General features: G+C 53.4%; 46 protein-coding genes (1 of these 46 running past the window's edge). 26 read left to right on the top strand and 20 right to left on the bottom strand.

The features are described from left to right. Positions 1-228 carry the 3' portion of a glycoside hydrolase gene (locus DMG62_02000; GenBank protein ID PYY24655.1) on the top strand. 2,565 nt of this gene lie to the left of the window's left edge, so the window shows 228 of its 2,793 coding nt (coding positions 2,566-2,793); its start codon lies off the left edge, out of view; it ends in the stop codon at positions 226-228. A 120-nt stretch (positions 229-348) separates the two neighbouring features. Here the strand turns inward: DMG62_02000 and DMG62_01995 are convergent, their stop codons facing one another. The 5 genes from DMG62_01995 to DMG62_01975 all read right to left on the bottom strand — a co-directional run bounded on the left by DMG62_01995 (position 349) and on the right by DMG62_01975 (position 8,147). Then, positions 349-1,359 carry an amidohydrolase gene (locus DMG62_01995; GenBank protein ID PYY24654.1) on the bottom strand — a complete coding sequence of 337 codons (1,011 nt, stop codon included), beginning with the start codon at positions 1,357-1,359 and terminating at the stop codon, positions 349-351. Positions 1,360-1,410: 51 nt separating this feature from the next. Next, positions 1,411-1,998, bottom strand: coding sequence for a protein yceI precursor (locus DMG62_01990; protein PYY24653.1), 588 nt, complete (start codon positions 1,996-1,998; stop codon positions 1,411-1,413). A gap of 57 nt (positions 1,999-2,055) precedes the next feature. After that, a complete protein-coding gene (locus tag DMG62_01985) occupies positions 2,056-3,267 on the bottom strand; it encodes a hypothetical protein (protein ID PYY24652.1) in 1,212 nt (403 codons plus the stop codon). Positions 3,268-3,349: 82 nt separating this feature from the next. Further along, entirely contained in the window at positions 3,350-6,892 is a 3,543-nt protein-coding gene (locus tag DMG62_01980; GenBank protein ID PYY24651.1) for a hypothetical protein, read from the bottom strand. A gap of 148 nt (positions 6,893-7,040) precedes the next feature. After that, entirely contained in the window at positions 7,041-8,147 is a 1,107-nt protein-coding gene (locus tag DMG62_01975) for a sugar ABC transporter substrate-binding protein (protein ID PYY24650.1), read from the bottom strand. A gap of 148 nt (positions 8,148-8,295) precedes the next feature. Between DMG62_01975 and DMG62_01970 the strand changes: the two genes are divergently transcribed. From DMG62_01970 to DMG62_01960, 3 genes are read left to right on the top strand one after another with little or no spacing between them, the layout of a single operon-like run. Further along, a complete protein-coding gene (locus DMG62_01970; protein PYY24649.1) occupies positions 8,296-9,471 on the top strand; it encodes an L-rhamnose/proton symporter RhaT in 1,176 nt (391 codons plus the stop codon). A gap of 24 nt (positions 9,472-9,495) precedes the next feature. Continuing rightward, positions 9,496-10,695: an alpha-hydroxy-acid oxidizing protein gene (locus DMG62_01965; GenBank protein ID PYY24648.1), complete on the top strand. Its 1,200-nt coding sequence runs from the start codon at positions 9,496-9,498 to the stop codon at positions 10,693-10,695. After that, positions 10,695-11,282 carry a haloacid dehalogenase gene (locus DMG62_01960; GenBank protein ID PYY24647.1) on the top strand — a complete coding sequence of 196 codons (588 nt, stop codon included), beginning with the start codon at positions 10,695-10,697 and terminating at the stop codon, positions 11,280-11,282. The genes DMG62_01965 and DMG62_01960 overlap by 1 nt, the downstream gene beginning before the upstream one ends. Positions 11,283-11,372: 90 nt before the next feature. On the opposite strand, the gene DMG62_01955 is transcribed toward DMG62_01960, so the two are convergent. Further along, positions 11,373-13,091: an RNA-binding protein gene (locus DMG62_01955; GenBank protein ID PYY24646.1), complete on the bottom strand. Its 1,719-nt coding sequence runs from the start codon at positions 13,089-13,091 to the stop codon at positions 11,373-11,375. Positions 13,092-13,304: 213 nt separating this feature from the next. On the opposite strand from DMG62_01955, the gene DMG62_01950 reads away from it, so the two are divergent. The 11 genes from DMG62_01950 to DMG62_01900 all read left to right on the top strand — a co-directional run bounded on the left by DMG62_01950 (position 13,305) and on the right by DMG62_01900 (position 33,835). Continuing rightward, complete coding sequence (locus tag DMG62_01950) at positions 13,305-13,628, top strand: L-rhamnose mutarotase (GenBank protein ID PYY24645.1); 324 nt, start codon at positions 13,305-13,307, stop codon at positions 13,626-13,628. 201 nt (positions 13,629-13,829) lie between these two features. Next, complete coding sequence (locus DMG62_01945; protein ID PYY24714.1) at positions 13,830-15,185, top strand: glycosyl hydrolase family 39; 1,356 nt, start codon at positions 13,830-13,832, stop codon at positions 15,183-15,185. Positions 15,186-15,202: 17 nt separating this feature from the next. Further along, complete coding sequence (locus tag DMG62_01940) at positions 15,203-16,645, top strand: arabinose isomerase (GenBank protein PYY24713.1); 1,443 nt, start codon at positions 15,203-15,205, stop codon at positions 16,643-16,645. Positions 16,646-16,836: 191 nt separating this feature from the next. Continuing rightward, positions 16,837-20,199, top strand: a complete 3,363-nt coding sequence (locus tag DMG62_01935) for a glycoside hydrolase (protein ID PYY24644.1) — start codon at positions 16,837-16,839, stop codon at positions 20,197-20,199. A gap of 33 nt (positions 20,200-20,232) precedes the next feature. Then, a complete protein-coding gene (locus DMG62_01930; GenBank protein ID PYY24643.1) occupies positions 20,233-21,642 on the top strand; it encodes a hypothetical protein in 1,410 nt (469 codons plus the stop codon). 95 nt (positions 21,643-21,737) lie between these two features. Further along, positions 21,738-25,031, top strand: a complete 3,294-nt coding sequence (locus DMG62_01925) for a rhamnosidase (GenBank protein ID PYY24642.1) — start codon at positions 21,738-21,740, stop codon at positions 25,029-25,031. A 135-nt stretch (positions 25,032-25,166) separates the two neighbouring features. Further along, entirely contained in the window at positions 25,167-27,374 is a 2,208-nt protein-coding gene (locus DMG62_01920) for a bifunctional rhamnulose-1-phosphate aldolase/short-chain dehydrogenase (GenBank protein ID PYY24641.1), read from the top strand. Between the two features lie 66 nt (positions 27,375-27,440). Next, positions 27,441-28,910 carry a carbohydrate kinase gene (locus tag DMG62_01915; protein ID PYY24640.1) on the top strand — a complete coding sequence of 490 codons (1,470 nt, stop codon included), beginning with the start codon at positions 27,441-27,443 and terminating at the stop codon, positions 28,908-28,910. 24 nt (positions 28,911-28,934) lie between these two features. Then, positions 28,935-30,128, top strand: a complete 1,194-nt coding sequence (locus DMG62_01910) for a sugar isomerase (GenBank protein PYY24639.1) — start codon at positions 28,935-28,937, stop codon at positions 30,126-30,128. 80 nt (positions 30,129-30,208) lie between these two features. Then, complete coding sequence (locus DMG62_01905; protein PYY24638.1) at positions 30,209-32,764, top strand: glycoside hydrolase; 2,556 nt, start codon at positions 30,209-30,211, stop codon at positions 32,762-32,764. A gap of 378 nt (positions 32,765-33,142) precedes the next feature. Continuing rightward, positions 33,143-33,835: a DUF1080 domain-containing protein gene (locus DMG62_01900; protein PYY24712.1), complete on the top strand. Its 693-nt coding sequence runs from the start codon at positions 33,143-33,145 to the stop codon at positions 33,833-33,835. Positions 33,836-34,124: 289 nt separating this feature from the next. Here DMG62_01900 and DMG62_01895 read toward each other — a convergent pair whose 3' ends face one another. From DMG62_01895 to DMG62_01865, 7 genes are all read right to left on the bottom strand, one after another. Next, on the bottom strand, positions 34,125-34,811 hold the full coding sequence (locus DMG62_01895) for a hypothetical protein (protein PYY24637.1): 687 nt from the start codon (positions 34,809-34,811) through the stop codon (positions 34,125-34,127). 40 nt (positions 34,812-34,851) lie between these two features. After that, a complete protein-coding gene (locus tag DMG62_01890) occupies positions 34,852-35,007 on the bottom strand; it encodes a DUF3309 domain-containing protein (protein ID PYY24636.1) in 156 nt (51 codons plus the stop codon). Positions 35,008-35,401: 394 nt separating this feature from the next. After that, positions 35,402-36,043 carry a class D sortase gene (locus DMG62_01885; protein PYY24635.1) on the bottom strand — a complete coding sequence of 214 codons (642 nt, stop codon included), beginning with the start codon at positions 36,041-36,043 and terminating at the stop codon, positions 35,402-35,404. Next, positions 36,044-37,033 (bottom strand): VWA domain-containing protein, encoded by a 990-nt coding sequence (locus DMG62_01880; protein ID PYY24634.1) that lies wholly within the window; start codon positions 37,031-37,033, stop codon positions 36,044-36,046. 127 nt (positions 37,034-37,160) lie between these two features. Further along, a complete protein-coding gene (locus DMG62_01875) occupies positions 37,161-37,823 on the bottom strand; it encodes a hypothetical protein (protein ID PYY24633.1) in 663 nt (220 codons plus the stop codon). A 382-nt stretch (positions 37,824-38,205) separates the two neighbouring features. Next, on the bottom strand, positions 38,206-40,092 hold the full coding sequence (locus tag DMG62_01870) for a hypothetical protein (GenBank protein PYY24632.1): 1,887 nt from the start codon (positions 40,090-40,092) through the stop codon (positions 38,206-38,208). Further along, positions 40,083-41,168: a hypothetical protein gene (locus DMG62_01865; protein PYY24631.1), complete on the bottom strand. Its 1,086-nt coding sequence runs from the start codon at positions 41,166-41,168 to the stop codon at positions 40,083-40,085. The genes DMG62_01870 and DMG62_01865 overlap by 10 nt, the downstream gene beginning before the upstream one ends. Positions 41,169-41,467: 299 nt before the next feature. Here DMG62_01865 and DMG62_01860 point away from each other — a divergent pair, with 299 nt between their 5' ends. Further along, entirely contained in the window at positions 41,468-41,683 is a 216-nt protein-coding gene (locus DMG62_01860) for a hypothetical protein (protein ID PYY24630.1), read from the top strand. Positions 41,684-41,852: 169 nt separating this feature from the next. Here the strand turns inward: DMG62_01860 and DMG62_01855 are convergent, their stop codons facing one another. Together DMG62_01855 and DMG62_01850 are read right to left on the bottom strand one after the other, a co-directional pair. Then, positions 41,853-44,144, bottom strand: coding sequence for a hypothetical protein (locus DMG62_01855; GenBank protein ID PYY24629.1), 2,292 nt, complete (start codon positions 44,142-44,144; stop codon positions 41,853-41,855). 28 nt (positions 44,145-44,172) lie between these two features. Continuing rightward, a complete protein-coding gene (locus DMG62_01850; GenBank protein ID PYY24628.1) occupies positions 44,173-44,973 on the bottom strand; it encodes a hypothetical protein in 801 nt (266 codons plus the stop codon). Between the two features lie 776 nt (positions 44,974-45,749). Here DMG62_01850 and DMG62_01845 point away from each other — a divergent pair. Further along, positions 45,750-46,481 (top strand): Crp/Fnr family transcriptional regulator, encoded by a 732-nt coding sequence (locus tag DMG62_01845; protein PYY24627.1) that lies wholly within the window; start codon positions 45,750-45,752, stop codon positions 46,479-46,481. Here DMG62_01845 and DMG62_01840 read toward each other — a convergent pair. The 3 genes from DMG62_01840 to DMG62_01830 all read right to left on the bottom strand — a co-directional run bounded on the left by DMG62_01840 (position 46,455) and on the right by DMG62_01830 (position 49,059). After that, a complete protein-coding gene (locus DMG62_01840) occupies positions 46,455-46,670 on the bottom strand; it encodes a hypothetical protein (GenBank protein ID PYY24626.1) in 216 nt (71 codons plus the stop codon). The two genes, DMG62_01845 and DMG62_01840, sit on opposite strands and share 27 nt — an antisense overlap. An 872-nt stretch (positions 46,671-47,542) precedes the next feature. Then, positions 47,543-48,199, bottom strand: coding sequence for a hypothetical protein (locus DMG62_01835; GenBank protein ID PYY24625.1), 657 nt, complete (start codon positions 48,197-48,199; stop codon positions 47,543-47,545). Positions 48,200-48,327: 128 nt separating this feature from the next. Further along, positions 48,328-49,059 carry a Crp/Fnr family transcriptional regulator gene (locus tag DMG62_01830; GenBank protein ID PYY24624.1) on the bottom strand — a complete coding sequence of 244 codons (732 nt, stop codon included), beginning with the start codon at positions 49,057-49,059 and terminating at the stop codon, positions 48,328-48,330. 586 nt (positions 49,060-49,645) lie between these two features. Between DMG62_01830 and DMG62_01825 the strand changes: the two genes are divergently transcribed. The 9 genes from DMG62_01825 to DMG62_01785 all read left to right on the top strand — a co-directional run bounded on the left by DMG62_01825 (position 49,646) and on the right by DMG62_01785 (position 56,007). Beyond that, positions 49,646-49,930, top strand: a complete 285-nt coding sequence (locus DMG62_01825; GenBank protein PYY24623.1) for a hypothetical protein — start codon at positions 49,646-49,648, stop codon at positions 49,928-49,930. Positions 49,931-50,377: 447 nt separating this feature from the next. Continuing rightward, on the top strand, positions 50,378-50,908 hold the full coding sequence (locus tag DMG62_01820) for a hypothetical protein (GenBank protein ID PYY24622.1): 531 nt from the start codon (positions 50,378-50,380) through the stop codon (positions 50,906-50,908). Between the two features lie 121 nt (positions 50,909-51,029). After that, entirely contained in the window at positions 51,030-51,239 is a 210-nt protein-coding gene (locus tag DMG62_01815; protein PYY24621.1) for a hypothetical protein, read from the top strand. 105 nt (positions 51,240-51,344) lie between these two features. Next, positions 51,345-51,806, top strand: coding sequence for a hypothetical protein (locus DMG62_01810; GenBank protein PYY24620.1), 462 nt, complete (start codon positions 51,345-51,347; stop codon positions 51,804-51,806). After that, positions 51,799-52,053, top strand: coding sequence for a hypothetical protein (locus DMG62_01805; GenBank protein ID PYY24619.1), 255 nt, complete (start codon positions 51,799-51,801; stop codon positions 52,051-52,053). Before DMG62_01810 ends, DMG62_01805 begins: the two co-directional genes overlap by 8 nt. Positions 52,054-52,517: 464 nt before the next feature. Further along, the gene (locus DMG62_01800) at positions 52,518-53,585 is read left to right on the top strand and encodes a hypothetical protein (GenBank protein PYY24618.1); all 1,068 of its coding nucleotides are present in this window, start codon (positions 52,518-52,520) and stop codon (positions 53,583-53,585) included. A gap of 333 nt (positions 53,586-53,918) precedes the next feature. Continuing rightward, positions 53,919-54,638, top strand: a complete 720-nt coding sequence (locus DMG62_01795; GenBank protein PYY24617.1) for a hypothetical protein — start codon at positions 53,919-53,921, stop codon at positions 54,636-54,638. Between the two features lie 196 nt (positions 54,639-54,834). Beyond that, on the top strand, positions 54,835-55,335 hold the full coding sequence (locus DMG62_01790) for a molecular chaperone (GenBank protein PYY24616.1): 501 nt from the start codon (positions 54,835-54,837) through the stop codon (positions 55,333-55,335). Between the two features lie 456 nt (positions 55,336-55,791). Beyond that, complete coding sequence (locus DMG62_01785; protein PYY24615.1) at positions 55,792-56,007, top strand: hypothetical protein; 216 nt, start codon at positions 55,792-55,794, stop codon at positions 56,005-56,007. A gap of 158 nt (positions 56,008-56,165) precedes the next feature. On the opposite strand, the gene DMG62_01780 is transcribed toward DMG62_01785, so the two are convergent. Together DMG62_01780 and DMG62_01775 are read right to left on the bottom strand one after the other, a co-directional pair. Beyond that, positions 56,166-56,369, bottom strand: coding sequence for a hypothetical protein (locus DMG62_01780; GenBank protein PYY24614.1), 204 nt, complete (start codon positions 56,367-56,369; stop codon positions 56,166-56,168). Beyond that, positions 56,366-56,608 (bottom strand): hypothetical protein, encoded by a 243-nt coding sequence (locus DMG62_01775; GenBank protein PYY24613.1) that lies wholly within the window; start codon positions 56,606-56,608, stop codon positions 56,366-56,368. The genes DMG62_01780 and DMG62_01775 overlap by 4 nt, the downstream gene beginning before the upstream one ends. Between the last annotated feature and the right edge of the window lie 1,063 nt (positions 56,609-57,671).

The following is a 57,671-nucleotide window of genomic DNA, read 5'->3' as shown; positions in this document are numbered from 1 at the left end:
TATTCTTTGGAAGTAACACCGCTGCTTCATAACGGAGAGAATCTCCTTCGCATAGAGGTCGCGAATCTAGCGCTGAACCATATGGCTGGGCATGCACTTCCCGACTACCGTCTACTCAACCTTCGGTACGGTGTTCGTTTTGAACCACAGGATATGGACAAAGTACAGCCAGTCCCTTCCGGCTTGGTTCAGCACATCGAACTCGGGATCAGAAAGACAAGCGAATAGACTTTATCTGGGGGCGCCATGAGATCGTGAACTTTGATCCGATGCGCAGCCTAATGTAATGCATGATCCTCGAGTTCCAGTGGTCTGCCGTTCAGTGCCCGTATCGGTCCGCCATCGAATCTAGTTCGCTGGCTTTGTATCGAGCCGGAGAAATCGGGCTGCGTTGTTGTAGAGAATGTCGCGTTTCTGTTCGAGGGTGAGGTACTCGGCGTTCTGAATGAGGCTGATGGAATAAGCCATCAACTTCGGCCACTGCAGTTGGTCCGTGCCGAACATTACACGGTCCTCGAATCCGGCTTCGACGAGTCTCTGAATATATCGATTGACCTCTTTCAGCGGATAGCTCCAGATTAGTCCAGCCACATCGACATATACATGCGAGTTCGCTTGCAGCAACGTAAGCATGTTGTCGATCATCGGATAGCCCGCATGCATTACCTGCACACGCAGCTTTGGGTGGCGCGCAAGCAGTTCCTCTAACAGCAAGGGATTACCCATGGAGCCGCGGTACTTGGGCATGGCGATGTTTGCCCGGCCTGATCCACCTGTGCCCATATGAATCGCGACGGGGATATCAAGTTCCTCTGCCAGTGCGAAGTACTGGTCGACCGAAGGATCACTCGGCGATAGACCCTCGTATTGCAGCCCGATCTCCCCCATTACTTTGAACCCGTCTTGAGTGAAGCTCTTGCGTAACTCATCGAGTGGTACACGCTTGCCAGGGGGCTGGCCTTGACTGAAACTGGTTCCCGGAATGACCCTTCCCGGCGCAGCTTCCTTCCACTTCTGTACGCTCGCAGGATCGCCAAAGACCACTGCGGTGACGTTGAGCCGTTCCATATCGGCCACTACGTCCTTAACGTACTCGCCTTTCGCGGCTGGATAAAGTTTAGGGGTACAGTCTTCGTGACTCCACCCGGACGGACCCTCCTTGCTATTCGGGTCAGAAGCGAGGAACTTGGATTCGTTAGGGCAAATTAAACCGCCGGGACGAGACTCAAGCATCGCGTGAAAATGAATGTCGATTATCGGTGGCACGGCTGTGCCGGTGTTTTGTGACGGGCACGGAACGTTGGTGGTTGCAACCAAAACGACGCAAAGTAGCGCCGCAGGCGCCTTGTGGATGATCATCAAGGTCTCTCCGGAACCATCCGCCCGACTTAACTATTTTCGGCTGTGACGCTACTGTCCTGCTGCTTTTTGAGTGAGTTCAACGTCGAGGTCAATCTTGATTTCCTCGCTAATCATCGCGGCCGGCGCCTTCGCACCGACTCCGAAGTCCTTGCGGTTCACTGAGGTTGTTGCTGAAAGCCCGCGACGCTGATTCGGCCCCATCTTCATGGGAGCTGAAGGCCCATCTACGTCGAGGGTGACTTCCTTGGTCACTCCCTTGATCGTCAAGTCGCCCACTAACTTCAACTTGTTATCACCATTCTTCGTGATGCTCTTGGACTTGAATGTCATGTTCGGGAATTGTGCCGCGTCGAAATAATTGGGACTGCGCAGATCGTTGTCTCGGCCGTCGTTGCCGGTGTTGATGGAAGCGACATCCATGGTGGCGTTCACCGTTGATTTGGTGAGATCCCGGTCATCCACAGTCGCCGAGCCGCTCACCTTCGTGAATCGTCCGTGTACGTTGCTGATGCCCAAATGACGGACGGTAAAGCCGACAGTAGTGTGAGCAGGGTCTATCTGCCACTCGGATCCCTGTCCCCAAGCTGCGGTTGTAATCAACACTGCTGCGAACAGATTCAATACGGCACGTCTCAATGAATTCTCCTAAAAGTGATTTGAATTGATCGATCCGGGCAACAACGCAAAAAACGTTTACTTGTCACGCGGGCCGATCTCCTGCTTAGTGACTTCGCTGCGCGAAAAGATTTCACCAGTAGCCGCTTGTTGGCTCTCCTTTTTCGCGTGAAGGCGCTGATATTCCGTGAAAGCCTTTTGTTGCTCCGCTGAATTGCCCATAGCTCTGTTAGCTTGCGAAAGCCGATACCAGATCACGTCATTGTCTGGGTTCAACTCGATCGCTCTTTTAAGGTGCGGCAGCGCAACTTGAGGTTTCTGTTCAGATAACAGGGTTGCAGCCAAGCCCAGATGGGCTTCCTCGAATTCCGGATAGTACTTGAGCGCTTGTTCAAACAACTGCTCAGCCTCAGAGAATCGACCAGCGTTGCGGTGCATTTCTGCAAGCTCATAGCTTGCATTGGCATTGCTCGGGTCGAGCTTGAGTTCCGCTTGAAATTCTTCCTGGGCTGCGGTTGCATCCTCGACTGAAGAAGCAGCACGAGAGCGCGCCAAGAGTGTTCGCCCCAGGCGAAAGTGAATTCCAGCATGTTGAGGATCGCGGGCGAGTACTTCGCGAAATTCCCTTATCGCAAGATCGTTTGCTCCCTGACTTTCATAGGCTTCACCCGCAGCCTCGTGCCTCCACAAGGAATCCGGAGCCTCCTGCGCGAGCCTCTCCATACTTAAGAACGCGAAATTTCCGAATAAGCGACCAGTGTTGTACAAGACCTCTGGATCCTTCGGGAACAGACGATTCAGTTGAAGCGCCACTTCCACCGCCTTGTCATGCTGACCAAGCCCCGTATAAGCGCGTTGCAATTGAAGCCCGGCGAGACGTTTCGTTTCGGGATCACTAGTTTGGCGGAAGGCTTTTTGAAGTCCAGGAACAGCTTCCTGGAACCGACCCAACTCCGATAAGGACATTGCGAGCAGTGCTTCTGTTTTCGCCAAACTGGGCTTCAACTTCAGTGCTTGCCGTAGAGCGCTCACCGCCTGCTCAAATTTCTTCTCCTCGAAATAGATTAGGCCGAGGTTCGCGTGCACTTCGGCGGCTCCCGGAGCGAGCTGCCGGAGCTTTTCATACGCTATCTCAGCGTCCGCATAATGCCCCGACGCGAGAGCTGCTTGTCCTTCTTCACCGTATTGGGCGAGCAATGCGGAGTCGTTTGACTGAGCGAGTACAGGCGCAGCCCAAGAACACACGCAGATAGCAATCAATTTGATCGAAGTTCTAACTGCCATGAGCATGATCGGGAGTCTATCCCCTATAAGGGAAAACCCGCCAGACCAAATGGGCAGATCAGGCGGGTCCGTGAGACTGACTTCGCTGTTAGAAAACTACTTTGGCCCCCAGTTGGACAGTGCGGCCTGGCCGAGAGGCGGTGACCACACCATAGTTTGCGCCGCTCGGGTTGTTGCCAACTGCGCTACCTATACCCGTGCTGGTTGCTGGGTCAAATCCATATTGCGCGTGGTTCAATGCATTGAACGCCTCGAGCCGAAACTGCAAGCCAACGCTCTCGGTAAACTTAAATTCTTTACCCAGACCGAGATCAAAATTACTAATGCCGGGCCCGCGGAGTATGTTCCGGCCACTGTTCCCAAATTGACCCGATAGGGGCTGCGTAAAGCACGCCGTGTTAAACCACTGGCTCACATTCCTGGGAGCATTGTTGGGATCGCAACCGGGCACCAAGTTAGCTCGTTCCGTGAATGTAACCAGCAGATTGTCTTTGTTATTTGCGGCCACGGAGAATGGAAAGCCTTTTTGGAACGTTGCGATTGTGGTGAACTGCCATCCTCCGATCAAAGCATCCTCCGCCCTGTTCGCATTCCCGCCAAAACGCTTCCCGCGGCCAAAAGGCAACTGCAAAACGCTACTCACAACGAAGCGATGGTTTACGTCGAAATCTGAACGTCCATAATCCGCACGAGTATTATGTTCGTTCATGTGTCCGGCAAAGGCATTCGTGGCTCCGACGCCAGCGGCGGCCGATTTATCGTCCAGACTCTTAGCCCAGGTATAAACCGCGACCAGTGCCATAGAACTTGAACGGCGTTCGAGTTTGAGATTAGCGGCGTTGTAGTTAGAGTACCCATTCCATTCGCTGTCCAAGAAGCCATTTGCCGAAGTGATATTCGCCAGCGGACGACGAGTACTCACAGGACAAAGGGCCGCAGCATTGGTTGGATTCCCACCCACGGTGGCATCGCACAGCGCTGGATTTGGCGGCGGTAAAGGCTGACCAATATTGAACCGATTCAACAAATGGGTACCTTTGTTGCCCACGTAATTGGCTTCCAAGGTAGTGTTGCTCGCCAGTTCACGCTGTACCGAAAGCGACCACTGCTGGACGTAAGGATTGCGTGGCTTTTCCGAGATGATTACAGCAAAGAAAGCGCCGCCGTCCTTCGCTGGGCTGACTTGATGCAGCGTCACCGGAGGGAAAGTCTGATCCGTCGTCTTTGGAAGAGTAGGAATGGTATTCGGACTGAGGGCGGTGCGGACGATAATCGGGTATATGTCGCCAGTATTATCGATCTCGCGCGTCTCGGCGGAGTCGAAGAAAATTCCGTAGCCGCCGCGAACTACCGTTTTGTCCGATACTCGGTAAGCAAGGCCCGTGCGCGGTGCAAAGGGTTGCTTGGAACCGTCGGCCGGGTTGCGTCGCCCGCAGTATCGATAAAAGCCGTTACCGGGGGGAGCAATAGGACTGCCAAGGGCGGCGATCGTCTCCGTTCCCAAGGCAGGGTTGGCGAAGCACAATCCGCCGCCTGGATTAGCAGTATCGAACCAGAACATTTGGTTGTGTTCTTCAGTGGGTACAGATCGATAATCCCAACGCAAGCCAAGGTTTACGGTGAGGCGACTAGTGGCCTTCCAGTCATCTTGAATGAAGGGAGCGACATACAGGTAGTGGAACTGGTTCAAGTTGCCCGGTGCCGCCGAGGGATTGCTGAATGGCCCCGGCTGAAAGGTGGACCCAGTTTGGTAGTAACCGAGCAAAAAGTCGGCTACAGAGTTACCTGTTCCGCACAGAGCCGACGCGTTGGGACATCCTCCGGAATTCGAGGTTATGTTTTCATTAGCAAAGTTGAAGCTACCCAGGAAGTCCGCGGAGAGATTCCGTTTTTGAATCCAGCGGCGATAGTCAAATCCCACACTCAAAGAATGTTTGCCACGAACTGTTGTGAAAGAATCGGCAAACTCCCAAGTTCGTATGTCGCTGGTCGTCGTATCGTTAACCTGACTGCCAGATCGCGAATTAGTAAGTCCAGGGCCGTTGAAACCAAAGTCGGGATACAGGCGGGCAGCGTTAGGGAGGTTCGGAAAAACGCCGCTTAGTCCGAGCGTTGTCACGTCAGAACTGGGAGCGGGAACTCCGCCTTGATTGCTAATGGCAGTGAGATGACCAAACCGGAAGTTGTTCACATTCCTCGTCCCTAGAGCTTTGGTGTGCGAAATCGTCCAGCTCTCCGGCTGCACGTCAAACACACCAAATCCGAAAGGAACTGAATCGGCACCATTCACGTTCTGATTTTGATACGTCGAATGGGTCCATCGGACGAATACCCTGCCGAACTGCCGTAGCTCTTGATCCAACTTATAGGTTTGCTGATTCACTGTTTGAGGCAACGTAGCGTTCAGCCTGAAGTTCCCCAGACATGCAGGTGGACCAGCTAAGCAATTCGGCGCTGGAATCAGATGAGCTGCGAGCGAAACATTCGCGAGTCGTTCGAAGCGATTTGCGGGGATGGTGTCGTTCGGAAAAGGCAACCCGGTAAGCGGATCGACTGGACGGCAGAATGTGGTTGGTCCGGGAACGCAAGCACCACCTGCTGCTTTTGGAGTGCCGAGGCCGGCCAGAGAAGAAAAATTACCAGTCAACCACACTGGAGAAGGGGCATTAAAGAACTGATTAATGCCGCTGCTGATACGCCAACCCTCATAATTTGCTAGAAAGAACGTCTTGTTTCTCCCGTCATAAACCTTCGGGATATAGACCGGGCCGCCAACTACGAAACCGAATTGGTTCTGTCGGAGTTTTGGAATAGTAGCTTGAAAAGGCGCTCGTGCGTCCAACGCGTCATTTCGTAGGAACTCGAAGGCTGTGCCGTGCAGGCTGTTCGTTCCGCTCTTACTGATTATGTTGACCTGGTTAGCGCTGAACCCGTACTCCGCCGAATAGGTCTCGCTTTGAACTTTGAATTCCTGGATAGCGTCTTGTGAAAGTATGACGGCTGGTGTGCTCAGGGCCGTGTCAGTGTTCACCATGCCATCCAGTGTGTAGTTATTCGAGGTCGGTCTGGACCCATTGATACTGATTGCATTACCAGCGCCCTGGCGCATCTGGCCCTGTTCGCCGGTAGTTTCCACGGCTCCCGCGCCGATGAACAACAAATTCAGGAAGTTGCGTCCGTTCAAGGGCAGCTGGTCAACCTGCTTCTGGCTCACCAGTTGTGATACTGAGGAACTGTCGGTATCGAGCGCGGCCGTCGAACCAGTGACTTCGACAACCTCGGTGACTTGACCAGGTCTCATGAAGACGTTGACGCGTGCCTGTTGAGCCACGGCCAATCCAATGTTGTCGACGACTGCCTTCTGAAATCCTGGAGCTTCCACCGTCACCCGGTAAGTCCCGGGAGGAAGCGGAGCCGAATAGTCCCCGGAGCCCGTGGTTCGCACTTGTTGTGTAATGGCGGTGCCAACATTCATGATCTGCACGGTTGCGTTGGGCACTACTGCTCCAGACTGATCCGTGACAGTTCCCAAAATGGTTCCGGTCGCGCCTCCCTGTGCAAACATCAGGCTTGCAGAAGCGACAGCAATCAGCAGGCAGGCAAAAAAATGAGTGGCTCTCGTGGTCCTCATTCAACCTCCAGTGCTCTCGGCACGCGAAGTAGAAACTCGCGTGGGCACTTTAGACAGCTCGGAATTGCATTGTCAAGATAAATCAGAACTTATTTCCCTATTGAAATAACTAATTGTGGAAGAAGTGAGATGGAGGCTGCTTGAAGACCTACCTCGCAGCTCGCATACGATGGGTAAGCGATGAGGCTGTGATTAGCTTGTGCTCTACGTAGTTATAAGGAGCGATGGTTTCTCCTTTGAGCAATGCCAAACCGAGATGAATCAATCGGGGACCATAGGAGGGCGCTTCGTGAGATACCGAGGCAATCAGCGGAGTACCACCTGCAGTCATTTCTTGGAGCGCCTCTTCGATGCAGTCTTGGCCCACGATGGCAACGTGGTTTTGACGTCTGAGCTCGCGAACTGCTTTTAGAGCACCAAGAGCACTCGTATCAGTTGCTGCAGCTATCAAAATCCCCTTGTCACCCTGATGTTTGCGCAGGAATTCACGTGTGAGCCGGTAGCTCTTCTCTCGCAATCCTTCGCCATCAAGATTGAGGAATACTCCTTCTCCAACGTTTGGAAGCCGCGATCGAACTCCAGCAAAGGCTCCGCTTATGCGGCTTTGCACGAGGGGACCTGCCTCACTGATACCGAGGCCAATCACCCACTTGACGTTCCCGTTCCATGCAGATTTTGCGTGCTGCGCGAGAAATTCGCCAGCTTCAAAGCCGACTCGATAGTTGTCCACTCCAAAAAATGTTGCATGGGGATGAGGGATATCGACCGCGATCAGCGGAATGCCGGCACCATGCACTTTGTCCGCAATCATTGGCGCGATATGCTCGTCGATCTGAAATTCAATCACCAGGTCTACGCGTTGCTTAACGAACTCGTCAGCATTTTCTAAAGCTGCGGTGGCATCATATCGATTGTCCAGAACTATTAGATCCACTCCCGCGGAAGCTGCAGCGGCTTTGAGACTCTTAGTGACATCGACAGAGAACGGCATCTCCGATGACTCGCTTCCGAAGCCGAAACGGATCTTTCTGGGACGCGAAACTATTCGGTATAAGCCGTCTTGGGTCTGCGCGAGATAACCCCGGTGCACGAGGGTTTTGAGAATTCGGTACACCGTCGTCTTAGAAATGTTGGTCTGCTCGTAAATCGATTCCAAACCTTGAGGACGATTGTCCGACTGGAGCAATTCAAGTACATCAAGTGCCTTCGAAAGAACCGGAATCAAGTAGAGCCTTTTGGGAGCCGTCTTACGCAATCTGATTTCGCCTCAGAATTCTGGGGAATGGGGAAAGCCGCAGTATACAACTCACATTGCATGGTTTCATTTGGCACATAGTTTGTTCATTGACACAACGGGAGACTAAGACTTAGAGTCGGCGAGTCTATTTGAGATCGAAGCGTTCATGAATCCAAATCCCGCGATCGGCGTTATCTTTCACTGGCTGGGAGGACTGGCCTCCGGCAGTTTCTATGTTCCATATCGTGGCGTAAAGCTGTGGGCGTGGGAGACGTATTGGCTCGTCGGAGGATTCTTCAGTTGGATCATTGTGCCCTGGATGCTCGGTTCGTTGCTGACCCACGACTTGTTCCAGGTTCTGCATGAGGCACCAGCTACCTCCCTATTTTGGACATATTTCTTCGGCGTCCTGTGGGGATTGGGGGGACTCACTTTCGGTTTGACCATGCGATACCTGGGAATGTCTCTGGGCATGGCAGTTGCACTGGGCTATACGGCAGCCTTCGGAACCCTGATGCCTCCGATCTTTCGCGGAGTGTTCGCAACTGAGGTTTTGGGAACGACCTCGGGTCGAGTGATCCTCATAGGAGTGGCGGCCTGCCTGGCCGGGATCGTCTTTGCGGGATTAGCCGGTATGCACAAAGAGCGGGAACTTTCTGAAGAGCAAAAGCGTGCATCTATTAGGGAATTTGCACTGAAGAAGGGACTGCTAGTCGCAACGTTCTGCGGGATCATGAGTGCTTGTTTTGCTTACGGCTTGGCAGCAGGCGATCCGATCAAGGCGCTTACAATTCAACACGGCACCGCCCCTCTCTGGCAGGGACTTCCCGTTTTGGTCGTCCTTCTCCTCGGAGGCTTCACTACGAACTTCATCTGGTGCCTGATTCTGAACATTCGCAACAAAACCGGCTACCAATACCTTCATTCCGAAATTCGTGGTGTGGTGCCCTCCCGAGATGAGGAGTATGTCTTGGAAACGGCGACGGATGCCCCAGGAGAGGAGATGGCAGTTGCCGTCGCAGTCGCTACTGAGCAGCCGGCACGCGCTCCTATGGTTGCCAATTATCTTTTCTCCGCCTTGGCTGGAACGACGTGGTATATGCAATTCTTCTTCTACACGATGGGCGAGACCAAAATGGGAAGATTCAAGTTCTCCAGTTGGACGCTGCATATGGCCAGCATCATTATTTTCAGCACTCTCTGGGGAATTGCGCTGAAGGAGTGGAAAGGAGTTGGACCACGGACTAAGTGGTTGGTTGCGCTCAGCCTTTTTGTGCTTGTCGCGTCTACGGTGATCGTCGGATACGGCAACTACCTCGGACTCTCCTCCTCCCAACACTGAGTTCCCACGAATGAAAGTTTCTGGTTGTCACGCTTGAGTTCTCCTCGAATCATCAACATCAATGATCTTCGACGTGTTGCGCAGCGTCGTCTGCCTCGTGTTGTTTTCGATTACCTCGAAGGCGGCGCCGAGAACGAGATCACCCTGCAGGACAATGTGCACGCCTTTCAGCAGGTTACTTTCAGACCGCGACAGGCTGTGCATGTTGAAGCGGTGGATTTGAGAACATGTGTGCTGGAGCAGCAGTTGTCGATGCCGGTGATACTCGCTCCGGTGGGCTATAGCCGCCTAATGCATCCCGATGGCGAAATTGCTGCGGCGCGTGCAGCCCACGAAGCAGGCACAGCTTTTGTGCTCTCCACGATCTCGGGCCATAAGCTCGAAGCGTTGAGAGCCGCGTCGGATGGTCTTCTCTGGTATCAGCTCTATCTTCTAGGAGGTCGCGAAGCGGCAGAGTCAACTATCGAACGGGCTCGCCGGGCGGGTTTTTCCGTCCTAGTCATTACTGTTGACACTCCTGTCGCGGGAAATCGTGAGCGCGACCCGCGTAACGGAATGCGAGAACTTTTGAGTGGCACGCTTCTGGAGAAGATACGGTTTGCACCTCAGATTCTGAAACACCCTCGGTGGCTCATATCGTTTTTACTCGACGGGTGTGTTCCGAAGCTGGAAAACGTCGTGGTGCCTGGCAAGGGACCTCTCGCCATGACAGATGTTGCTGCTGCTCTTTCCAGTTCAATAGTGCAATGGGACGATCTCGCGTGGATTCGTCGGTGCTGGCTAGGACCGATCGTCGTCAAAGGCATACTTACAGCCGAAGATGCTAGAAGGGCTGTTGATCATGGTGCTGCGGCCATCGTGGTTTCGAATCATGGAGGGCGGCAGTTGGACGGCGTTCCCGCATCACTGCGAGCTCTTCCAGAAATCTATGCTGCAGTCGGGAAAGAAACCGAGATTCTAATGGACGGTGGTATTCGACGGGGCAGCGATATTGTGAAGGCTCTCTGCTTAGGTGCTCGCGCCGTTCTCATTGGACGAGCATACGCCTATGGTCTCGCTGCATATGGCAAAGTGGGGGTGGAGCGAGCGCTGGAGATATTACGCGACGACTTGCGACGCACTCTCACGTTGCTTGGCTGTTCGTCCGCTGATCAACTAAATCCGAGCTTCGTAAATCTGTCCCGAGACTTTATTCCTTCACTAGGTTCTCACAGCAATCCATAATGAAACTTCAGCTGCCACCTGGCTCATACGAAGCCTATTTGTTTGACTGTGATGGCACCATTGCGGACTCCATGCCATTGCACTATTTCGCCTGGAGCCAAGCACTCAGCGAGTGGAACTGCGCGTTTGAAGAAGACCTGTTTTACGCCTGGGGAGGCAAGCCTCCCTCAGAAATCATTGATTTGCTCAATAAAAGAAACGCCCTAGATATGCCTGTGCAAGTGGTGGCAGAGCGGAAGGAGCAACTGTACTACGCCTCACTTCCGCAATTGAAAGCCATAACTGAAGTGCTGGAACATATCGAAGCGGAAGAGGGGAGAATCCGTTATGCGGTGGTCTCTGGAAGTACTCGGGATTCCGTTGTGGCTTCTCTCACAACTTTAGGGCTGCTGAGCAAATTCGAAGTGATTGTTTGTCAGGGTGATTATGTGAACAGCAAACCTCATCCTGAGCCATTTTTGATTGCTGCTTCAAGATTGGGTGTACGGCCGGAGCATTGTTTAGTATTCGAAGATTCGGATTTGGGAATTGAAGCTGCCAAGGTTGCTGGAATGGCTTCTGTGAAAATTGAACGCCTGTCGAGGTGAATCCTCTTAGCTGCAATCGGCTTTGCAGCCGGAGTTGATCATGACAGTTTCCAGAGCTCCTCAGCTTGCTATGATTAGTGCGACTTTCCTCTATGCTCTCCACCCGATCGTGGGCACGATGCCCACTCCTTCTTTGATGGAGACTAACTGGTTCGACTCAACTTTGGAAAAGCTCTGCCAACCTCCGTTTGGCCATCTAACTTTTATCTCGGCGCTTGTGGCAGAGCCCAGCCCAAAATGCAATCGGGGATCATTGCAAGAAAGAAAACTCGACTGGCTCTGGATCTCTTGCGTCTGCGTTTGATCCCCCGCTTTGATTACAAGTCGAGCTCCTATCGCGCTTCTGTTCGAGATCTTTCCGATCAGCTTGACCTTGAGCCAGTGATTACTTGAGGAGAGATCATTTCGCAGCAGCGAAGGCGTCTCGTTCAAGTTGACGATAAGAATGTCGAGATCCCCATCGTTGTCAAAATCGCCAAAGGCGCAGCCGCGACTAACGTGAGCCTCGGCAAGCGCCTTTCCTGCTTCGAAAAGTTCCTCGAACCGGCCACCTCCTAAGTTCCGAAAGAGTATTCGAGGGCTCTTGACCGGGTAATTAGGAGAGAGTCTTTCAAGATTTGGATACACGTTTCCAGTTACGGCAAACAAGTCAGGCAAGCCATTGTTGTCTAAGTCGACGATGCCGGATCCCCAACTTACAAAACGATTCTCAACTCCAAGCCCCACTCTTCGAGTGACATCGTCGAAGCTGCCTCTTCCGTCATTGTGGTACACGTTGGACGTGTCATCGGCAAAGTTGGTCTTGAAGATATCGAGATGGCCATCGAGGTCGTAATCGTTGACGGCAACGCCCATTCCCGCCTGCTCTTGTCCATCTTCGCTATATGCAACTCCGCGTAAGGCGCCTTCTTCCCGGAACGTGCCATCGTGATTGTTGAGAAACAGAAGACTTGGAGTTGAATCGCAGGCAACGTAGATATCCGGCCATCCGTCATCGTCAAAATCGGCGGCAATAGCCGTCAAGCCATAGCTGTTCCGAGCTTTTGCAATGCCGGATTGAACGCTGACATCAGTGAAGCTGCCATCGCCATTGTTGCGATACAAACTGTGCTGGCCGAAGGGAAAGCCACGCGGCCCACATAACACCGGCATACCCGAGTACTGGCAGTTTGCAGCCATTCCCGGTTTAGGAGCCTTTGCCGGATCGAAGCTTCCAATGTAATTGGCCACAAACAAATCGAGATTGCCATCTCGGTTGTAATCCAGAAAAGTGCACCCTGTTCCCCAACGTCCAGCAGATTGCTTCAAGCCGCTCGCTTTCGTGACATCGGTAAAGGTGCCGTCGCCGTTGTTGCGGTACAAGATGTTGTCACCCCAACCGCTAACGAAGATGTCGTCAAAGCCGTCGTTGTTGTAGTCGGCCACACAGACACCGCACGCCCAGCCAGTCTTCGCCAGTCCGGCTCGCGAGGTGACATCGGTAAAAGTGCCGTCGCGGTTGTTTTTAAAGAGTCTGTTGCCGCCGCCTTCGGCCGTTCCTGTCAGACGAGTTCCTCCCAATAGGAAAATGTCGATCCACCCATCGTTGTCGTAGTCGATGAAGGCACAGCCACAGCCAATCGTTTCAAGAATGTATTGATTGCGTTCGCCGGCTCCGTAAACAGTGGGAGAAGTCAGACCGGCTTGAGGTGCAACATCGGTGAAGTGTGCTGCAAAAGCGATGCCGGATGCCCTGCCTCGTGGCTGTACTGGCGCCTTCCGTGTGGACATTCCCTGGCCAAAGAAGTGAGCGCCTGCCGTGCCCAACATTCCAAAAAGAAACGCTCTTCGTGAGTATGCCAGTACTAGCCTCGATATCCCGAAAAGTGTAGGCGAAACTATTGCCATTTTCCCTCGTGCCCTCAACATGGTTCAATACGAAAACAGATTAGGTATTGACGCACGGTTCAGACGACGCTAACGTGTGTCCGCTGAAGCACGAGTACTGTGAACAGAAAGTTTCGTGCTGAACTTTAAACAGCTATGGCCTCGTCGCGTTATGCGTTCCGACTCAGAGTGAAGAAAGAAGCAATTGAGGCCTATGACCGTGCCCACGAGCACGTCTGGCCCGAGTTGCTGGCAAAGCTCAAGGAAGTGGGCATCTCCGATTATTCAGTATTTCGACGCGGTCAGGACCTGTTTCTTGTCATGCGGACATCGGATTTTGAACGGACTTGGTATGCATTGAGCCGCGATCCCGTTAACTTGCGCTGGCAGGCGGAAATGGCTCGTTATTTTGAACCGGTCTCGGATCTTAAGCCAGGTGAGCGATTCGCGATGATGAAGGAAGTGTTTTATTTGGAGTAGTTGAATTCTTCTTCTGTGTCGCCACCGGAGAGTCATACTGTGAATCACTTTTTGGTTGCTAGTCATCTGCTGTTGCTCGCGCTCTTAGTGCCAGGAACTTCTGAATCACAAGTTAACCCTCCCACCGTTGCCGACATTGATTGGACGAAGATCATTCGAGTTTCCAAGTCCACGCCGACCTTGCAGGTTGTCACTAACCCTATGCTGAATCGCGGTTCGCCGATTCACGATGGCGCTTTCAACGCGCTAAAGGCGCTCGGTGCGGACTATGTGCGATATGTTCCGTGGTTGCCTTATCCCAAAATTGCGGTTGCCGAACTCGAACCACCCACTGCCGAGCGCACTTCGTGGGACTTTACCTACATCGATCCAGTCACTAAAGACTTCTTAGACGCGACCGAGAACCACAGCACCATCATCAACTTCAGCACCATTCCTGCGTGGATGTTCAAAACCGACCAGCCGGTGAAATATCCAGACGATCCCAATCAGGTCTTTTGGAATTACACGCAGGGCACCGAACTGCGGGATCCGACAGGAAAAGAACTAGGCGGCTACTTCGGCCGGCTTGTCAGCTGGTACACCAAAGGCGGATTCACTGATGAAAATGGGAAGCAGCACACGTCGGGGTATCACTACACCTTTCCATATTGGGAGATACTGAACGAAGTCGAGGCAGAGCACAGTACTACGCCTGAGCAGTACACCGAACGTTACGACGCCATCGTTGAGGGCATTCGGAAAGTCAGTCCTCAAACGAAGTTTATGGGTTTAGCGCTGGCGAAAACCGGGGGCAATCCGAAGTATTACGAGTACTTCCTGAACTCGAAGAACCACAAGCCCGGCATTCCGATCGATTTCATTTCATTTCACTTCTATGCGTCCCCTGCTCCCGACGAAGGTCTCGATGACTGGCAGCATTCATTTTTCGATCAGGCTGATGGCTTTATTGCTACGACGCGGTTCATCCTGGCCATTCGCGACCGATTAGCGCCTACAGTGAAAATCGACACGAACGAGTTGGGAGTCATACTTCCTAGTGATGGAGAAGAGATCAGGGCGTCGAAGGCTCTGCCAGACAAGATTCTCCATCGTTACTGGAATGCGGCGGCTGCGCTGTACGCGTATCTGTTCGCGGAGTTGTCGAAGCAAGGGGTTGATGTGATCGGCGAGTCACAACTCGTCGGATATCCATCTCAATTTCCCAGCGTCTCGATGATTAACTACAACACCGGGAAACCGAACTCCCGCTATTGGGTGCTGAAGCTCTTGAAGGACAACTTTCATCCCGGCGACAAGATAGTCGTGACCAAGGAAAATATGTTCGATCGTCATGATCTGAAGATTCAGGGATTTGTCACTCCGCAAGGCCGGAGAATCTTAGTCGTGAACAAAACGAATCGCGAAGCTACCGTAGAATTGCCGACGGAGTGGCAACGAGCGACCTCATCTACGGTTGACGAAGACACCGGAGACGAAGAACCTCGCACCTCCAAGATCAATGGTTCCGAACTGAAGCTCGCTCCGTTTGCCGTCACTGTCCTGAAAGCGGAATGAACTGTCGCGAACCGCTGATGCCGAGACCTGAAGTCACCCGAGACCTGAGAGTCGGACTATTCGGGATTGGGCTCGATACATACTGGCCCCAGTTTGCGGGATTGGAGGCCCGGCTGCGCGGCTACACCGAGCGCGTCGCGGAACGTCTCAAGTGGCCGGGCCTGCAAGTCGTTAATCTTGGATTAGTCGATAATTCCGAAAAGGCACTGGCTGCAGGACACGAGTTCCGTAAAGCGGACGTCGATCTCATTTTCCTGCACGTAACCACTTATGCTCTCTCGTCCACGGTGCTTTCCGTGGTGAGACGCGCAAAGGTTCCGGTAATCATCCTGAATTTGTCGCCTGGCCCTGCGATTGATTACGAGCGCTTCAACAGCTTGGGTGATCGAACCAAAATGACCGGAGAGTGGTTAGCCTATTGTCAGGCGTGCCCTGTGCCTGAGATCGCGAATGTCTTCAAGCGGTCGCGCATCCCATTTTTTCAGGTTACGGGAATGCTTGAGGACGATCCTGCCGCGTGGAAGGAGATCGAGGGATGGATTGACGCAGCTCGCGTTGCAAACATCATGGAGCATAACCGTCTCGGCGTGATGGGCCATTATTACGGAGGAATGCTCGACATCTATTCCGACCTGACGCAGCAATGCGCAAGCTTCGGCGGGCACATCCAAATGCTTGAAGTTGACGAAGTCGCAGCATTACGGCGCGACGTGACAGCGGCCGAAGCCGCAAACCGGTGCAGAGAATTTACGGACGTTTTTGATGTGCAGCCCGATTGCTCCCCGGAAGAACTCGAACGCGCTGCCCGCACCTCGGTAGCCCTCGACAAACTAGTATCCAACCACCGTCTTGGATCGCTTGCCTACTACTATCAGGGCACAGGGAATCCAGAGAACGAAAATGCCATTAGTTCCATCGTTCTTGGAACCAGTCTGCTCACAGCGCGCGGAATTCCTGTTGCCGGCGAATACGAGATTAAGAATGTTCAAGCGATGAAAATTATGGATTCTTTCCATGCCGGTGGCTCATTCAGCGAGTATTATGCGACGGATTTCAACGACGATGTTGTGTTGCTGGGTCACGACGGTCCGGGACACATAGCAATCGCTCAAGGGAAAATCAAGGTAAGACCGCTCACTACATACCACGGCAAAGTGGGGCGCGGACTTTCAGTTGAAATGTCGGTGAAACATGGTCCGGTCACGCTTCTGTCAGTAGTTGAAACAGGAGAGGGAACAATCAAGTTGCTAGTCGCGGAAGCCGAATCGGTTCCCGGCCCTATTCTTGAAATCGGAAATACCAACAGCCGCTACAGATTCGCATTAGGCGCGCGAAGATTTATCAACGACTGGAATTCTCATGGGCCAGCCCATCACTGCGCAATCGGCGTGGGTCACATCGCTGCGAAACTCAGGAAGCTCGCTCAACTGCTCGACCTGCAATTCGTGCAAGTCTGTTAACAATTGTAATTCCAATAGAGAACTAAAGTCGCTATTGACTCACAACCTCTTCAAGGAATAGAGTTGCTCCGCTTTTTCGACAGCATTTTGTTGCTGTAGGGAGACGTGAACCATATCAAAGCCGAGGTACAGGAGTGTTCTCACTGCTCATAGATCGTGTCTGCATCCAGCGTTTAGTCAGAGTTCGACCATTGTTTCTGGTCACCGCGTTTACATGCTTTAGCACATTCGGGCTTTCGCAGGCTCAACCTGCTCAGGATCAGCTAAAGGCTGGCTTCCAGCACCCTCCCACATCAGCTAGGCCCCGAGTCTGGTGGCATTGGATGAACGGTAACATCGCGAAAGAAGGCATCAAGCTCGACCTCGAATGGATGCATCGCGTCGGAATTGCGGGCTACCAGAATTTTGATGCAGCCCTTCAGACACCGCAAGTCGTCGACAAGCGTCTGGCATACATGACACCTGAGTGGAAGGAGGCGTTCAAATACGCCATCAAACTTGGCGATCAGCTTGGCATGGAGATGGCTATTGCCGGCTCGCCAGGGTGGAGCGAAACCGGTGGACCATGGGTGCCTGCAGCTCACGGGATGAAGAAGTATGTCTGGAGCGAATCCCTGGTCGATGGTGGACGACCTTTTACGGGAAAGCTCCGTCATCCTCCAACGAAGACTGGCGCATTTCAAGACATCGGAGTACGCGAGCAGTTTAACCGGCCCGCACCGAACCTACCGGAATTTTATGCAGATGCTGTCGTTGTAGCCTTCCGCATTCCACGAACTTCTTCGGACGAAAACGCAGCGCAGCCGAAAATCACCTCCAGCGGTGAAGGACTCGATGCTGCGATGCTAAGCGACGGGGATTTGGAAAACACAACAAAAGTCCCAGTTCCCGATTCGGGTTCCGTCTCCTGGATCCAGTTTGAATATGCTTCTCCACATAGTGTGCAAGCAGTCACGTATGTGACAAGAGATCCGGGGTTCGTTGAAGCGCTCATGTACGGAATGGCTGCTCCGGAGAAGACTCTGGAAGCCAGTGATGACGGACAGAATTTCCGGAAGGTCGTTGCTCTTGGTGGAGGCAGAGCGCCTGAACACACGGTCTCCTTTGTCCCGGTAAGCGCAAAGTTTTTCCGCGTGACTTTTAAACGCAGTCCGCCTCCTCCGAGGCCGGCGTGGGCGGAGGGAGTCGATCCCACATCGTTCGGAATCGGAGCGCCTGCCCGACCTACGTCTTACGAAGTCGCAGAGCTTATTCTGCATTCCGATCCGCGAGTAAATCAGTTTGAGGAGAAAGCAGCGTTTGTTCCAGCCGTCGATATGTACGAACACGCAACTCCGCCGATCGATCCTTCAACCGCGATCAAGAAGCCTGACGTAATCGATCTTACGGCTAAGATGCAGCCGGACGGCACACTCGATTGGACGCCACCCCACGGAAAGTGGCTAGTTCTGCGTATCGGGTATTCCCTGCTTGGCATAACGAATCACCCTGCTACTCCTGAAGCCACCGGACTCGAAGTCGACAAGCTCGATCGGCGCTTTGTTAAGGATTACTTCGAAAAGTACCTCGACAGCTACAAAGAAACAGTCGGCGCAGATGAGATGGGAAAGAAAGGCATCCAGTATGTCATCAACGACAGTTGGGAAGCCGGATCGCAAAACTGGACTGACAACATGCTCTCCCAGTTCAAAAAGCTGCGTGGCTACGACGCTATTCCCTGGCTCCCTGTGTTGACAGGCCGCATCGTGGAAAGTGCTGAGCAGAGCGATCGTTTTCTGTGGGACTTCCGCAAGACTATCGCTGATCTTGTTGCCAACGAGCACTATGCTCAGTTGGAAGAAACCCTCCACGAGCGCGGAATGCGGCATTACGGGGAATCACATGAATCCGGACGCGCATTCGTCGCCGATGGGATGGAAGTGAAGAAGCTTAACGAAGTGCCTATGAGCGCGATGTGGACGCAAAGGCCCGGCGTCAACAACGTGCAGTACGGCTACAACGCGGACGATCGAGAATCGGCTTCTGTAGCGCACATCTACGGACAAAACATCGCGGCAGCCGAATCGTTGACTGCAGCGGCCGCGCCGTGGGGTTGGTCGCCAGCAACCCTGAAGCCGACCGCCGATCAGGAATCGCTCAATGGAATCAACCGTTTCGTAATCCATGAATCGGCACATCAACCGTTGGTGGGGAAAGCACCTGGACTGACGCTCGGGCCCTTCGGACAGTGGTTCAACCGGAATGAGACGTGGGCGGAGCAGGCAGGGCCATGGATTGACTACTTGGCACGGTCGAGCTACATGCTCCAGCAAGGACACTTCGGCGCCGACCTTGTCTATTTTTACGGAGAAGATTCAAATCTGACGGCAATCTTCCAGCATAAGTCTCCGGAAATTCCACGCGGATATGGCTTCGATTACATCAATGCAGACGCATTAATTCACGAGTTGAGTGTCGCGAATGGTCGAATCGTTACAAAAAGCGGCATGGAATACAGGGTGCTCGGGCTTGATCCTTTCAGTCGGCACATGTCGCTTCCTGTTCTGCGCGCGATTCATGCGCTGGTGGAGAACGGTGCTGTAGTCGCGGGACCGAAGCCTACTGACGATCCCAGTCTCGCGGATGATCAGTCTGAATTCGAGAAGCTTGCATCGCAGTTATTCGGCGATGGAACCAGTGTGCACAAGGTAGGCAAAGGCACCGTTTACGCTGGACAGAACCTGAGCGAAGTTTTCGCCGCACTGAATCTCAAGCCTGACTTCGATTATTCAAAAGGAAATGATTCCAATTTGGAATTCGTCCATCGAAAACTCAGAGGCGGCGACATCTACTTCGTCGACAACCGCAGCGATCACGATGCCGCGCTCGACGCCAGATTTCGTGTGACAGGCAAACGGCCGGAGCTGTGGCGTGCGGAGACCGGCACCACCGAATCAGCGTCGTTCACAATAGCGAACGGTGTTACGACCATTCCCCTTCATCTGGAGCCATGGGGCACTTCCTTCGTAGTGTTTCGCCAGCCCACCACTCAGACGTCACGTACGATCGAGCAGGATAGTGAAACAAAGTTGGTCACAGTAAACGGTCCGTGGAAACTTACGTTTCAGACCGGACGCGGCGCTCCAGACGCGATCACCGTGAATGAGCTCTTCGATTGGAGTCAGAGTAGCGATGCAGGCGTGAAGTACTTTTCTGGGAGCGGAACGTACACGAAGACAGTTCAAGCACCGCCTAACTGGTTTAAAAAAGGATCACAGTTGTGGCTCGATTTGGGCGAAGTCAAAAACCTGGCTGTCGTCACCGTGAATGGAAAGGAACTCGGGCAAACTTGGCACGCACCATATCGCGTGGATGTCACCTCCGCTCTGAAGCCGGGTGCAAACGAGATCACAATCAGAGTAGTTAATGCCTGGGTCAACCGGCTAATTGGCGATGAACAGCCGGGAGCCACAAAGCTGACGTTCGCCGACGTTAAGCCTTACAAAGCGAGCTCACCATTGCTGCCTTCTGGTTTGCTTGGTCCGGTCACAGTTATCCGCGCTGAAATGCAATAAACCTGGTCTGCGTAACACGTGGGAAAGCGACGAATGAGGCTGGTCCTGAAGGCGACAATCGCAGTTGCCGTGCTCACTCCGCTCCTGTCGGCGAACGTGCGAGCAGCTGTTGTCGGAACGTTGAAGGCAGGGGCTGCACGCGTTGAGATCACGCCTGATCCCGATGCAATTCCACGACCTTACACGTCCATCCTGGATCCCATTTATGCCCGAGCAATTTACCTCGAAAATGGACATGATCGAGCCGTCCTGCTGAATGCAGACATAGGCGCAATCGCCACCACGATTACGGAGAACGTCTCCTCCGAGATCTCTCGGGAACTGAACGTTCCAGCAGCAAACATTCTCATTTCGGCTACACACGATCACAATGCGATCTTCGGTGGTCCGCGATCTCCCGGCTCTGAAATTCCCCAGGGCCTGGCCGCTTTCGAGAAGAAGCTGCAATCGGGCCTTGTGCAGGCTGCTAAACAAGCGAAGGAGAAGATGCAGCCAGCCAGAATCGGGTATGGAACAGGAAATTTGTACTTGAATGTGAACCGTGATGCGATTGACGAGCACACACGCCTTTGGGCGCAGCAACCGAATCTTGAGTATCCCTCCGACAAGACTCTTGCGGTAATCAAGATCGAATCATTAACCGGCGACTTGATTGCCGTGTATATGAACTATGCAATGCACGCGAATTCGCTGTTTCTCAACGGCAAGGTGTCGGGCGATTTTCCTGGTGAGGCCGAGCGCTATCTCGAGCACACATACAACGACAAGCCGGTCGCGCTTTGGACCAGTGGCGCAGCCGGAGATCAGAATCCGCTGTACCTGCGGGCCAATTCGAAGATCACCGAGGCACGTATTCGCGCGGTGATGAATGCTGAACACGTCGACCTTGGCACGGCCATCATGCATGCCATGTTCGTGGGGAACCCAGCAGCGGACAATATTCCTCTTGACCCTGTCGCACTGGAACAGAGCGTACAACTAGTCAAATCACAGGGTCAGATCACCGCTGAAGAGACCATTCGAGTGATGAATCACATTCGCTCGATGAACACTGAAATAAAGATCGAGGGTGCGCAGCAGGATGTCAGCTGTCCAGGGCGCCGAAGACTTGATACAGGACGCGAAGGCGCTCCTGGGAGGTATGAGGACTCGCTCGAGCCTGTTCGTATCAGGATAGGCGCACTGCGTATCGGCGACGTTGCGCTCGGCCGTGCAAATGCGGAGCTCTACAACATGATTGGACAGCATGTGAAGTCAGGGTCGAAGTTCCACAACACAATCGTTGTGACTCTGACGAATGGCATGTCGAATTCGGGCTATGTTCCGACGGATGATGCTTTCGGACGATACACCTTCCAAGTACTCGGCTCGTCTCTTAAGCCCGGATGTGCAGAGAGAGCGATTATTAACGGGATCGACGACATGATTGACAAGATGGAGTAGTCAAAGGCAAGCAGGGGATCACTTGTTCCCATATCAGCACTAAGGAGGAACGAAATTTGAATCGCCGACTGACAGCTTTACCGAAATTGAGACAGTTGGGTTTTGCTGTCTGCTTTCTTGCTTTGTCGATTCTTGCGGCCGCAGCAGTGGACAAGCCGACTGGACTACTGTGCGACTCCTTAGTCACTCCTCTCGGCGTCGACGATATCAAGCCGCTACTTTCGTGGCAGTTGCAGGACGATCGTTTTGGCGCAAAACAAACCTCATACCAAATCCAGACTGCGAGTCAAGTTTCACTTCTCACATCAGATAAGCCAGACATTTGGGACAGTGGACGCGTGCGGTCCGATCAATCAGTCGGCATAGAGTATGGCGGTCCAGCGCTGCAGCCTAGCAAGCGCTATTTCTGGCGCGTAAAGATTTGGGATAAGGATGGAAGACTCTACCCAGTGAGCGATGTCAGCTGGTGGGAAACCGGTCTTCTCGATTCGAAGAACTGGCGCGCCAAATGGATCGGATACGAACAAGATGAGCACCGGGCGTTACGAGAAGCGAATGCCATATGGGTAACCAATCCTGGAAGTGATGATTACAAAGACAGTGGTGATACGCACCATAACTTCCGATTCGTCGTTGATGCTCCAGCAGGTTTTCGCCACGCCAACCTTTACGTGACTGGCGAAGATACAGCCGCGGCTTGGATAAACGGGAGACCGGTTCTTGAAGCAAGACCACTGCCGGCGTGGAATCAAGCTCCGTGGAAGACATATATAAAGGTTGAGGTCGATTCAGCACTGCGTGCCGGAAATAACTTGCTAGCTATTGATGTAATCCACTATGCGAGGAAAGACCAGCCGTCGAATGCGAATAGCCGCGTTCCCATGAACGCCGTTCTTTGCGTTGAGTTAAGCGATGGCATCTTCCGCACATTCAAGACTGGCGACACAGGCTGGAAAGCGACTCTAAACGCTAGTGGCAATTGGTTCGCTCCGGATTTCGATGACAGTTCTTGGGCCCCCGCGGTGCAGTATGTTGCCCCTCGGAGTGGGTTTGAGAGTGGCGACCTCGGTCACCCTTGGCCGACGGAACCAGTCAAGTACTTACGACACTCCTTCACGGTGCAGAAGCCTATCCGCTCAGCGCGGCTTTACGTAACCGCGTTGGGCGCCTACGAGGTGCACTTAAACGGATCGCGCGTAAGCGACCAGATCCTTGCGCCTGGATGGATGGACTTCAGACAACACGTCCCATATCAGGCTTACGACGTTACTTCTCAATTGAAATCCGGACAGAATGCCATCGGAGCCTATCTTGCGCCGGGATGGTATACGACTCCTTTGCAGTGGTTTAGGCAAGGGTACAACTACGGGGACACGCCAGAGGCCCTTAAAGCGCAACTTAGAATCGAGCATTCTGATGGTTCCATCGATTGGGTGATCACCGACGAATCATGGCGAGCCGACATCTCTCCCATCACCTTCGCTGAGATTTACGACGGCGAAACATACGATGCGCGACGAGTTCACCGAGGATGGGACACTGCATCATTCTCAGACTCGCGCTGGCATGCTGCCCAACTGATTGCTCCAAAGGAGCCTGCCATTATTTGGCAGTATTTTCAGCCAATCCGTGTTGAGAAAACGATCGCGGCTAGATCAATAACCAACCCCCAACCGGGAGTGTACGTCTTTGACTTTGGTCAAAATCTATCTGGTGTCCCCCATCTTCGAGTGCAAGGGCCTGCAGGCACGGACGTACAACTTCGGTTTGCTGAAGTACTGAACCCGGACGGTACGTTGTACGTCGAGAATCTGCGTACAGCGAAGGCAACCGATCACTTTATCTTGGCCGGAAACGGTATCGAGGAATATCAGCCGCGCTTTACCTTTCACGGCTTCAGATATGCCGAGGTCACAGGACTTCCTTCCAAACCTGGGCTAGACGCAATTCAAGCAGTGGTCATCCATACCGATGCGCCCTTCACCGCAGAATTGCGAACCAGCAATGACATGCTGAATAAGCTCTGGAGCAACATCCTTTGGGGACAGCGCTCAAACTTCGTAGGTGTCCCGACCGATTGCCCGCAGAGAGATGAGCGTCTTGGATGGTCCGCCGATGCCCAAGTGTTTTGGAGGGCTGCGTCCTACAACATGAATCTCACGGAGTTCTCGAAGAAGTACTCCGCCGACTTGCGTGGTACCCAGATTGGCACTCCGATGTATGGCATCTTCGCACCCGGGACACTAACGCCGAATCCAGGACACGGTACAGGCTGGAGCGATGCCGGAGTAATCATTCCCTGGACGGGATGGATACAGTACGGCAATAAGAGGACCATAGAACAGAACTGGGAAGGCATGGAGAAGTATCTGGCTGCGATCCAGACGGACAATCCTGACTTTCTGTGGAAGAAGAACTATGGCATTCCATTCGGAGATTGGCTCTCTCCTGAAGGTCCGACTCCTGAAGACCTCATCGCGACTGCTTACTGGGCTTATGACGTAAGCCTGATGCGGCAGATGGCCCACGCAGCCGGTAAAACTGACGACGAGCACAGGTATGCTGCTCTGTTCGAGAAAATCAAAGAAGCTTTCAATAAAGCTTACGTTCGCTCCGATGGGTTCGTAGGAGGCGTTGCGCCACCACCTGTCTTCGCTTCGGGAACTGCAAGGAAACTGAGCGATCAGCCGATCGATACGCAAACCAGCTACGTCCTTTCGCTGTACATGAACCTGCTACCCAACGACTTGAGATCGGTGTCGGCAAAGAGGCTGGTGGATAAAATCCAAGCGAACGGATGGCGTCTCAACACAGGTTTCCTCGGGACTCCTTATCTCCTCGAGGTGTTAGCGGATACCGGGTACTCCGATGTCGCCTATCGCCTTCTTCTTAACACCGAGAATCCCTCTTGGGGTTACCTTGTCGAGCATGGCGCAACCACCATGTGGGAACGATGGAATGGAGATCAGATGCGTGGGGACCCAAGCATGAACTCCTATAACCATTACGCATATGGAGCAGTCGCCGAATGGATTTATCGCTATGCTGCAGGAGTCGACACATCTCCAGTAGATCCTGGATTTCGGACCGTCATCCTTCGCCCACTCGTTCCGCGGTTTAAGGCCTTGGATTTTTCGTATCAATCACCATACGGAAAGATCCACTCCGAATGGACGCTCTCTGGGAAGAAGGCATCGTGGACGGTTACTATCCCGCCCAATAGCAGAGCCTGGTTACTTGTATCTGCAGACGGGGCAAACTCATTTTCGGTCGACGGACAGCCATTGACCCAGAGCCCGAAGGCGCGGCGTTTAGAGGATCGCGAGGGACAGGGCTACGAACTTCCGGCGGGCACCTATTCTTTCAGCACTAAGAACGTATTGAAGTAACCCTAAAAACCAGAATGTTTTCTGTATTGAAATTGTTAATGTATTGCATTCAATCGCTCTTACTATTAATCTTGCTCAGCACTCGGAACACTCGCAGACCATGGCTGAACGTTCATTCGCGTGCATAGGATTTCCGTGAAAGTACAAGAAAAGCTGCAATTTTTAGAGGACCGTTGGGACGAACAGATTGAACGCAAGTTGAGCGACGCGGAACTGCTCCGGTATCGTTCCAATCTCCTTGGCTCCGATCTCCGCATTACAAATTTCGGCGGTGGCAATACCAGCTCAAAAATAAACGAGCGAGATCCGCTCGACGGCTCCGAACGCAAGATTCTGTGGATCAAGGGTAGTGGAGGCGACGTCGGCAGTATCACCCTGTCGGGTTTCGCTACGCTGTATTTAGACAAGGTACTTGCGCTTGCCGAGCACTATCGCGGAGTCGCCTGGGAAGATGAAATGGTGGAGTTGTATCCACTATGCATGTTCGGACAGAACACTGTAGCTGCTTCGATAGACACTCCATTGCATGCCTTCCTGCCCTTCTCTCATATAGATCATCTCCATCCTGATTGGGGCATCGCGCTCGCAGCGGCCGCCAACGGCCGCTACAAGATGGATGAATTCAATCGCCGATTCGACCACAAGCTGGTCTGGCTTCCATGGCAGCGACCCGGCTTTGAGCTCGCGATGATGTTACGCGCGGCGGTAAATGACAATCCCCGCTGCGACGGAATTGTGCTTGGCGGTCATGGTCTCTTCACCTGGGGTGAAACTCAGCGCGAATGCTACATGAACACTTTGACGATGATCGATCAGCTCGGTCAGTTTGTCCAAGAGCACGTCGAGAAAAAAGGAAACGCTATTTTCGGCGGGGCGCGGCACAACATCTTGAACAGCCCTCGTGAGCTTGCTGTCGATCTCTTCCCATTTTTGCGTGGGAGAGTGTCTAGCCAGCAACGCATGATTGGTAACTTCAACGATCGCCCCGAGGTGCTCAACTTTGTAAACTCCCACGATGCTGAGTCGCTCGCCCACCTTGGCACGAGCTGCCCAGATCATTTCATTCGGACAAAAATCCGTCCCTTGTTTGTGCCTTGGACGCCGTCTACTGATTTTCGCGGACTCCGAGAGCAAATTGATGTGGCCCTGAGAGGGTATCGCGAGGAATACGAGCAGTACTATCGTAGTTTTGCCCGCAAGGAATCTCCTGCAATACGGAGCTCCGATCCCACTGTAGTGCTCATTCCTGGAATAGGAATGTTTAGTTTTGGGAAAACCAAGACTGAAGCTCGAATCACAGGTGAGTTTTACACCAATGCGATCCATGTCATGGAAGGCGCCACTGCCTTAGGCGACGGCAGCAAGGTCAATCCTCTGCCTCAGGCCGGGCCAGCCGCGAAGACAGGGGCCTTCTGCACCTATTCCAACTATGTTGCGCTGCCAGCCGTTGAGGCTTTCGGTATCGAATATTGGCAGCTCGAGGAAGCGAAGATTCGTCGCCAGCCTGCCGAAAAGGAGCTGAGCAGGCGAGTCGCGCTGGTCGTCGGCGGAGCCAGCGGAATCGGTCGCGCCACGGCTGAACTGGCCGCGAGCAGAGGCGCACACGTCGTCGTCGCGGATCGTGACGAGCAAGGGGGACAGGCTACCTGCGAATTAGCACAAAAGGCGAGCACGAAAGAGAGCGCTGCTGCAATCAGTATCGACATTAGTGATCGAAGCGCAATACGTCGAGGGCTGCGTGCCGCAATCGCTACATTCGGCGGCATAGACATCATCATCAACACTGCAGCGATCTTCCCTGCTTCCGCAAGCGGACAAATTGTCGACGAGCAGTGGACAAGAACGCTCGACTTAAACGTGACCGGCAACCATCGACTTGTCGATGAAGCCGCTCAAGTGTTTCGCGACCAAGAGCTCGATGGTTCCGTCGTGCTGACCAGCTCCGCAAATTCGGTCGTTGCAAAGCGTGGAAGTGAGGCTTACGACGTCAGCAAGGCTGCTCTGAGTCACTTGGTGCGTGAACTGGCTGTTTCTCTTGCGCCAAAGGTGCGGGTGAACGGAATTAATCCCGCGACCGTGGTCAAAGGATCAACCATGTTTCCCAGAGATCGTGTGATCGCATCTCTGACGAAATATTCCATTCCGTTCTCGGCGGACGCCTCAGACGAGGATCTCCGAAATCTCGTTGCGAAGTTTTATGCGCAGCGCACTCTCACTCATACGCCGATAGGACCGGAGGACTGTGCTCGAGCAATCCTCTTTCTGGCGGGACCACAGTCCCAATGCACCACGGGGCATCTTATTCCCGTGGATGGAGGTTTGACTGACGCTTTCTTGCGCTGAGTCTCTCGGATTGAACTCGAGAGAACTTGCGCGCGATGTTGATGTTGGGGTCGTGAGGGATTTAAGTTGAAGCGAGCAGCATCAGTTGCGATTGATTTGGGAGCAGAAAGTTGTCGTGTGTCTCTGTTACGTTGGGATGACGATTCTCCCCAACTTTCTGTCGTTCATCGCTTCGCAAATGGTCCGATACGCCGCGGGAACTCCTTGGTTTGGAATATCGAAGGAATTATTGGGGGAGTAACTGAAGGCCTCTGCCACTGTGCTGAAATTGCCACCGAAGGCATAGCTTCCATTGGTGTTGACGGCTGGGCGGTGGACTATGTCCGGTTGGCGGATGACGGCAGACCTTTAGGGAATCCGCGCTGTTATCGCGACGAGAGGACAATTGAGGCCGAGCGTCGTGTGCACCAACTCGTCTCACGCCACGATCTTTACGAACTAACAGGAATTCAGTTTTTGCGTTTCAACACGCTGTACCAACTCTACGCGGATCAGCAAGATGGAGTTGACCCACACGCTCGCTGGATCAACTTGCCCGAGTACATTCTCTTTCGGCTTGGAGGTCAAAAAGTCGCCGAGTACACCAACGCCACGCACACTCAACTAGTTGATCTGAACACCGGCAATTGGTGTCAGCAGATTTTCGATCGCAGCGGACTGGATTTGAGCGCCGCACCGCAAATTGTTGAAAGCGGAGCGATCGTGGGCCGCCTTCGGGGGGCAATTGCAGAACTGACTGCCTTCCAGTCCACTCTACTGATCGCCCCAGCCTGTCATGACACCGCGTCTGCAGTTGCCGGGATACCGGCAGAAGGCGATGATTGGGCATTCATCAGTTCGGGTACGTGGTCTCTGGTTGGAACATTATTAGACACAGCTTGCGCAACCCATCACGCCCTCTCGAAGAATTTTACGAATCTTGGAGCGGTAGGTAAGAAAGTCTGTTTCTTGAAAAACGTGAACGGAATGTGGCTGCTCCAGCAATGCTTAGAGACTTGGAGGGAGCAGGGCCACAAATGGACGATTCCCGATTTAGTTCACGCGTGCAGTGCTCTTCAGCCTCCAACGACTTACTTTGATGTTGACGATCCCGACTTGCTGCTGCCTGGAAATATTCCGGAAAAGATCCGAGCACAACTGAAAAAGACGCAAAACGGAAATCCACTCTCGAGTAGCGATACCGTCGCCGACACTGCGAATCTGATTTTTCACGGTCTAGCCAAAAGATATGCGGAAGTTTTGAAAGATATTGCTGCGGTAACCGGAAAGAAAATACAGAAGCTTTACATTGTGGGTGGGGGAAATAGGAACACTCTGCTGAATCGCTTAACTGCTGAGCAAACCGGCCTGGAAGTCATTCTGGGGCCGGCTGAGAGTTCTACCATCGGCAACTTTGCTGTGCAACTAGCAACCTTGGAGGGGGGCTGGAAATCCTCCGTGGGAGTTTCTTCTAACACGGTTTCGGCTTGGGCGCGTGCATTAACTGGTCGCTATCACTCTGAACGAGAAACAGTCTCTGCTGAATCGATGGCATGAAGAAGGAGTAGTTGAGGAGATCTAATGGCTAAAGACAGCGCAGGCGCAACCGTCTTCGAAGCACTTGACGAACTAAAGATTGAGATTCCCTCGTGGGGCTTTGCCAATACAGGAACTCGTTTCGGCAAATTCATTCAACCTGCGGCAGCAACCTGTATTGAAGAGAAATTCAGTGACGCGGCTGAAGTTCATCGTCTTACAGGTGCCTGTCCGACAATGGCGCTACACGTTGAATGGGATCTGCCCAATGGTTTGCGCGATGTGCCGAAAGTTCAGAAGCTCGCAGAAAAGTGCGGTGTCCGACCTGGGTCTATCAATCCCAACGTGTTTCAAGACCAGGAATACAAGTACGGATCCGTTGGTAATCCTGATCCCGATATCCGGCGCAGAGCTCTGGATCATATCCTCGAGTGTGTTGCCATTGCCGACGCTCTTGGCAGCCGCGACGTCTCGCCTTGGTTCGCCGACGGTTCGAATTATCCTGGCACTCAAAGCATTCGCAAGAGAATTGCGTGGTTTGAAGAAGGATTGAAAGAGGTCCATGCGGCCTTGCGACCTGGCCAACGGCTTCTCATTGAATACAAGCCCTTCGAACCTGCTTTCTATCACACCGATATTGCTGACTGGGGCATGGCACTAGCGCTCGCGAGGAATGCGGGGCCGCAGGCGTTAGTTCTTGTCGATACGGGCCACCACTATCAATCCCAGAACATCGAGCAGATCGTTGCCTGGCTTTTGCACCAGGATATGTTAGGCGGCTTTCATTTCAACGATAGGCGTTATGCTGACGACGACTTAACTCTCGGGTCCATCGACCCGTATCAGGTCTTTCGGATATTTCACGAGTTACTCGTTCAAGAATGGGAATCCGGGGCCAGTCCTGATGTGGCCTTCATGATCGATCAAAGCCACAACTTAAAGGGCAAGATCGAGGCCATGATCCAAACCGTGTGTACCGCCCAGGAACTCTACGCCAAGGCCGCTCTTGTAGATCGTGATCGGCTGTCTCAACTTCAGGACTCCTGCTCCTTAGTGGAGGCCGAGGAGTGTTTCCGAACTACATTTTGGCAGGATGTCCGGCCACTCGTCCGTGAATGGCGGCAAGTACGCGGGCTCCCTCAAGATCCACTCCAGACCTTTTCCGAAAGTGGATATCTGGAGCAAGTCACGAGAGAGCGTCGTGATCGGAACGTTGGAGCAGTCGCATCTTACGCCTAGTCGTCCGACAGTCTTGATTACAGAAACTACGCGTCCGGATCTCAAACAACTCCTTTCGGTTGGGAAATCAGAGCCTATACATGAAAACTGTCTTTCACAGCGGTCTAATTCTTATTGCCTGTGTTTCCTCAACGTATGCGCAAGCTCAATCGACGCTGCCGTCGGCAGATAGGGTGGAATCGATCATCAGCAGGATGTCGCTCGAAGAAAAGATTGATTACATCGGCGGCACAGGCTTTGCCATTAAGGCAGTACCAAAAGCGAACTTGCCTGCATTGGAGATGTCCGATGGACCTTTGGGTGTGCGCAGCAATTCCCGCGCCCCTTCAACCGTCTACGCGGCTGGCATCGGACTCGCCGCAACTTGGAATCGAGATTTAGCTGAGCAAGTGGGGGCAGGCATCGGACGTGACGCACGTGCCCGCGGTCTGCATTTCATGTTAGGACCTGGAGTAAACATTTACCGCTCGCCCCGCAACGGCAGAAATTTTGAGTACTTCGGAGAAGATCCCTTTCTTGCCTCTGCGATCGCCGTGGGGTATATCACCGGAATGCAAAAACAAGGTGTAAGTGCAACGATTAAGCACTTTCTTGCGAATAACTCGGAATTCTTGCGACACGATTCCGACTCTGTAGTCGATGAACGTACCTTGCGAGAGATCTATCTACCCGCTTTCGAGGCTGCCGTAAAACAAGCGCACGTGGGTGCCATTATGGACTCCTACAACCTAATTAACGGCGCCCACGCGACACAGAACGGATATTTCAACAATGATGTTGTGCGGAGGGAGTGGTGCTTCGATGGAATCGTGATGTCGGACTGGAGGTCGACTTACGATGGCGTCGCCGCAGCAAATAGCGGCCTCGATCTCGAAATGCCTACTGGTGAATTCATGAATCGCAAGAACCTGCTCCCTGCGGTTCAAGCCGGACGCCTAAGCCAGGAGGTAATCGATGAGAAAGTGCGACATATCCTTCACACTGCTGTCAGATTTGGGTGGCCTGATCGAGAACAGACCGATTTATCTCTTTCGAAGTACAACGAATTGAACCATCAAATCGCTCTTGATGCCGCACGAGAAAGCATCGTGTTGTTAAAGAATGATGGCCAGCTGCTTCCACTCGACAAGCAGAAGCTAAAGTCTGTTCTGGTTGTCGGCCCAAATGCCTATCCGGCCCAGCCGGTCGGTGGTGGAAGTGGGGCTGCAATTCCCTATTCATCGATAAGTATTGTGGAGGGGCTGGCGCATATCCTTAGCAATTCAGTGAAGGTGTATTACGAGCCTGGCATACCATCGCTGCAGGAGCTGGTCTCCGGCACTAATTTCATGACTGAAGCTCAGGGCGGCGAACCCGGACTGAAAATGGAGCGCTTTGAGAATGCGGATTTTTCCGGTTCACCGGAGAGTACTGAAGTTGTCAGGCGCATTAACAATCCTGGGTTCTCATGGGACACGCTTTCGGATTGGGAGGATGTTGCACCTCTCCTGGCGAGCACACCCAAAACAACCTCTCGTAGGTGGACGGGCTACTACATCGCGAAGGATTCCGGCCCTTATGAAATTGCGGTGCAAGGTCCAGGCGAGAACAACGGCTTTCGCGTATCCATCGACAATAAGATTGTGTTCGATAACTGGGAACTTGCAAAGGCCTACCAGGATCACGTGACTCTTGAACTCGCATCGGGCCCCCACCATGTTGTCGTCGAAGACGTTCAACGATCTCATTTCGGTGGCCGTTTGCGTTTGGCGATTGCGGATCAGAAAAAGCTGGTGAGCGATCGTGTTAAAGCAATAGCGGCAAAAGCCGACGCTGTCCTGATAGCAGTGGGCTTCAATCGCGACAGCGAAGGCGAAGGTGCAGATCGAGCGTTCTCTCTGCCTACTGGTCAGGAGGCTCTGATCCGAGAGATCGCATCGCACAACAAAAACGCAATTGTCGCAGTCACGTCAGGCGGCGCCGTTGATGCCGCCCCTTGGATAGACCGAGTGCCAGCTTATCTTCAATTGTGGTATTCAGGGGAACAAGGAGGAACTGCACTAGCTGAAATTCTTTTTGGCGCGGTCAACCCATCTGGGCACTTGCCGATCAGTTTTGAGAAGCAGGAGACAGACAATCCGACTTTCGCCAATTACTATCCCGAACCCGGAACGAAACGCGTTTCTTATCGTGAGGGGATCTTCGTTGGTTATCGCGGATTCGAGCACAACCAGGCCAGGCCTCTTTTTCCTTTCGGCTTCGGCCTCTCCTACACATCCTTCAAATTTGCGAATCTCGCGGTAAAGCCAAATCTCAACTCGGCAGATGGTTCACGATATCTGGTCTCATTTGATGTCACGAATACAGGGAAGAGGCCTGGTGCGGAAGTTGCACAGCTATACATTTCTGCACCAGACGGAAGCATTCCTCGCGCTCCGAAGGAGTTGAAAGGTTTTTCAAAAGCAAAATTAAGGGCAGGAGAGACCCAAAAGGTCACCATACCGCTAGAGACGCGCTCTTTTGCTTATTACGACGTGAATGAAGAGCAGTGGCTCGCCCCAGCAGGACACTACAAAGTCCTGGTAGGTGACTCCTCAGGCGGAATCAAGCTCACAGGTGAAGTCCGACTGGAAAAGGCGCTCATGGCCAAGCCGTAACCCATTGGAACTGCGAACAGACTATGCAATCCGTTAGGTAATTCGCCCCTTAATCATCGCAGTTTTCTTGCGCATAACCGACCGGTGAATTTATTTTTACAAACTCTGTCGGCCCGTTCCGGAATTCGATTTTCTGCGATAGAGACTTATTTGGCGAACAGCTGATTACAGAGCGTCGGGAGGATTCCCACAATGTCTTTCGAAGGCACTGCCGCTGCCCTCGCAGTAGCGATGCTTGGACCCATGGCACCTTGCGGCCACGCACAAGCTACGAGCACTGCAGAACAAACGTCAGGTACTACTTCCACTTCCGCACAGGCCGACGGGACGACCGCTCGCAGCCAGACTGGTCGGCTGAGTTTTCGCGAGCCCGATCCAATCGAGTTTGAGGACCACAATGGGTATGTGCAGCTGTTCGACGGCAAGTCGTTGCAAGGCTGGGACGGAGATCCCTCTATCTGGCGCGTCGAAGAAGGTGCAATCGTGGGCGAATCGACGCTCGAAAAGCCAAGCGCCAACAGCTATATCACGTATCGCGGTTTCACTGGTAAGAACTTCGACCTGAAGCTCGAGATCAAAGTAGAAAAAGGTGGTGGGAGCGGCATTCAATACCGCAGCAAAACCGGCGTGCCGTGGCTCGCTCTGCGTCCCGGCCAGGCACAGCCGAACCTGAATTGGATGGACACGGGTCTACAGGCCGATTTTTGGTATCCGGTGAGTCCGCGAACCTCCACGTTCACAGGTCAGATCTATTCCGAAAACACGCCGCTCCGCATCATTGCCTGGCGCGGTCAGGTCGTGCACATGGATCCGGGCAAACCGCCGCGCTTGGTCGCGAACATTGCCGATCGCGAAGCCTTGGGGGGTTACGTCAGAATCAACGACTGGAACCAATATCTGATCATTGCCCGTGGCGGTGCGCTCATCCACATCCTCAATGGCCATCTGATGGCTGTACTAGTCGACGACGATCCGAATTCGCCGAATAACGTCTCAGGTGAGATCGGCATTGAGATCGAAGGCGCGCCCTCAAAAGTTTCAGTTCGGGACATTTGGGTCAAGAAGTACTAGTGCGAGTGTCATTTGAATCTCTCACTATAGAGCGGTTTACCGTCACGGAAGAAACCACCAGTTGGACCGCCATCGGGCAGGTTCGCTGCCCAGACGATTCCGGCCGCTCCCTCGGCAACAGAACGTGGGGCACTGGCGCCGCCCGGCTACATGGAAGCTGAAGCCTAAAAGCCATAGGATAAGAAGAATGGCGAAGATAGTCCAAAGCATAGCCTCTCTCCAATTTCGTATCTCGAACCTCGACTATGGTCTGGTCGGGTGCTCGCAAAGCGACACCCGACCAGTATTGTCAGGACTTGCTCTTGGCTTCGGCTTGTGCTCCGCCCACAGCATTGAGGAAGGTGTGAGCCGAGTTGGGGACTTTCACTCGACCTTCAAGTACCGACTGCGTATTCGCCTTGCTTCCGTAAATGGCACGAGTAGAGTCGTCGTCGCGCCTCACGGATGCTCCCTCCAGTGTTGCTCCGGCGAAGGCTCCTTTAGCGCGAGAATAGGTAAGGATCTCAGTATCCAGCTTCCAGTCGGTGTTGGCGGACGCGTGACGCCCAACCGGACCGGCTGCCGCTGAGGCATCGCCGCCGATTTCGAACTTGCTGGCAATCAGGCGCTGCATGCCTTTTTCGTTAAGGATCATCACCAAGTCCACGGATTCCACGCCAATCTGAGCCCCAAAGCTGCCACCGCCGACACTGAAAAATGCGGGTGCGCTCCAGCCATGAGCAGTGCGACAAGTCGCTACTCCTTTGCCTTCTTTCGCGCCGATGATAAAGCCGCCCTTGAGCATATGCGGAACAACCGCGACACAACGGGCACCTTCGAGAACTTCTTCCGGAATTCCCTGATCGGGAGCGCCGAGAATCTCATGCAGCACCTGGGCTGCGTTGTCCATTCGATCGACGGCATCTTTGTGGGCTGTCCCGGCCCATGATAAGTGGGTGACACCAAACACTACTGCGAACAACAAGAGTTTCTTCATAGTTACAGCCTCCAGAGCTTGGTTAACGGCAATAGATTTCTTAGATCCGGCCTAGTAGAACCAGAATGATAACGATGAGCAGTGCAAGGCCGAGGCCGCCGCTGGGATAGTGATTCCAGTTCTTGCTGTATCTCCACCGGCGAAGAGTGCCAATCAACATGAGTAGCAGAATTACGATGAGTACTGTGCCGAGCATGCGGACGGCCCTTTCAGAAATCGGTCCAGGTGAATAACGTTAGCAGCGAGACGTGCGTGGGTCTGGTCAATGTAGCTCTAATTGAATTTTGGCCGTGCAGGTAGTGTTCATTGTTGACCAGCGTAGACGGGTAGGAGCGGAGCATAGTGAACTCGCCAGATCACAAAGGAACAACAATTTCCAGACGCTGCAATCGAATTTTCAAAACTGCATCCATTCAGCCCAGGTTCCCTACCTTGACGCTCGATGACGTCAGCCGGCTCGAGTCTCTGGCCAAAAAAGTAAAGACGGGTTCTCGACCGCGGACGTAAGAGAGATGACACTCCCGAATGGCTCAAGCCCCACACAAATGTGAACGGTACCGCGGGCTAAATCGGCTGTGCAGTCGGCCTGCTCAAATTCGATGCGCGCGCACGATGAATCTCTTTGGCGCAGGACCCACGAAATAGAAGGGATAGCAGGTGACCAGGGTTAGGATCGATTCGTCTGAATCATTCAGCACTTGTGTATCTTCCGCTTCAACGACCTTCATCGAATCGACTCGATAGCGATACGATCCGTTAAACGTCATTAACGTAATTTCATCGTCCTCGCGGATATTGCGCAGCGCTCTGAAGAACGTGTCACGGTGTCCGGTGATCGCGACGTTCCCTGGCTCACCGGGCAGTGCCGTTCCGGGAACATGCCCAACTGCGCGACGCAGTGTTTTTCCGCTGGTACCTTCCACGATGATCACGGCAACGCCGATTCTGCCGATCTCGACGCGTCCAAGCACGGAGCCGAGAGCAAGCGTTTTGCGCTGGCTGTGGTCGCGCAGCGATAAAGATGCGGACACAACTTTCGACTCTGCTTGCGCTGATGGTTGGCGCGCATTCTTCGCTGCTTGATTCAATCGCCAATTTTCGTACGCCTGAAAGGACTGCGCATCCACCAGCGAAAAGGCAACGTATCCCAACGATGCGATCGCCAGTGCAAGAAAGAGCCAACGGCTGTGCTGCAAGGCCGGAAACTTCGCACGAGGAACCAACGGAATCATTTAATTCCGCGTTTTCGGCTGGATTGCGCCAGCGGTTGCGACTGATGGCTTCGAGCGGGCTATATAGCCAGCGCGCGTTGTCACGCGCAAGTGGCCGCCACTAGCAGAGGCGGCGTGAACCTCGATGGCGCGATAAGTCCCGTCCTGTGTTTGGTTGGTGGGAAGGTAGGAAATGGTGTACTGGTTTCGAATCTCACGTGCGATCCGTTCACAAATCGGCACCACTTCGCGTAACGAATCCGGAAAGAACGCCTCGCCGCCGCTGGCTTTTGCGAGTTCACTGAGGACGTGAGGATTTTTATCAGGGTCGTCAGGCTCATAAATTCCGAGTGCATAAATGATCGCATCGGATTGAGTTGCGGCCTGCAATATCTGTGCTTTGGTATGCACACTGGCATTGTCGGCGCCATCGCTGACAACGATCAGCACTTTCTTGTCTCGATTTCCCTGCTTCAAGCGTTCGAGTGCGACGGCCACAGCATCGTACAACGCGGTCTCGCCGTCCGCGATAACCGTGCCCATAGCAGTTTTTAGTTGTTCGGGCCGGTCGGTGAATAAGGTGCCATGCGGTAGGCCGAAAGAAACGTTCTCATTGAAGTTGACAAGAAACATCTGGTCCTGCGGGTTGCTGGAGCCGGCAAATGCCAGCGCTGCGGCGATCACTTCCGCACGCTTCGGCCGCATGCTGCCGCTGTTATCGATAACTAGTCCAGCTGTGACCGGAATGTCTTCATGACTGAAATGTTTGATAGCCTGCGGGACTCTATCTTCGGAGATCTGGAAGTTGTCTTTGCTAAGACCGGCCACAGGAACGCCATGACGGTTCCGCACTGTCGCGTGCAAGACGACTTCATCAACGTTCACTCTGATCCTATAACCAGTATCGGAGGGTGGTGATGGCGTAACCTGCTGGGCGTTAACAAGCATCAGGGGTATTACGAAAGAAATAATCGCGAGGACGCAGGACGCGCATTCACGGATCATGAACATGACTAACTTTCCGTTCAAGCGAAACGTTCTAACTGCCAATGGGAGTCGCGATAGCGGCAAAATATCGGCTGTGCGCTTCGGCTTGTTTTCCGGAGACGTACAGCCTATATAAGCAAATCCCAACGATCTATGAGGAGTACTTGGTGATCAGACCGGCTGCGGCGAGCGAGAGCATCCCAGCGCAAAACAGCAGCGGCATATAGCTCGCCGTCTGCGGCAGGGTTTCCACCTTGGCTATTTGCACTGGAGCCTGAACTACCTCAGCAACGGGAACTGGTTCTCCAGCTGGATTCACGGCTTCGATCGGTGCTGTCTTGAGCGCTTCTACGTCTGCCATCGGAGTAGGCGTTTCAAGCACAGGCTCATTGGCGATCTTCGCCAGCTCTAGTGCCTTCGACTTCGGATATACGAATTCCTCACCCGACTGAGCACCAGGATAGAACCACGCCCGAATCGCTTCCGGTTCGCCTTGCGCCCGCTCTTTAAATGTCATGACAGTCTTGTCGGTTGCATGCAAACGATAATTCGGAATCGCTAGGATGGTGGTGTAAACATGGGTTTGGTCCTCGTTGAAGATCTGGACAATGTGGCGGTCTGACAGCGAATCCATAATCTTGAACACGTACGTGCCCGCCGGCAGGACCTGAGCGCCGACGCCGGGAACTTCGACCGGCGCGCTGAATGTGACTACAGTCTTTTTATTCCAGTCATCTGCCGACGCGCCAGGCAACACAAATAAGGAGACCGCGAGAACGCAAACCACGATGAGACATTTCGTGAAGAGTTTCATTGTTACCTTCTCTCTGAGAGCTTGGTTGACGGCCGCGCGGAGTGCGCGGCGGGGAGTGCGATGGAGAGGCCTGTGCGTCCGGCACGCTGAGACCTACCGGCTGCCTCCGTGCATGAAACAGAAGCGTACGGAGACTTGCACTTAACTAATATCGTTCATCCCCCCTGGGAGCTACTGGTCTGAATTGACCACTTTGAGATTTTTTGTCCATAGTAAGCTCAAAAACAAACAACTTCCCGAAATGACACCGGCCAGGGAGTGTTCCCCAGTCGGTGTTCTTCTTTGCGTTCGATTAGTGGCGAGCTTGACGTGCTATCTTTTTCGCGGCGAGAGTCGGCACTGACTAGTAGCTAGTCAACTCTTTGCCCAGCGCCTCTGCCACTTATCGCTTCTTGCTTTTCTTCCTGGGCGTCGGTCTTTTTTCGACACCCTTGGTATTGATCAGCGCCAGGAAATCTTTCGCGTTAAACGGGTAGAGGCGAGTGGATTGTTGTCCGGTCGTACTCAAGTTGACGTCAACGCGCCGATTATTGGCCAGCACCATCACTGGCAGATTGTTCAGCATTTGTTGTCTGTCGGCCGCAGTCAAGTCCGGATCTTGCGCTATCAGCGCCCTTGTCTGGTCGGCAGTCAATTGCTCCTCTTTGCCAATGGACCGGGTCTCAATGTGATCTTGAGGAACGCCATGCTCTACGAGGGCATTCTTGGTGCGTTCCACGCGTCGCTCTGTGAGGGCTTTGTTGTATTCCGCAGAGCCGCGCGGATCTGCATGGCCACTGAGTATCAGATGGGCATCGGGCCGGTATTTCAGGTAATTGTTGAAGTCCGCAGCGAGGGTCTGCAGGATCTCCGCCTGACTGGCGAGCAGTCCGCCCGTGGGATTTTGCACCGTGGGCCGAGCAGTCTGAAAGTAAATACTATGGAGGGCAAGCCTGGTTTCCAACTGCTGGACCTCAGCGGGAGGAGCAGGGGGAGGCGGCGGAGCTTCCACGTTCACTGTGGTGGTGGACGAGGCCGTGAGCGGCGGATTGCGATCATCACTTACATTGCAAGTGACCGTGATAGGACCTGATTGTGCGCCTGCTGTAGTCAAGGTAGCGGTCTCACCGGTACCGGAAATCTGACCAGCGCTAGCGGTGTAGCTGTAAGTCAACCTGCGGCCATCTGGGCTGCTGGCGTTCGACTTGATAGTCGAGCTCCCGCCGCTTTGCACGCTAGCCGGATCTGCCATGCATGAAATCGACGGAGGACGAGGCTGTTTCACGGTGAACGTGGCGCTGCATGATGCAAGACCGTTGCTTCCGTCGCTCAAGTTGGCATTCACTGCGTATGACCCGGGCTGCAAGCCCATGGTGTCAATCTGTGTTGAGGCGTCAGTTCCCGCGACTCTCAGCCCTGTTCCACTCCAGGTGTATTTGACTGTGCGCTTTGGATTGAAATTAGATCCGGTGGCGGTCGCGGTCACAGGTTCGCCGGCGAAGACTTCAGTCGGCTGTAACGAGCAAGCGGCGCTGGGGGCGATTGCAGGTTCTCCGCCGCCAAACATGAAGTTGAGACCGGTCTGCAACCTTACGCCTCGGATATCGGTCGTTGGCACTCCGCCTGGAGCAAATCGATAGGTTGAGAATACGTAGTCGGCGCGGATTAATCGCCACGCTATATGCCTGGAGAGATTGATGTCCAGACCGCCACCGGCCATGAAGCCCAGTTTATCGACGCTATGAAAAGCTTCGGGCACAAGACGGTGGTCGCCCGCTAATGCCTCCAGAAATGGAGAGAAATGACGGGAACGAAGAGTGAACTTTGGGCCTAACGATATGTTGTCGAAGCGAGTGTCATCAATTCTGGTAGCGAATGTAGTTTCGCCGCTGCCCCAGTGGTTGCTTCCATCGATCGTGAGTCCAAGCCAGCGATTGAAATTGTAAGTCCCGCTAAGCCCAACACCTTTCGGATTCGTTTCCAGCCGACTGCTCAAGGGCAGCAACGCTGCAGGACGTTGACCATGCACGTCCGCTGCCGGATCAAAGACGGAGTATCCGCCATAAAGCTCCCATTTTGGAACTGGGCGATCCTGGGCAACGGCAAACGTGGCAAATGCGCACCCGAAAATAATCATTGCCGGCAACATCGCTACAAGACGACCGAGACCGCTCTTTGATTGCGAATACATGCGAATATTCCTCCGAATTTCATCAACGTAAAGGTTGTGCTTCGCCGGAGCTGGAGTGGACCAGACCGAAGCTGGTCCACTCCGAATGCTCATGGACATGTGGGGACATTTACTTGATTGCTGTCCAATGTGACGGCGCCGTTGCGTGCCAGGGCTCTTCCATTCAGCGTTGCTCCGGTGTTCACGGTGATGGAGGCCAGAGCCATGATGTTCCCTGAGAACGTCGTGTTGGTTCCGAGCGTGGCCGAACTTCCGATCTGCCAGAAGACGTTCTTAGACTGGCCGCCACCGGCCATGATGACTTGGCTATTCCCAGCGGCAGTTGTAAGCGTGGAGACTACTTGGAATATCCACACGCCATTGGCCGCGCCAGACAGAGTCAGATTCCCGGTGATTCCGAGTGATGGCTGTGAGCTTGTGGTTTTGTAAACGCCAGGCGCGAGAGTGAGTCCGCCTATGTCTGCCGGGAGGATTGCTCCTCCTGGAGCGGCTGCGGCGTTGTTGTATGCGGTGGTCAAATCTCCTTGCGCGGCCATAGCCACGGCATCGCCCGCGTGAAATGCTCCGGTGGTTGTGCCGGGCGGAAATCCAGTGATCGAAGCCGCCGGCCATATCCCTACATCTCCTCCTGTAACTTTCGTGAGACCAACGCTACTAACCACTGGAGTGCCGCCCAGAATTCCGAAATTACAAGCCGCTCCTAAAGGCGAGGGCGCGGGCAGAGGCGTTGGAGGTGGAGGACAAGGAGCCGACGTTGTGAATGTCCACACGAAATTGGCAGCCAGTGGATTACCAAATGTGTCAGCCGCTCCGGTGGTGATCGTAGCCGTAAAGGTCGTGCTTGCAGTAAGAGCAGCCGTGGGTATGAAGGTAGCAATCCTGGTAGCCACAACATAGCTAACTTGCCCAGACACGCTGCCAGCGCTTGAACTCAAAGTAAACGTGGAAGTGCTAATCGTCGAAGGGTTCATCGCCTTGCTGAAGGTCGCAGTGACAACTGCGGTGTTGGGACAAATGAGCGTAGAGCCGGTTGGCGGCGTAACTGACGTGACTGTAGGGGGAGCTACTGGATCGGTGGGAGCCGCGCCATTCTTGTCCGGATCGCCGCAACCCGCCGCGAAAATGAGTACTAAAAGTGCTGTCAAACAGATGTTGTGACGTCTTTGTATCCGCATACAAACCTCTTCTTCTCGGCTCAGCGCCAGTACGGCGTTCGGGAGCAACCATAACAACTCTGGGTTAAGCCGTATGTTCACAATTGAACAGAACTGGAATGCTGCAGGACAACGTAAGCATCCAGTCCCGCTATTTAGGAGGTTGAGTAAGTCTTAATGTGAGCGCTTATGAACAGATCTAACGAAACGATAACGTGTAGCATCGCGTGTTTTGGCAAGGGTTAGTATTGCCGCTAGAGTTAATTTGGGATAACTGTCGATCAGCAAGTTAGTTCACGGGTGCCGCAAGGAGGCTTTCGATGAAGATACTCTTTCTGTTTGGGTTGGCGTTGATCGTCCTTGGTTTGCTATCGCTGGTGATCCCAATTCCTCACAATGAGCGCCAGGGAATTTCAGCAGGTGGCGTCTCAGTTGGGGTTCAGACGCAGCACAGCGAAAAAATTTCGCCCATCATCAGTGCAGTGATGATCCTAGCCGGCGCCGGTATGATGGTCGCGGGCAAGACCAGAACGTAATCTGCAGCCATTGCGAGCGAGTAGGCGGCCATGAATCGGAAATATGCACCGACCGACTGATAATTCATTTCTCTAACTGTTCCTGCCACTTCGGTTCCACCTCCTGAAGCTGCGACGCATGTTGAAGATGCGCTTGAGCCGTTTCTTGTTCAGAGGGTAGTCGAGGTCTCTAGAGTTGCGGTTGAGTTACGACGTCTTCGGGCGTGACCTCGGCGGGTGGTTTCAGGAATTGAGCGATGCTGTCTTCCATTTGCGCGGGAAACTCGGGAACGTCACCGACGAGCTTCGCAGCATAGGTATTCAGCAGAATTTCTCTAAATACCGGCAGCGCAACGCGGGCGCCGGTTTCTTTATTTCCTAAGGAGCGGTTATCGTCAAAGCCGATTCGCACCGCGACGGTGATGCCTTCCATCCCATAGGTGGAACCGACGAACAGGGCATCTTTGAACTGGCTGGTCGTTCCTGTTTTTCCCATCGTGGGAATTGGAAAGTCGACGCCATCGAGCGAATGGGCTGTGCCGGTCGGTAAGCGGACCACTCCGCGCAGGCCTTCCTGCAAGAGAGTTATTGCAGTGGAATTCATGGCCTCAGGAATGGTTTGCTCTGCGAAGGCTGCGGCAACCAACGTTGCACCGCGCGAGACCTGCCGGATTACATGAGGAGTATTGAATGATCCACAAGCAATCGTCCGATAAGCGTTCGCAAGTTCGAGCAGGTTCACTTCGGAAGCGCCCAGCGAAGTAGTTGGATACGGCTGGAGCCGCGACTCGATACCTACCTCCTGCGCTGCACGCAGAATGCTGCCGATGCCGATCTGTTTTGTAATCCAGATAGCTACCGCGTTGCGGGATTCTGCCAGCGCGAGACGGAGAGGTATCGGTCCCTTGAACTCGCCGTCGTAGTTGGAAATGGCCTTCCCGCCCGGCTTGTCGCCGTCCGGGATGCTGATTGGCTCATCGGGAACGATCGATTCGAGAGTAAAGGGACCATGCAGAAAGGCCGCAAGATACACGATCGGCTTCATCGCCGAACCGGGTTGCCGTTCCGATTGCGTAACGCGATTGAAGTCGCTGTAGTCATTGAGACGCCGGTTAAACATTCTACGGCCGCCCACTTCCGCGAGGATGCTGGCATCACTATTCCGAAGAACCACGACGGAACCTTGGATAATTCCGGCAGCAGCGGGATGCCGCTTCTCATACCGCATCAAGCCGTGCTCCAGTGCTTCGTTTGCGACACGCTGTAAGCGAGCGTCGGCCGTGGAATAGATCTGAATTCGTCCCTGCAGAAGATCTTCAGCATCCGCACCGGAATACCGAAGTTTCAGCTCATCGAGGACAGTTTCGATCACAGCGGGAGCCTGGCTTGAGTTGTCAGCCTGCACCGCGCCATTCCTTGTGACCAACCTGATCGGCATTCTCTCAGCGGCTTTGGCAGCATCTCGCGACAGCGAGCCGCGGGCCAGCATGAGCCTCAGAATCTGGTTTCGGCGGTGCAATACCCGGTCTGCATCGGGCGAGTTAGGAGCGTAGTAACGAGGCGATTTCGCAATGCCCGCCAGCAGAGCAGCCCGGTCGGCATCCGCACCACTGAAGGCTGAGAGAGGTAGCCCAAAATAATACTCTGCCGCGGTGGCGAAACCGTACTGTCCGTTTCCCAAGTACAGGAAGTTGGCATAGCGGGCGAAAATCTCTTCCTTGGCTCGCTGCTTCGACCCGAAACGGGAACGCATCTGCTCTTCGACCCAGACGGCCAGCCGCATCTCTTCGAGTTTTCGAGCCAACTTCTTGGCACTGCGCGCACCTACGATATAGGACAGCACACCCGAGCGAAGCTGGTTGCCGTTCTCTTTGTCTGTAAGATTACGTAGGTAGTAAGCGCGCACGAGTTGCTGGGTGATGGTCGATCCACCCTGACGAAGCATTGCCAGGCTCTCAGCTTTGTCGGCCCGGCCTACCCGGGTCATCCGCGTCAGTATGGTTCTGATTCGGACTTTTTGCAGGACACGCGGGATTCGGGAGTAGTCAACCGCGCCATGCGAGAAAAAGTTCTTGTCTTCGGCGGCGAGAATCGCGTCGCGGACAATCAGAGGTATCTCCTCGTACTGAATTATGTGACGATGCTCTCGCGAGAGCTCCACGAGCAATTCACCTTGGTTGTCGTACACGTGACCAATAGAAGGACAATCAAAACGCACAAAGGCTTCTATGTCTGGCAGGTTAGTACGATCGAAGTACAGGTAGTGAAGCGTGATCGTGAGCAGTGTTGCGGCGAAGAGTAATCCGCCCACCCCCAGAACACACGCGGAAAGCAATATAGCGCGAATAACTGGGTGGAGCGCTGCAAAGAGACGTCGCAGCTCATTGAGGCGGCGGGTTCTCTTCGCCAGCGAAGCACAAGTGCTGATATCACTGATCGAACCCCAACCGTCCTTCTGAGTCTCCGATAAGACCGGCGTCATTGCGGCACCTTCCCCTGGCACGCCGCGATCACCGTGCAGCCTGCAACCGCAAGTCTCGTTCAAGTTTGAAATTCAAGACAGTTTCCGCAGGTACCTGCACGTTCTTTCCCTTCGTCAAGACCTGTCCTCCGGCTCCTGCCGCTGCACCCACGCCTGCTCCGATTAGGGCTCCCTTTCCATGACCGACGAGAACGCCGATAAGTGTTCCTAGCGCGGCTCCGCCTCCAACCATCTCTGCGGTTCTGCGGTTTGCCCCGAGCCGCTGGTTGCCATTTCTGGTCACGTCGTTTGTGGCGACCAGATAACGAGTTCCTGAGACAGTCAAGGAATCCATGTCCAATACCAACTCCGATGCGTGCGTCGTGCTGCCCGGCGCTGAGCTTTCAATCACAAGTTCTGCATCGGAGCCGTTCGGGATAATCACTGCTCCGGAACTGTCGAGGACATCCGCGTATAGGTTTGCTGAGAACTTTTGACCAACACTTGCCGTCTTTGAATCGATGGGCTCAGTCGTCCGGACGTCAACTTCTGTGCCGGCGGGAATCGTTCGGTAGACGCTGGAGTTGCCGTGTCGATGGTTGTTAGTGGTTGGCAAGCGCCTCTGAAGTGAGGGGCTGGTGTTCGGGCTATATTCCACCGTCTGCACTTTCCCAATCCCGAAATGACGGGCCTTTCCGCCCTGATCACGGAAACTGACTCCGCTGCGGGATGAGGCGGTGACAACAGCGTTCGGATAACGAGTGCCGTCACGCAAAGTGACGGTATCCCCAAAAACTGGAGTAAGCGACACTCCTACGACGACGAGCAGCAATGCTTCGAGCTTTTTCATTGAGAGTCTCCATTTCATGAATATCGATGAAGGGCCTGGTCATATGAAGCCGTTTTCGCCTGGATGCGGGATTCCTTGCGGCTTCAGATATTGACCATCGACTTAACCGTACAGCGGTGGCCAACATGGACGTTCTTTACCTTGTCGTTGTAATAGCTATTCCCGTTATAGGCTTGCTGGTACCGGCGCTGATAGGATTGGCGGTACATGGCTTTGTATTAATTCCTGTCGCCATAGCTGTACCTTAGCAACGCGCTCCTGTAATTGTTCGTCTGTCCAGCGCGAGACCGCCGGCCCGAAGTGGTAAGGGCTACCGCCGAGGCACCGAGCGCCAAGGCCAATGTCCAGAGCAACTGCCTGCGATGAGTTTGCAAAGTATTTCTCCTGTGCGCGCTGGGATCACAGCAGCTTTCGTGACGAGAGCGACACTTATTCGTTTTTAGACCTCGGCATACGACTTTGCTGAGCTGTTCGATACAGTCACACAATGGCGCGACTCGCTTTGATGTGGGCTGATAAAAATGAAACGGAGCTGGCAAACTGAATCAGCATCTTAAGCAGCAAGCTGGGAAGGCATTCTAGTGCGGGGATCCTGCGGAAGAGAACAATTTAGGAGGCTGTGCAATTTAGAACAGAAAACGGTTGTTGTTTCTGCTCGAATTGCCTCGCACTGTGCGTCTCGTAGTCCTTCCTCGTTTTCACGCTGATTTAGGGATATGCCTTTGGAAGCAGCCGGCGCACTCGGACAGTCGAAATTTCGCTGAGGGAAATTAATTATGGCGCAACGCGCATCGAAATCGAGGTCTTCGGCCTCGGCTACACGCATTGAAGAACTCAGCAATCGCGACGTCGGGCGAGCCCCTCGCAAGCCTCTCACTTTTCATCCGGATTTGCTTCTCGCGAAGGTGGGAACTGGAAAAACTACTCATCACTATCGCGACAAGCACGCGATATTCTCTCAGGGAGATCGGGCTGACGCAGTGTTCTACATTGAGACAGGAAAAGTGAAGCTCACGGTAGTTTCCAAGCGTGGTAAGGAAGCCGTGATCGCAATCCTGCAACATGGTGACTTCTTTGGCGAGGGATGTCTGGCAGCTCAGCCGCTACGCATTTCTTCGGCTGTTGCCGTGCAAAATCTGAGTACGACGCGAATTGCAAAAGAAACTATGGTGGAGTTGTTGCACAAGGAAACCGACTTCGCGGAGATGTTTATCGCCTACCTGCTCTCCCGCAACATCCGCATTGAAGAGGATCTTGTTGATCAACTGTTCAATTCCAGCGAAAAAAGACTGGCCCGCCTGCTCCTATTGCTCGCCCATTACGGGAAAGAGTCGAGACCTGAAACCGTGATTCCCAACATGAGCCAGGAGACCCTGGCCGAGATGATTGGTACAACTCGTTCGCGCGTGAGCTACTTCATGAATAAATTCAGGAAGCTCGGTTTTATTGAGTACAACGGCAGCTTGCACGTGAATAGCGCGCTACTCACCGTGGTTCTTCGCGACTAGCGCCCATGTTGTGCCATGACGCGATACTCTCTTGCTTTTCAGCTCCTGAGCGCCACATTCGACTAGTTCGGCCTGGCGGCGCTGAAGAAGACGCTTCGCCTCGTGCCGGGCGGCTTCGATCCGCAGCGCCTCAGTTCTGACCACCCGAGCCATTTCATCCAGTAGAGTTGATTTCTTCACAGTGTCCACAAGGTATTACGTTGCCCCGCTCGTGTATGAGCAATTTCGCACATCCATTAGTTTCTAAGAAAAAGGAATCTTGGAAACTTGGCCCGTATTTTTGACACTCTTCCACTATCTCACCTAAAGCATATGGTCCCAACAAGCAGAGGCGTGCTTAGAATACCGCACCACACATGTCTGCCTGAGCTGTTCTGTACAGTTGCGGGTCTGAGTGCGGAGTGTAATCAAAATGAATACATAGATACACAACTGAGTGCGACTCCCGAGCGAATTCCATCGGAAAACGAGAATCGCCGAAGCGCGCGACATGTCAGCAGCAGAAGCTCTTCAGCACGAGATCGAGCACCTGGTAGACGTCTGCGAGCAACTCGACTTACTGGCCGATAAGCACCCGTTAGTATGAGAATCGCTGCTCGGCATCGCCGGAAGTCTCCGCGAGAGTATCAGATTGCTGGGTGTATTACTGATAAGCAAAATGTCAGACTGAGACTCGAGAAATCAGCGTGGGAATTGGCTATCTTAAATCCAGTTTCCAAAGAGGAAGCGCAACGCTATCCTCCGTCGCAAGGCGTTTATAGTCCACGTGACGGACGTGTGTCACGTAGAACTTTTAGAAGCAATGCAGCTCATGCTGGTCTCATTCATTTTTGGAAGCGCCGCATTGTTCGTGTTCTTGCAGATAACAATGTCTCGCTAGAAGTTCCGTCACCCCGGAACGAGTCCGCCCATCCTTGCAGGTAATGGAAGCAAGTCAGGGCTTGTTCGGATCTTCTTCGTAGTACTTGGTCTCGGGCTTCAAGCTCCTCCGCGATACTCTCGCATAAGTCCGCAACCGGTCTTCGATGGAATCATGATTCCGCCTGGCTGAAGGCACAAGACTAGCCTGTTGCGCTTCCCGTGATGCGAACCACGCCTAAGTCCTTTTTCTTCGGAGAAGCCACGGAAAGCGAAAAGTCGATGATGTATCTCACTTCACTAAGGCAGAAGATGCATGGCGTTTCCATCACTGTCGCGGTGACTTCTGAGGACACGTTCAGGGGAAATGACCTTAGACACTCCGTACACGTCAACACGATGTAAGGTATTCCTCTCGAGTCTTTGCCGTTTCGGGGAACCCACACCGGAGCGGATTGCCTGGTATGGGCAACGGCCCGCGAAGCAGAAGTGCGAAACAGGTCGGCGACCAGACTCAAAAGAGAGCGCGGGTTGTTGGTGCCTTTGGCGTAAAAAGCGTCTGCAATCACTCCGCCTGGGATCGCATCGGCAGCGTCATAAGCTCCACTCATGGCAATAACCAACACCTTTGGAAAGCGACGGCGGATCACCGACAGAAACTCGAAGCCGGACATCTGCGGCATGTTAAGGTCCGAAATAACCAGCTCAGGTACTCTGCTCTTCATCTGCAGGAGAGCATCGAAACCATGCTCTGCGGTCGAGATTTCATATCCTTTGGCAGCCAACAACATTGCCACTGTCGCGCGATTATTTTGATCGTCATCAACTATGAGGATTGGATTTGTTGGAGTGTTGGGCATTGGGGGATTCTCCTCACCGCAAATTACTCAGGCAGTGCGGCAAAAAGAGTCTCCCATTTGCCGATTTCAAAATCTGTTTAATTTTGGACAACTCACAAGAGTTCATCTTTGCAAACGCGCTACTCTGGCTAGTCGTGAAGAACGACATTCAAGAGGGAGCTGTGAATTCGCAGAGTGCCGTTGTACTCAATGAATCCGAGCTTGCGGAAGCGATTCATGAAAAAGCTGACTCGGGATCGGGTTGTGCCGATCATCTCGGCTAGTATCTCCTGGCTGATCTTGGGAATCACTGTCTCCGGCTTACCTTCCTTGCCGAAGTTAGCCAGCAGGAGAAGCGCCCGCGCCAGACGTTTTTCGCTGGAGTTGAAAAGCTGATCGACCAAGTCTGCCTGGATCCTGGTATTCCGCGCAAGCAGGTAAACGACAAAGATGTCAGAAAAGAAATGTTCCTCGTGGATCACGCGCATCATTTCCTTCCGCTCGATTCGCAGCACCGTGCATGCTGTCATCGCGGTGGCCGATGCCATACGCGTCGATCGAACGCCGGCTATGCAGTCTTCCCCAACGAAGTCACCCGGACCAAAGAGTGAGATGGTCGCTTCTTTGCCCTCGCGCGAAACCACCGAGAGCTTGGCTCTTCCCTTCTGGATATAAAAGACCGCTTCGCCTAGCTCGCCTTGGGAAAAGATTTTCTTGTTCTTCGGGACTTCAACGATTTCCCTGCCGATGCCCGCCTGGGACAGAAACACCTCAGGTTGAAATTGCTGCAGTTTCCTGGGAACTTCAACGATCGCCCGGCCGATGCCCGCTTGGGAGAGAAAAACCTCGGGCCGAACCTGCTGCAGTCTCGGTGATTTCATACCGGCTTACTCTTTTCTGCGCATGCCGCTACAAACGGACAGCAGGGGGTCTTTGGGAAACGACAGGCATCGCCGCGCATGCGATCTGCGAGTCCCGGCTTCGGACTCATGCTTTGCGCAAAAACCGTCGGTATTTGCCCATATTTGTTGCGAGAATCATGCCTCGAAGCAGGACCGAGAACGCGGGTCAAGCCTTTGCTTTCAGCTTGCTTGTTTTTGTCGCTACGTCTTGGCTGTTTTTCTTTTTGTCTTTGTGATTGCCTCTGTGATTGTGATTTCCAGCCATTACCTGCTCCGGAAGGATCTTCTTAAGGTCTTCCAGACTCAGGGTCTGAAACCGTGTCTTTGGATCGGTCATTTTTTGCTAGCCTCAGTCTCGAAGCTAACAGCGATTCTTCCGTACGGGGAGAGTCTTTAATTCGGCGAGACGGTTCGGCGATGCCTGTAAGTGCTTCATTTATATGGGGCTTAACTTGAGCGATACGCTGGGGAGGCCGCCGTCAGGTTTGCGAAAGACGTTGCAGGGTACGTTTACGTCTTGTTATGATTCGCTAGGTTAGCGGCAGGTTTACGGCTAGGGATCTCCATGAAGACCAAGAACACGGGGAAATCAGGGCGCCATTTCGCGACGATGGCTCAAGTGGACGTGCCCCAGGGACGCAACGGCAAGCACAAATCGATTGTGACGGCGATTATCGCGGACCTTGACCGGCTGGAAAACGGTGCCGCGCTCAAGATCGAGCTGGCAGAACTGGGCGACTCCAAAGAGAATGTCCGTTCAGCGCTGAACCGTGCGACACGCAAACAGAAGCGAAATGTCGCGACCGCGTCCGATGGACAGTTTCTCTACGTTTGGAATGTTGCCGATTAGCCGTCCCTAGCGAAGCACGTTCAACTGTTCACCGCAATTCTCAGCCTCAGCGCACATGTGACTTGATGCCGATATTCTGCGCGTCCGTATGCTTCCCCCCATCCATTTCATAGCCTATTTGTGTTGTCATCTCCGCTATTCACAAGAACTTCCGAAACCGTTTTCAGACTAAGTCGGTGTCTTGATCTCCTAAGGCACCTGTGCGCCCGTTCCGTGCGTGTGGCAGTCACTATGGATGATCCTGCTGCCGAAATTGCAGTACGCGAGCTTCTCTTCAGCGCACGAATTAGTTGCAGGCTAGAGATTTAGAGAAGCAGATTCTCGGGTGGGGTAACTGACGCGGCATGGTTAGGAGCCTTCATCCGTGACTGCTCGGGTGAGCAGTTTTACACAGTGCCAGATCAGTCTGTGGAGTGTAATTGAGTTGAAGATAGAAATCAGGACTGAATGGCAGCATCACAGACAATCCCTCACAACCACGAACCTGATCTTAAGTATCAAGACCAATCGAAGGTGGCCATCGAGCACCTTTTGGAGTGCGCTGTCGCCCTCAACTGGAAGGACTTCACGCGCCACGCCGAGGCGACCTCGGTGCAGGTTGAATATGGCACGGCGACCAATCGCTCGTTGGAGTGTCTGAAGTTTTGGTCATCGACGAAGCGAGGTTACTGGAACCTGGTCTGCGAGCATCGGGCCGGCTCAGAAATAGCTCACCAGAATAGAACGACATTCACTAGCGGGAACTCTTCAGCCGATCTCCCTTGGATGCTCGATGCAATCATGCAACATCAAGACGCGTTCACGCCGTCTCCCTCTGAAGTCTCACGTGGTTTGATCCAGGTCGCTTGTCCGGGCCAAGCCGAATTGAAGGCAGCCAGGAAGTGCATGGCTGAAGCCATGGATCGCATCAGTCTGCCTTCCAGCTTACACGTAACTCGGGAACAAGGACCCCAAAATGCTCCTGACAACAAGCACTGACCGAATAGTTCGAGTACATCAAGACCTGGGGGACATCCTCGATGATCTCGCCTTAGTTTCGCGTCTGCCTCAGGCTCTCATAGACAGATTGAACGCGATGCGAAGAACGCTATTACGAGAAGTGAACGACTCTGTTGTCGCAGACTCGGATGGCGATCCGCGTTCCGCTGAGCCGCTGTGTGGAGACACTAAAGTTAGTGAGGCCACGGTGGTAGCACCTGTCTTGATAGATCCCGATTCGACACTCGAAGACGAGAATGCCTTGTGGCGCTGGGATGACGAGGGAGGCTTCAATTCCATTAACCGTCGCCTCCGGATGGCAGCAACATAGCGACGACAGTACGAACACTTTGATCGTCTTCGACACTGCATAGCACACAGAAAAAAATGAAGCAGACAGAAAAGACTGCCACGCAGTAAGGAAGGAGTGAGGAAGATGAACGAGTACGCAAAACAATACGTTGCACGTTTGCGAAATGGCCGAGGCGAGACCGTCACTGGCGGAGAACTGATGGAACTGCAGCAAGCAGCTCCTCTACTGTGGTCTGAGTCGCGGAAATGGTTGCAGAGCACCTGCCATGAAATCAATCGCTGTAAAAAGAGCGACACGCTCGACTTCGAGCTAGGCGGGCAGGAGGAAGCAAGAGTCCTACGAAAGCTTCCGGTGACGCGCCGCTTGCACGTCAGGTCCCGGACAATGTCCCAGAGAATTGAATATACTTGCGGTGCCGCAAAGGGTGAATACACGTGCGGCATCGGAGAGGATAGGCGCGCTGTTTTGACGGACGTTTATCACACAATGATTTCGACCAGCGCACTCAGGAAGACGCTCCTGGAAATATTGTACGCATCTCAGTGTCCCACAGTAAGAACTGCGAGCAGGCCACACGATGTCTAATCACCTTTCGTCGCCTCGCCCTGCAAGTAGTTGCCCACTCCAAACCCTTCCGGCTACTGTTTCGCACCTTGTTGAGATTCGCGCTCACGAATTGTATGAGCTGAGACGTAAGCAGGATGGTCATGCGACAGAAGACTGGCTGCAGGCAGAATCGGAGATTCTAAATCGTTTGCCACGTGCTGGCCGGGAACAATTCCGAGATTTTCCAGCGACAGCACCGTGCATGGTGTTCCATCGGGAGCGCTGACTCCCATCTCCGGCGGACTCTTTGTTCCTCCCCACCGCTAGGAACCGATAGTGACCAGCTCAGTAAAGCGTCCCGCCTCCGATCTATGAATGACACCGCCATGCCTAGCCAGAACAGATTCCAGCTCTCGCTTCAGAATTAAACATGCGAGCCGCAAAACGTAAGTCCTCTCCCAAAGAACCAATCGCAGCACGTGGGCACCATGTTGCCCGGTGACCCAGATTGGAAAGCATGAGCTTATACAGATATGAAAACCGACAGGCGCAACTGCGCAGGACAATCAATATCCACACTACCGATTGCGATCATTGCCAGGATGGAGAAGGCAACACTTCTTCTGCGGAAGGCTGCTCCAACCATCTGTGGCGTTGAGAATTCACGATGGCCCTAACGTAGAGTCCCGCTGCGCGTCCTGATCGGTCCTGCAATGGGCGGCTTGGGTAGCAATCGGGTGTAGCAAATACATGAGCTTCTTTGATAAGCGCACCGTACGAGTACTCAGCACAGTTGTGCTGTTTGCCCTGGTGGCAGGATTCATTTATGGCGCTCGACGTATTCTCATTGTCTTCTTGTTCGCGGTTCTCTTTGCCTACTTGCTGGACCTGCCGGTATCGCTGGTTCAGCGCCGGTCGAGGCTATCACGCGGATCACGATCGTTCGCCATTCTCCAAGTTTATTTGATCTTGCTGCTGATCATTTCGGGAATTGTCTTGGGTATCGGTCCCCGCGTAGCAGATGAAGGTCGAAAACTTTTGGCAGCTCTGCCCGGTCTTCTGGATCAGATGTCCTCGGGCAGGATTGTTACACAGCTTGGGGGAAAGCACGGGTGGAGCTTTGATACGCAGGCCCGCGTACAGCAGTTCTTCGCAGCACACCGTGCAGCCATCATTGCCTGGGCAAGCGACTTTGGCGGTCGTGTAACCATCCTGTTGGCGAATACCGTCTGGCTCGTCGTCATACCGATCCTGGCCATCTTCTTCTTGCGTGACGGGCGTGAGTTTGCGGATTCAGTCATTCAAATTGCGGAACGCAGCCGACAGCGCCAATTCTTGAGCAGCATCGTTGAGGATCTCAATGTAATGCTCGCCGGGTATATTCGTGCGCAGCTTGTCTTGGCTGGGTTGTCGCTCGTCGTTTATATCATCGTGCTGCTTTTGTTGCGCGTGCCCTACGCGATTATCCTCGGCATTGTAGGCGGCGCCTTGGAATTTATTCCCGTCGCCGGTCCGTTGGTTGCGGCACTGGTAATTCTTGGTGTTGCATTTCTAACCGGCTACCAACATTTGCTTCTCCTCGCACTGTTCTTGTCTCTCTGGCGGTTGGTACAGGACTACGTAAACTCGCCACGTATCATGGGCGGCAAGCTCGAGCTTCATCCCTTGGCTGCCTTGTTCGCAATTCTCGCGGGCGGAGAAATCGCCGGCGTAATCGGGGTCTATCTCTCGATTCCAATCATGGCTGCGCTACGCATTCTTTGGAAGCGCTGGCAAAAGTATTCCGAAACAGGTAATGCTTTGGGAGGTCCGGAATAGGCGTAGGCAGCTAGCAGTGATGCGCGTCTCATCGTCCCTACATTGTCCGCAACGCACACGACGTTGTTCGATGTTGGTTTGAATGGGAGAGCACTTTTAAAACAACGCTTCAGACCTAAGAATCTTGGCTAAAGTGTTCCATTGTGCACAGTTGGGCATTTTCATTGAGCGTAGATTTGGTCCTGCATTCCACGAAGACCCACCGTTGCTCGATTTTCGATCAGAACCCTGGCGCCTTCGACGATTGGAGAGGCAATTTTTCCTCCCAATAAAAGAACAAGGTGTTCTATGGCCTCCCGACGCAGACGCCAATGGCGTAGCCTCCTGCTCGCGTTGTTCACCGCCTTCGTAGTTTCAAGCGGCTCTGCGCAGATTCTGTTGCCGGAAGCACCTTCTTACTCGGCATCTGTCCCAATGTTGACCAGCAGAGACAAGTTTAATTTGTTTCTGCGGCGAGCTTCCTCCCAAGACATCCTAGTCGGAACAACTTTCGATGCGGGCTGGGCACAGCTTATGAACGATTGGCCGGGATATGGGCAGGGCATGCAGGGGTTTGGGAAACGTTGGGGCGCGCTGATCGCGAATCAAGAGGCAAGAAGCTTCTTCGGGACTTTTCTTCTGCCGTCACTGTTTCACCAGGATCCTCGATATTTCCGCTTAGGCGCGGGCCAGCCGTTTTCAGTTCGGCTTGCACATGCCTTGAGTCGTGTGGCGGTGACCCGCAAGGATGATGGGACGAACACATTCAACAGTTCATTAGTCCTGAGCACGGTCATAGTCAAGTCGCTCAGCAACGCGTACTACCCCCAACAGGAACGTGGATTCTCGCATACGATGGAGCGCGTCGAGGGATCCTTGCTCGGCAGTGCACAGGGCTATGTAATCCGTGAATTCTTGCCGGACATCATCCGCATGTGTCGGAAGCATGAGTCTAAATGGCTCAAGCGCGCGGAGCGAAAATTACTATTTTCCCGACAATTCGATCCTGAGGCTTATCCCGAACTGACTGCTGTTACCAAAAAGGAATTGGAGGAGCGAGCCAATCATGATTGACTACTCTTTTTGGCCCCGTGCGATCGATAGGTCGTCTACGAGACTTCTGTTGCCGACCGCATCTTGACAATACGAGTGCGTAAGCCTAGCTTGGTTATTGAGCAAGCTCTTACTTCTTACTCTTTCAGGTCCTCTGAACTAAGTCAGCCCATCTGAAGTTTTGCCTCTTAGATCACCCCTCCGGAGGAACTGTGTTATGACAGTCTTAGCCAATTGGGAACCTTTCCGCCAGTATTCCACCATGCAAGACCGCACGAATCGCATGAACCGCCTTTTCCGCGAGTTACTTAGCTCCGAAGCTCCGGAAGAAGCGTTGACCACCACCAGCTTCGCACCTCCAGTCGATATCTACGAGGATGAGCACAACATCACGTTGAAGATCGAAGTCGCCGGCATTGACGAAAATGACATTGATGTTCGCATCGACAACAACACCCTTACCGTGCAAGGCGAGCGCAAGATCGAGAAAGAAGAGAAAGAGGAAAACTTCCGCCGTGTGGAACGGCACTACGGAAGCTTCACCCGCTCATTCACGCTGCCCTCCTCAGTGGATCCCGCCCAGGTGAGCGCCCACTATGACAAGGGCGTGCTGAACATCAATCTCGCCAAGAAGGCTGAAGCAAAGCCCAAGCAGATCAAAGTTAACGTTGGGCGTGAGAAGGTACTCGAAGCCAAGACTCAATCTAAGGCAGCGTAATGCCTGTATCTGGTTAGATAAGAGGAAGCTCGCATCGCCTCGTCCTTCTTGCTTTTCCTCGTGCTCCTTGATCTCGTGCTTCCTGCGGGAACACCATGATCGACAACATCTTGGAATGTGCGGTCGTGCTCAACTGGAACGCGTCAACGCAGATTAACGAGGCGACGCGCTCCAAATTGAGTACCGGATTGAATCGGGCATTCTTGGAAGTATCTAATGCTTTGATCATCGACGGCCCACGAGAGCAATCAAGTTCAGCCTAGGATGTGTCATGAAGCGCCTCTGCCATAGACCTGAAGTCCAATCCTCGTGTCGAATCCGGGAGTCTATATCCTCTTCTCCGAATCCGAGGGCTAACGACTCACCGGGTCCGAGGCTTAGCATTCTCCAACCCTGTGAGCTACTTTGACCAGATTGCATACAATATGGAAGCCCATAGTCTGATGGGGTGAAGCTATGCAGGTATTTTGGGAAAAGGTCGGGATGCTTGGTCCTGTCTACCGCCTAGCAGGATCAGGTTTGACTGACAGCGAGATCGCCAACCGTCTGGACGTCACCGAAGTTCGAGTCCAGAACTGTGTAGCCTGGATGCAGTGCTTCCTGAGCTGCAAAGATCGTGACGAGTTGATCCAAGATGCTTCCTTCAGCAGCAAAATAGCAAAAATGATGTAGGCAGTCGGTCGCGCGAATTCATTCTTAAACATCCCCGTGTAGTTGCGCGTCAGCTTAATTTGGAAGAAGTGCAGCAGTGGATAAGCGGTCCGAAGGCCTCCGAACGCATGTCATAATTGGCAACAACTCTTGACATTCCATCATCACGTCCCTTGGCGTTAAGGCGGCGTGAGGAATTTTGAATGTAGCGTTCTGGCCGTCGCCTTTGTGTGTTCCAGATTGATTTCCACTTCGTGTTGAGTGGCTTCGACTTCATGCAATCGGCGAATGAGTTTCTCTGCTTTGCTGCGAAGTAACACCGCGTTTTCTTTGAGCATCGCTGCGTTGCGGCTGATGTCGGAAGCTGAAATCTCGTACTTCATTTGCTCAAGAATATCATTTGTTCGCGCGCCAATAATGCTTCTTGAGTGTTCCTCACGCTTCCAAAACGGGCTGTCAGTGCGCCGGCCTTTCGATTAAATTTCAAGCGGTTGCGTTTCTTTCGTCCGTGAAGACACGAGCTTCGTGTTCCTACATCTCCAATCCCCTCTGATTGAGCAGAAATGGACATCGAGTGAGTGGAATTGAGGCGAACTCCGGCGAGCCGAAATTTTGGTTCCATTATGGTTCCAATAAACCGCACTGTATATAGTGCAACGGGCGGAGCTAAGCCATCGCAAAGTCAACAAGATGACCGTCGCTGAGTCCAGCCCTGAAAAGGCTGGCGGCGGCGGTTCGATTCCGTCCCTGGCCACCATTTCCTTTGCGCGAGTCTTAGCCAGCGTCAGATCGCAGGGATCCATTCTCAGGTAGAGCAACGGATTCAGCCTGAAACTCGCCGAATTCACTGGTGTGCGCGGAACAGCGAATTTATCAGCGAATTTAACAGCGAATTTTTTCTAATAAAGGTGGCGAGCAACGGACACTTCCCCGCAACCGCCTGCCCGGTAAGGGATTACGGAAATTCGCGATTTTCCTCCGCCACAAAGAACAGTGAATAACAGTGAATAAGCAGTGAATTGCGAAATTCGCATCCGTTGCTCGCGCCAGCGTCGAATGATTGCGACCAGCGCTTTCCCAAGCCGCCTGAGTTCCAAAATGACATTTCTCATTGACCCGCAATCTTGACTCGTGGTAGCACCGAACTAGCTTCGGTGCTGAGGCAGGTTCGGTGCTTAGCGATGGCCGCTCCCGGGACAGAACGAAAGCCGAGCGCGGCCCGGCGCCTATTCCCTGCTCTCCTTATCCCAATCACTCGTCAGAATGCCTGCTGAGGGTGTCTAGAGAGTGTCATCCTGAGCAGCCTCCGAACATCAGGCCCGGAGGGCCGAAATACGATAGCCCAGCGTGAAATGCTGGGTTAGCAACAAGAAAAACCCGAGCTCCGGAGGAGCGGCACTCCTCGAAACCTATCTCGGAATAAGCCAGGTACCCCAACAGGGCTCAACAAACAAAATCAAAATGGGACACCATTATTCATGCTGGGCTATCTCATCCCGGCCGCCGCGCAGTATGCAGTATAGGGTAGGACCCCCAGATTTGGCTTTTCAGGTGGGACCTTCTGCATCCAGGTTTTCGGGTGGAGGCCCCCGCATACCGGGGTCCCCAGCAAACGTCGTTTGTTTGCTGGGGTGGATTCATGCGGGGGAACAACGCTTCAGCGTTGCAAAGAGGCGATCGCATAA

Source organism: Acidobacteriota bacterium (assembly GCA_003225175.1).
Taxonomy (GTDB): Bacteria; Acidobacteriota; Terriglobia; order Terriglobales; family Acidobacteriaceae; genus Gp1-AA112.
This window is presented reverse-complemented; position numbering and strand designations above follow the sequence as displayed.

Coding starts and splice junctions, on each gene's coding strand:
- DMG62_01885 (PYY24635.1), bottom strand. CDS start 36,043: ATGATTCCGTTGGTTCCTCGTGCGAAGTTTCCGGCCTTGCAGCACAGC.
- DMG62_01880 (PYY24634.1), bottom strand. CDS start 37,033: ATGTTCATGATCCGTGAATGCGCGTCCTGCGTCCTCGCGATTATTTCT.
- DMG62_01865 (PYY24631.1), bottom strand. CDS start 41,168: ATGCGGATACAAAGACGTCACAACATCTGTTTGACAGCACTTTTAGTA.
- DMG62_01950 (PYY24645.1), top strand. CDS start 13,305: ATGGCCTCGTCGCGTTATGCGTTCCGACTCAGAGTGAAGAAAGAAGCA.
- DMG62_01905 (PYY24638.1), top strand. CDS start 30,209: ATGAAAACTGTCTTTCACAGCGGTCTAATTCTTATTGCCTGTGTTTCC.
- DMG62_01775 (PYY24613.1), bottom strand. CDS start 56,608: ATGGAACCAAAATTTCGGCTCGCCGGAGTTCGCCTCAATTCCACTCAC.
- DMG62_01970 (PYY24649.1), top strand. CDS start 8,296: ATGAATCCAAATCCCGCGATCGGCGTTATCTTTCACTGGCTGGGAGGA.
- DMG62_01810 (PYY24620.1), top strand. CDS start 51,345: ATGAACGAGTACGCAAAACAATACGTTGCACGTTTGCGAAATGGCCGA.
- DMG62_01820 (PYY24622.1), top strand. CDS start 50,378: ATGGCAGCATCACAGACAATCCCTCACAACCACGAACCTGATCTTAAG.
- DMG62_01800 (PYY24618.1), top strand. CDS start 52,518: ATGAGCTTCTTTGATAAGCGCACCGTACGAGTACTCAGCACAGTTGTG.
- DMG62_01845 (PYY24627.1), top strand. CDS start 45,750: ATGGCGCAACGCGCATCGAAATCGAGGTCTTCGGCCTCGGCTACACGC.
- DMG62_01805 (PYY24619.1), top strand. CDS start 51,799: ATGTCTAATCACCTTTCGTCGCCTCGCCCTGCAAGTAGTTGCCCACTC.
- DMG62_01835 (PYY24625.1), bottom strand. CDS start 48,199: ATGCCCAACACTCCAACAAATCCAATCCTCATAGTTGATGACGATCAA.
- DMG62_01850 (PYY24628.1), bottom strand. CDS start 44,973: ATGAAAAAGCTCGAAGCATTGCTGCTCGTCGTCGTAGGAGTGTCGCTT.
- DMG62_01890 (PYY24636.1), bottom strand. CDS start 35,007: ATGCTCGGCACAGTACTCATCGTAATTCTGCTACTCATGTTGATTGGC.
- DMG62_01785 (PYY24615.1), top strand. CDS start 55,792: ATGCAGGTATTTTGGGAAAAGGTCGGGATGCTTGGTCCTGTCTACCGC.
- DMG62_01995 (PYY24654.1), bottom strand. CDS start 1,359: ATGATCATCCACAAGGCGCCTGCGGCGCTACTTTGCGTCGTTTTGGTT.
- DMG62_01980 (PYY24651.1), bottom strand. CDS start 6,892: ATGAGGACCACGAGAGCCACTCATTTTTTTGCCTGCCTGCTGATTGCT.
- DMG62_01955 (PYY24646.1), bottom strand. CDS start 13,091: ATGTTGGGCACGGCAGGCGCTCACTTCTTTGGCCAGGGAATGTCCACA.
- DMG62_01780 (PYY24614.1), bottom strand. CDS start 56,369: ATGAAGTACGAGATTTCAGCTTCCGACATCAGCCGCAACGCAGCGATG.
- DMG62_01930 (PYY24643.1), top strand. CDS start 20,233: ATGAGGCTGGTCCTGAAGGCGACAATCGCAGTTGCCGTGCTCACTCCG.
- DMG62_01790 (PYY24616.1), top strand. CDS start 54,835: ATGACAGTCTTAGCCAATTGGGAACCTTTCCGCCAGTATTCCACCATG.
- DMG62_01860 (PYY24630.1), top strand. CDS start 41,468: ATGAAGATACTCTTTCTGTTTGGGTTGGCGTTGATCGTCCTTGGTTTG.
- DMG62_01875 (PYY24633.1), bottom strand. CDS start 37,823: ATGAAACTCTTCACGAAATGTCTCATCGTGGTTTGCGTTCTCGCGGTC.
- DMG62_01960 (PYY24647.1), top strand. CDS start 10,695: ATGAAACTTCAGCTGCCACCTGGCTCATACGAAGCCTATTTGTTTGAC.
- DMG62_01855 (PYY24629.1), bottom strand. CDS start 44,144: ATGACGCCGGTCTTATCGGAGACTCAGAAGGACGGTTGGGGTTCGATC.
- DMG62_01910 (PYY24639.1), top strand. CDS start 28,935: ATGGCTAAAGACAGCGCAGGCGCAACCGTCTTCGAAGCACTTGACGAA.
- DMG62_01940 (PYY24713.1), top strand. CDS start 15,203: ATGCCGAGACCTGAAGTCACCCGAGACCTGAGAGTCGGACTATTCGGG.
- DMG62_01985 (PYY24652.1), bottom strand. CDS start 3,267: ATGCTCATGGCAGTTAGAACTTCGATCAAATTGATTGCTATCTGCGTG.
- DMG62_01945 (PYY24714.1), top strand. CDS start 13,830: ATGCTGAATCGCGGTTCGCCGATTCACGATGGCGCTTTCAACGCGCTA.
- DMG62_01895 (PYY24637.1), bottom strand. CDS start 34,811: ATGAAGAAACTCTTGTTGTTCGCAGTAGTGTTTGGTGTCACCCACTTA.
- DMG62_01870 (PYY24632.1), bottom strand. CDS start 40,092: ATGTCCATGAGCATTCGGAGTGGACCAGCTTCGGTCTGGTCCACTCCA.
- DMG62_01825 (PYY24623.1), top strand. CDS start 49,646: ATGAAGACCAAGAACACGGGGAAATCAGGGCGCCATTTCGCGACGATG.
- DMG62_01830 (PYY24624.1), bottom strand. CDS start 49,059: ATGAAATCACCGAGACTGCAGCAGGTTCGGCCCGAGGTTTTTCTCTCC.